A 57,671-nucleotide genomic window follows, 5' to 3' on the forward strand; every position below is an offset into this window, starting at 1 on the left:
ACAGGCTCGGGAAGTACACGGTTTCGCGTCCGGGGCCGTCCTGTCCCGGGCCCTTGGTGCCGAGCTCATGCTCCGCGCGCTTGCGAACCACGTAGGCACGCCGTTCCAGCGTGATGCCGGACGCCCCTGCCAGGAACACCTGGCGGAACGTGGGCATCGCGTCGCGAGACAGTGCGCCCAGCGACGAGTCGTCGATGGGCACGTTCCGCCAACCCAGCACCTCCAGGCCCTCGGCTTCGGCGATCTTCTCGACCGCGGCGCAGGCCGCCGCGGCGTCCTTGGACGACTGCGGCAAGAAGGCGATACCGGTGGCGTAGCTGCCCGGGGCGGGCAGCTCGAAGTCCACGACCTGCCGAAGGAACGTATCCGGGACTTGAATCAGGATGCCTGCGCCGTCACCGCTGCGCGGCTCGGCACCCTGAGCGCCGCGATGTTCAAGGTTGAGCAGCGCGGTGATCGCCTTATCCACAATGTCGCGGGTACGCCGACCGTGCATGTCGACGACCATGGCGACCCCGCACGAATCGTGTTCAAATGCGGGGTTGTACAGCCCTTGGGAGCCCGAGCGCTTGGGCGCCATTCCCACCTAACCCTTCACCAGACTTCTGCACGGCCTCATCATCGGCTCCGCCCTAGGCCCCTCCCGAAGGTTGCGGGCTGGACCCCTTCGGCTTGTCGATAGGCTGTTCGACAGGCGGAGATGGTCCGGTTACTGATTCGTCCGTGCAGCGTTGAACGGTGGCCGTTTTAACCGGTCTCGACAAGTCGTAAAACGATATGACAAAACCCGCCTGACATGCCAACTTCCCCAATAGTAACCTGCCAGCTGGCGGCCACGTAAATTCGCTGTAACCGCTGATCGACAGCATCGCGGTGAGCCGCTCCGCTACCTGCGAGCTGCCCGCGGTGACGTTGACCGAGACGTGTCATCGGCCACACCAACCGCTTAACCAAGTTTGCTACGCCGACGGTTGCCGGCCTGCGATCCCCGATCGCCTGAGCCGCAAGCGCTCGTCACTCTGGCAACACGCCGCACGATAAGGCATGGCAGCACCTGCGGGCCTGAATCGCCGTCGACAACCTTCGCGGCGTAGCGATGGCGTCGCGCCGCATCATGCCCGAGTTTGCACAATACTAATAGGACTCTAAAACCGGCTGGGCAAGGTCGGTGCGGGTTTCTGGTCCGGATACTGGTTCGTGAACCGCGGGGTTTCAGCCCGGAGCTCACCGCGGTCGGCCACAGGCGCGACGACCAGTTACCCGTCACCCGAGGAGCCCATGAAAGACCGCGATGAATTCCTGCGGGACCGGGTGCGGCCCGACCAGCCCGACGCCCCTGCCGCTCACCCGCCTGCCGCGCGGTCGGGAGATTCCCAGCCGGCGCCGCCCGTTCCATCCGCCGTGCGGCGAGCACGTGTCGCTCCGCCTCCGCCAGCGCGAGGTCCGCTGCCGCCGCCGAGACCACCTGCGAAAGCCCCGCACCCACCGCAGTCCCTGCCGCCGTCCCCGCCGGTACCCCGGCCGACGCCGGCACCACCGCCACCACCGCCACCACCGGCCGCTCCGGTTCCCCCGCCCGACCCCTGGTCCGACGCGGTTATGGTGCGGCAACGCCCGCGGACACGACCCGCCGACCGGGGTTGGCGACGCATGGTCCGAGTGGTGACCTTCGGCCTGATCAGCCCCGGCCCATCGGCCGCGCAGCGCGACGCCGCGCAGTTCGAGAAGGCAATCCGAACCGTCCTGCACGGCAACCACAAGGTCGGCGTGCTCGGCAAGGGCGGCGTCGGGAAAACGTCTGTCGCAGCCAGCGTCGGATCAATCCTCGCCGAACTGCGTCAGCAGGACCGGATAGTCGCGATCGACGCCGACACCGCCTTCGGCCGGCTGAACAGTCGAATCGATCCGCGGATAACGGGCTCGTTCTGGGAACTGACCGCCGACAAGAACCTGCAGTCTTTTAGCGACATGACCGCCCGTGTTGGCCGGAATTCCGTCGGGCTGTATGTGCTTGGTGGTGAGCCGGCATCCGGTCCGCACCGGGTGCTCGATCCGGCGATCTATCGGGAAGCCGCCCTGCGGTTGGATCGCCATTTCGCGATCTCGGTCATTGACTGCGGCTCGACGATGGATGCCGCAGTAACCCAAGAGGTGCTGCGGGACCTGGACGCACTGATCGTGGTGTCCTCACCGTGGGCGGATGGGGCCTCGGCAGCCGCCAAGACCATGGAGTGGCTGTCGGATCGGGGCCTCACCGGTTTGTTGCAACGCAGCATCGTGGTACTCAACGATTCCGACGGACATGCCGACAAGCGCACCCGGTCGTTATTGGCTCGCGAATTCGTCGATCACGGCCAACCTGTGGTCGAGGTGCCCTTCGATCCCCACCTACGGCCCGGCGGTGTCATCGATGTGGTCCACGAAATGGCTCCCGCGACGCGGCTGAAGTTCTTGCAGATCACGGCGACGATCACGGGTTACTTCGCGTCAGAGGGCTGAGACGTCTGCAGTTGTGGATCCACCGGAACAGCGACGCGGGTGGCAGCTGTGACGTCAGCCCGACTCGGCGGCTCGCTTCAGGCCCGCGCTTTCCATGTCGACATAGGAACGGATCAGCGACCCCATCAGCAGGCTTGCCAACCACGCCAACGGCCCGCTCGCAGCGAACTCAAGCGTCGTTCGCACGCCATCCTCAGCCTCGTCGATGCGGTGTACAGCCTCCAGCGATAGTCCCGGCTGCTTTGCCACCCAAGTGAATTCGCGCATCGGCTCGAGGTTGGTGACCGTCCACACCGTCGGTCGTCCCTTCGGCTGGGTCACCCGAGAGCGGCTACCTACGGTGAACGGGCCGTCATCCAGGCGTTTGATCTCTCGCATCGACGCTGTCCAGTTCGGCCAGCCCGCCACGTCGACGAGCAGCTCCCACACCCGCGCCGCGGGCGCCTTGACGATCTCCTCACGTACATATCGCACACTGGCATCATCGCACTCGCGCCGACGGATCGGCCGTCGCTTCGATCTTGGTGACGAGGCCACTGCGGATCGTCAACACGATGACAGCGAAGAGCCGCCGTTCGGCGAACGCCAGCACCACCGGCAGTCCGGCGGGACCGCTGACCAGCGTCACTCCCGGCCCCAGATAGCGCAGCAGGTTTGAGCCGACCTGGTCTGGCCCATGGTTGACCTGTGGTGGCGGTGACGGCTCCGCGAGAACGGTACCCACCCCCCAGACCGTCGGATCCAGGACTGCGGTCAACGCGGCAATATCGCCGTTGGCGCATGCGGTGATGAATTTCTCGGTGACAAGCTGGTGCTCGGCGGGGGCGACCTCCTCCAACTTCGGTTGTGCCGCAGTGAACTTGGCCCGCGCGCGGCGCGCCAGCTGACGGCAGGTACCAACCGGGCGGCCGACGGTTTCGGCAATCGTGTCAAACGGGACCGCGAACACGTCGTGCAACACGAACGCCACCCGTTCCCCAGGACTCAGCCTGCGCAGGACTTCCAGGAGCGCAGCCCGGATCTCGTCGTCGAGAGTGATGCGGTCGGCGGGGTCGGGGTGCTGGCCCTCTTGTTCGATGTCACTCGGGTCACCCGGGTTCTCATATCGGGCTCGTGCCGAACGCACCTGATCGAGACAGAGCCGGCTGGTCACCACCGTAAGCCAGCCGCGGACGTCGTCGATCCGGTCCGGGTCGGCACGTGACAGCCGCAGAAACGCTTCTTGCGCAACATCTTCGGCGTCGCCGACGTCTCCCAGTATTTGGAATCCGAGATTGACCAGATACGGGCGGTGCCGGCGCCAGGCCTCGACCACCTGGTCACTCGGCGACGGCGACTGGTTCATGACTCATCGACGATTCGGGAGCGGAAAAAGTTACTGGTGCCGGCTGTAACTTTCCCACCTCGCCCCCCGTCCTGAGAAGAGAGCACGTTCTTTAGATGCAAAGGAGCCCTCCGATGACCATTGTCGTTACCGGGGCGACCGGCAATGTGGGTCGCCCACTGGTTGCCGAACTTGCCGCCGCGGGCGCACGCGTGCGCGCGGTCACCCGCACACCCGACACTGCCGACTTCCCCGACGGGGTCGAAGTGGCGCGTTCGGTCGCCGATGCGATCCCAGGAGCGTCGGCGGTGTTTCTCAATTCCCGCGGCTTGGGTCCGGGCATGGCCGACGTGGTGGCCCGATCGGCGGCGGCCGGGGTCACCAAGCTGGTCGCGCTGTCGGCAATCAACGCCGACGACGATTTCGCCAGGCAGCCGTCACGCTTTCGCGGGGACCGCAACAAGGAGGTCGAACAGCTCGCCGTCGACTCCGGGTTGGCCTGGGTGAGCCTGCGGCCCAGCGTTTTTGCGACGAACTTCGCCGGCATGTGGTCGGCGCAGATCCGCGCCGGTGACGTAGTGGCCGGACCGTATGCCGCGGCGTCCACGGCACCGATCGTGGAAAGCGACATTTCCGCGGTCGCAGCCCGGGCGTTGCTCACCGACGACCTTGTCGGGCAGAAGATCCCGCTGACCGGTCCGCAGACATTGACCAACGCTGAGCTGGTCGAGGTCATCGGCCGCGTGCTGAACCGCCCGCTGCATTATCAGGAGGTACCGCCGGACGCGGTGCGGCAACGGTTTATTGGCTTGGGCTTTTCCGCCGAATTCGCTGACGCGTATCTCGCCATGCTCGCCGCTTCGCTCGACAAACCGGCCTTGGTCACCCACGACGTGGAGAAGATCCTCGACCGCCCGGCGCTCACGTTCGCGCATTGGGTGTCCCGGCACAGCGAAATATTCACAAACTAGGAGGCATCGATGTCCGATCCACAACCGCCGCGCTACCTCAAGCCGATGAACAAGGTGATGATGGCGGTGCAGAAGCTTGGCATCCCGACGGGCCCCGCCATGGTATTGACGGTGCCCGGCCGCAAATCGGGTCGCCCGCGCAGCACTCCGATGACACCCTTCGAATTTCGCGGCGGCCTCTACGTGGTGGCCGGATATCCCGGCGCGGACTGGGCGGCAAACGCCCGAGCCGCCGGCACCGGAACACTGGCGCGCGGACGCCGTTCCCGGCGGGTCAGGATCGTCGAGTTGAGCGCCGAGGAAGCCCGCCCGGTACTACGCGCATTTCCGGCCCAGGTTCCGGTCGGAGTTGGATTTGCGAAGCGTTCGGGCATGGTGCGCGATGGAACCGCCGACGAATTCGAGGCACTCGCCGGACGGCTCACCGTTTTCCGATTCGAACCGATCACGGTGTAATAGGACACCTGGCAACGCAAAACAGCGCGAGAAATCTTTCGATTTCTCGCGCTGTGTGCATGCTCGGCACTGCAGTGCTACCCCACCGCCGACCCCTCGACGCAGCGGTTCAGGCGGCAGCGTGTCACGCCGATTGGGCGACCACCCGCTCACGCACCGGGTAGCCGTTGCGCTCCGCCAGGGATCGCAGCTGACCCAACGCGAATGCCCGCGCCCGGCCCGAGTCGGGGATGACCACGCCGGCCCACAGGCCTTCGGCACCCGGCGACTCGACGGCCTCTTTGGCACACGCCCAACGGCGAGGGCAGGCCCGGCACAACGTCTTGGCCTCGTCGTCAGGAGTCTCTGTCCAACGGTCAGGGTCTTGCGTGCAAACGCCCAGCGGGACCTCGTACAGAGTCGTTGCGGTCATCATCTTTAGTTCCTCCTGAAAGCGTTGCAGGGTTTCCCAATCCCTGCTGCAGAACCGTACAGCATTAACCGTTGCGGTGCAACAGTTCGTGAGTAATGGCTAGTCGAGCGGTGCTACGGCTTGGGCCCTGGGAAACCCAGCGTACTCCGACATTTCCCGGTTACCAGGGGTTATATCCTGTAGATCCGCTGTGTGTCCGCCGCCAGCACGGGCGGGTCGGCCGAACTCCTTTGCACAAACTGTTTCGGCGCGCGATAGTTCGGTGTACGCTTAACCGTAGCGCAAGTTCGGTTTCACCCGGGGCTCGCCGATCCACGACTCGCCTCAGTGCTGGATCAGAAAACGTAGCGAAGGTATGGCATTGGAAGGGTGCAACGGTTAGCATGATCGGAAGCGGAACGACCGCCCTAGTGCCCGCCCTAGTGCCTGCGAGCGAGGAATCTACGCAGATGGCCCATGCCGAGCCCCAAGCCGAGCCGGGGGCGACCATCAGCCGCGAGCCGCAGGCCGGCGTCCAGATCGATGATCCTCGAATCTCCCAGGAATATCTGCGAGCGGTGTCCGAAGATGGACAGTGGCGGATCGTCGACAACAGTCCTAACGGTATGTTCGTCGACGGACGACGCAAGAGCTCTGTGACCGTCAGCGACAAGACAATCGTCCGGTTCGGCGATCCCACTGGAGGCAAGGCGTTGACCTTCGAAGTCGTCAGGCCGTCAAAGTCCCGGCAAGAGCGGCCTCAGGAGCGCCGGACTGAACAACCATCGGCGGACGGTTCGCTGGACGACGCAACCAACTCCCCGACCGGGGAACTCGATCCCGGCCTGGTCCGCGCCGGCTCGGCCGCCGCGGCCCGCCGTCGCGAACTCGATATCAGTCAGCGCAGCCTGGCAGCGGACGGGATCATCAACGCGGGCGCACTCATTGCGTTCGAAAAGGGCCGCAGCTGGCCCCGGGAACGAACCCGGGCGAAGCTGGAGGAAGTGCTGCAGTGGCCCGCCGGGACTATCGCGCGCATCCGCGAGGGAGATCCCGCCGCCCATCAACCGCCCGCAACTCCAACGCCCGCAGGGCATCCAGAAGCGTCGACTTCTGACGGTCCGGCGTCGCTGATCGCTCAGGCCGTCGCCGCGGCGGTGGATACCTGCAGCCTGGCCATCGCTGCCTTACCCTCGCCCCAGGATCCCGATTTCACCGAGCGAGCGGCGCCGATTCTCGCCGATTTGCGCCAGCTCGAGGGCATTGCCGTCCAGGCAACCCGCATCAGTCGGATTACTCCAGAACTAATCAAGGCGCTCGGCGCGGTTCGTCGCCATCACGACAAACTAATGACGCTGTCAGCGACTGCCCCTGGCGCCACGCTGGCGCAGCGGCTATATGCCGCTCGCCGACGGGCGAACCTTTCCACTGCGGAGACCGCACAAGCAGCCGGAGTGGCAGAAGAAATGATCGTCCGCGCTGAAGCCGAGGAAGCTTTGCCAGCCACTGCAACCGAAGCGATCGAAGCGCTCATAAATCAGATCAATTGAGGTTGATTCCGGGTGTCATCACAGGCGGCAGCGCTCGAATCCGGCGGTACGGGGAACGTTGACGTTGCCCCGAAGCTTCGCCTTGCATTCCGTCGCGCCGTGCGCGCGAAAATGCCAGCGTCACCGAAAAATTCGTGCATCTACCCCCGCCGGCGCGCTGCTAAGCTCAACGTGCGGTGCAGAGATGCATATGAACAGACAGTGCACAGAACAGCGAACGTAAGGAACCACTCAAATGTCCGGTAGTCGGATGTGCCAGACCACCAGTAACTTTATTTACACTCAGTTGCTATTGCTGGGTGAAGGTATCCCCGACCCGGGCGACATATTCAACACCGGTTCGTCTCTGTTCAAACAGGTCGCTGACAAGATCGGCCTGGCAATTCCGGGTACCAACTGGATCGGCCAAGCGGCAGACGCCTATTTGAACCAGAACCTCGCCCAGGAGCTTCGCGCCAAGGTAATGGGCGATCTCGACAATTTAACCGGCAACCTGATCTCAAATCAGGCCGGCCACGTCTCAGACACGCGCGATGTCCTGCGCGCCATGAAAAAGATGATCGACGGCGTGTACAAAGCGTGCAAGGCTCTTGAAAAGGTTCCGATACTCGGCGACCTGTGGTCGTTTGAACTCGCTCTCGTGATGTGCGGCATAGCGATGGTTACCGTCGGCGGCGCACTGCTGTACCTGACCATCATGACGGCGATGAACGCCTTCAACTTGCTGGGAATCGGCGGCAGGTTCCTCGACATGCTCAAGAACCTGCCCGATCTGGCAGGGTTGATCCCGGGCATCATCGACGGCATCATCGACGGCATCTGGCCGCCGAAGTTGCCCGATATTCCCATCCCGGGAATACCCGATATCCCCGGTCTGCCCGACTTCAAGTGGCCGCCCGAAATTGGCATACCGGACTTCAATTTGCCCATCCCGGGCTTGCCTGATTTCCAATGGCCGTCCATCCCGGGCTTCCCCGACCTCAACTTGCCCTTCCCGGGCTTACCCATCCCTGGATTCCCAGACCTCCCGGGGCTGCCCGGCATTCCGGACTTGTTCCCCGGCCTACCCGGTTTGGGCGACCTGATTCCGGGCTTCGGCGGCAGCTTGGGCAAGTTGCCAACCTGGACCGAATTGGCTGCCTTGCCTGACTTTTTGGGTGGCTTCGCCGGCTTGCCCGTGCTGAGCTTCAGCAACCTGCTCAGCTTCGCCCAGTTACCCAGCGTGGGCTCGGTTACCGCAACCATGGGTCAGCTGCAACATCTCGTAGCGGCGGGCGGCGGTCCTGGCCAAATGGGCAGCATGGCGGGTCAACAGGCACAGATGATCTCCTCGCAAGCCCAACAGGGAAGCCAGCAAGCCACCCTCGTCAGCGACAAGAAGGAAGAAGACGAGGAGGGTGCGGCCGCGGGCGCGGCCGGTGCGGAGCGCGCACCGATCGACGCCGGGTCTGGTGGCGGCGAACAGCGGCAGGAAGGCACCATCCTTTAGTCGCAGCCGTGAACCTCAACAAAGCTATGCAATAGCAACCAAAAGCCAGAGCGAGTAGAAAGTTAAACGTAGAGGAGGGTTCTACCCCATGACAGGAGTACTGGGCGTCGTACCGTCGTTCCTGAAGGTATTGGCGGGCATGCAAGACGAGATCGTCGGCGGACTCAAATCGGCGACCTCGTCGGTCTCCGGGATCAGCCAGCGGGTTTCAATCACCCACGGGTCATTTACATCGAAGTTCAACGACGCGCTGAAGGAGGTTGAAACCAACCGCAGCAACACGGGCCAAGGGCTGCAAGGCGTCTCCGGCGGGCTGGCCAAAAATCTCCTAGCGGCCGCCGGCGCCTACCTCAATGCAGATCAGGGCCTTGCCGGCGTTATCGACAAGATCTTTGGTTGATCATGTCCGGTCCGCTCGCTACCGGTCGCGCGGGCCGCGCCGACGATGTCGTCGGCGTCGAGGTGACCATCGACGGCATGTTGGTGATTGCCGACCGGTTGCACCTGGTCGATTTCCCTGTTGCGCTTGGGATCCGGCCGAACATCCCGCAAGAGGATCTGCGAGATATCGTCTGGGACCAGGTGCAGCGTGACCTCACGGCGCAAGAAGTGCTGGACCATAACGGTCTACCCCACCCGGCGGTTGCGGCGATGGTGGACACACTGAGCAGGCCGGACCGGACGCTGGAGGCCAGATGGTGGCGACGCGATGTCGGCGGCGTCATGGTGCGCTTTGTGGTGTGCCGCAAGGACGATAGCCATGTCGTGGCGGCCCGCGACGGCGACCTGCTGGTGCTGCAGCGGGTGGCGCCGCAGGTCGGTCTGGCGGGCATGGTAACCGTCGTGCTGGGCAATGCCGAACCCGCCAACGTCGAGCCGCTGACGGGTGTTGCCAGCGAATTGGCCGAGTGCACAACCGCGGCCCAGCTGTCCCGGCACGGCGTCGCGCCCGCCACTGCCCGCATGTACGCCGAGATCGTCAGCAACCCGACCAGCTGGGTGGAAATCGTCGCGAGCCAGCGTCACCCCGGGGGCACGACGACGCACACCCAAGCCGCTGCCGGTGTCCTCGATTCCGCCTACGGCAGGCTGGTGTCGCTGCCCCGCCGCGTCGGTGGCGAGCTGTACGGCAGCTTCCTTCCCGGCACTCAGCAAAATCTGCAGCGCGCGCTGGACGCCCTGCTGGAGCTGCTTCCAGCGGGCTCTTGGTTGGACCACGCCTCAGCTCACGCTCAAGCCTCGGTCCGAGGCTGACGTGTCAATCTCCCGCTACCAGTTCAAGAAAGGGATCCAATAGTGGACCTGCCCGGGAACGACTACGACAGCAACGATCTCGGCGCGCTGGATTTCTCCGGCGACGGCCCCGCCCAGGAGTCGTCCCTTGACGCGCTGGGCGATTACGCACCGGCAGAGCCCGTTGAAGCTGACGACGCCGGAGGCGACTTGGACTCCCTGCATCGGCTGACGGAGCCGGAGGAAGAGGCCGAGCTGGAGCTGTTTACGGTGACCAACCCCCAGGGGTCGGTGTCGGTAACCGCGCTGATGGGCGGCATCATCCAGCAGGTCACTGTGACGGACAAAGCCTCGAGCATGTCCGAATCGGGGCTCGCGGAAGAGATCTTTGTAATTGCCGACCTAGCCCGGCAGAAGGCGCGGGCGGCCCAGCACACCTTCATGTTTCAGACCATGAGCGAAATAACGGGTGAGGACACCGACGAAAGCGCCCTGCTGCGTGAATTCGTGGGCATGACCCTTAATTTGCCGACGCCGGAACAGGCGGCGGCGGCCGAAGCAGAAGTCTTCGCCACCCGCTACGACGTTGACTACACCTCCCGCTACAACGGTGATAAATGACTGATCGCCTTGCCGGTCTGTTCGAAAGTGCCGTCGGCATGTTGCCGTTGTCGGAGGCACGAGCCATCGACCTGTTCACCGAGATCACCAATTACGACGAGTCGGCGTGCGACGCCTGGGTTGGCCGGATTCGCTGCGGCGACACCGACCGGGTAACGCTGTTTCGCGCGTGGTATTCGCGCCGTAATTTCGGGCAGTTGTCGGGTTCGGCGCAGATCTCGATGAGCACCCTGGGCGCCAGAGTTCCCATCGGAGGGCTCTACGGCGACATCACCTACCCGGTCACCTCGCCCTTGGCGATCACCATGGGGTTCGCGGCATGTGAAGCGGAGCAAGGCAATTACGCGGATGCGCTGGAGGCCATCGAGGCCAGCGCCGTCGGTGGCTCAGAGCATCTGGTGGCCTGGCTCAAGGCGGTGATTTACGGCGCGGCCGAGCGCTGGACCGATGTCATCGAGGAGGTCAAGGGCGCCGGGAAGTGGCCGGACAAGTTTCTGGCCGGCGCCGCCGGCGTCGCGCACGGGGTGGCCGCGGCCAACCTCGGCCTGTTCACAGAGGCCGAACGCCGCCTCACCGAAGCCAATGACTCCCCGGCCGGCGAAGCATGTGCGCGCGCCATCGCGTGGTTCCTGGCGATGGCCCGGCGCAGCCAGGGTAACGAAGACGCCGCCGTGGCGCTGCTGGAGTGGTTGCAGACCACTCACCCAGATCCCAAAGTGTCTGCGGCACTGAAGGATTCGTCTTATCGGTTGAAGACGACCACCGCCGAACAGATCGCTTCGCGCTCGGATCCCTGGGATCCGGGCAGCGTGGTGACCGACAATTCCGGTCGCGAGAAGCTACTGGCCGAAGCCCAGGCCGAACTGGACCGCCAAATCGGACTTACCCGGGTCAAGATACAAATCGAGCGCTACCGCGCCGCCACCCTGCTGGCCAGGGTCCGGGCCGCCAAAGGGATGAAGGTCGCCCAGCCCAGCAAACACATGATCTTCACCGGTCCACCTGGTACCGGCAAGACCACGATCGCGCGCGTGGTGGCCAACATTCTGGCCGGGTTAGGGGTCATCGCCGAACCCAAGCTCGTCGAGACATCGCGAAAAGACTTCGTCGCCGAGTACGAGGGGCAGTCGGCGGTCAAGACCACCAAGACCATCGATCAGGCCCTCGACGGCGTACTGTTCATCGACGAGGCCTACGCGCTGGTGCAGGAACGTGACGGGCGCACCGACCCGTTCGGGCAGGAGGCGATGGACACCCTGCTGGCCCGGATGGAAAACGACCGCGACCGGCTGGTGGTGATCATCGCCGGCTACCCCAACGACATCGATCGGCTGCTGGAAACCAATGAGGGCCTGCGGTCCCGATTCGCCACCCGCATCGAGTTCGACACCTACACCCCCGAGGAACTCCTCGAGATCGCGAAAGTTATTGCGTCCGCTAATGATTCGATGTTAAGCACCGACGCTGCGGACGAGTTCCTAGAGGCCGCCAAGACGCTGCATCAGCGGACGTTGCGCGGTCGAGCCGCCCTCGATATCGCCGGGAACGGCCGCTACGCACGACAATTGGTCGAGGCCGCCGAGCAATGCCGGGACATGCGCCTGGCCCAGGGCCTCGACATCGAGGCTCTGGACGTGGATCGTCTACAAGAGATCAACGGCGCGGACATGACCGAGGCGATCGCCGCGGTGCATGCACACCTCAACATGAGAGAGTGAAACATGGGGCTTCGCCTGACCACAAAGGTTCAGGTTAGCGGCTGGCGCTTCCTGCTTCGCCGGCTGGAGCACGCCATCGTCCGGCGCGATACCCGCATGTTCGACGACCCCCTGCAGTTCTACAGCCGTTCGGTCGGGCTTGGCATTGTCATAGCGGTATTGATCCTCGTAGGCGCGGGACTGCTGGCGTACTTCAAACCACAGGGAAAGCTGGGCGGCACCAGCCTTCTCACCGATCGCGCCACCAACCAGCTCTATGTGATCCTGTCCGGCCAATTGCATCCCGTTTACAACCTGACGTCGGCGCGGCTGGTGCTGGGCAACCCGGGCAACCCCGCGACCGTGAAATCTTCCGAACTCGCCAAGCTGCCCCTGGGGCAGACCATCGGAATCCCCGGAGCGCCTTACGCCACACCGGTTTCGGGGGACACGAAATCGACCTGGACCTTGTGCGACACCGTCTCCAGGGCCGACACGGCTTCCCCTGCGCTCCAGACGGCGGTGCTGGGGATGCCGCTGCAAGTCGACCCGTCGATAGATCCACTTCAGGCAAACGAGGCCGTGCTGGCGTCCTACCAGGGCCAAACCTGGATCGTCACGTCCAAAGGGCGGCACTCGATCGATCTGAGCGACCGAGCGATCGGCTCAGCCATGGGAATTCCGGTCACCGCCAAACCGGTCCCCATTTCGGAAGGCATGTTCAACGCATTGCCTAACATGGGGTCCTGGCAGCTGGCCCCGATACCCGGCTCAGGCACACCCAACACTCTTGGACTCCCTGGCGATTTGGTGATCGGGTCGGTTTTCCAGATCCATACGGACAAAGGGCCGCAATACTATGTGGTGCTGCCCGACGGCATCGCGCAGGTGAATACCACCACGGCTCAGGCGCTGCGCGCCACCCAGTCACACGGATTGGTCGCGCCTCCCGCGGTAGTGCCGAGTTTGGTCGTCCGAATCCCCGAACGGGTTTACGCATCGCCGCTTCCGAACCAGCCCCTGGAAATCCTGTCCCGGCCCGACGAACCCACCCTGTGCTGGAGCTGGGAACGCGCAACCGGCGACCAGTCGCCAAAGACAACAGTGCTGTCCGGCCGACACCTGCCGATCCCGGCGTCGACCATGAGCACTGGGATCAAGCAGATCCAAGGGACGGCAACGGTTTACATCGACGGCGGCAAGTTCGTACAGCTGCAGTCGCCAGATCCCCGATACGGCGAATCGATGTATTACGTCGACCCGGAGGGTGTGCGTTACGGGGTACCGAACGCCGACGCAGCTAAGGCGCTGGGTTTGAGCTCACCCAAAACCGCGCCCTGGGAGGTGATCCGTCTCCTGGTTGATGGTCCGGTGCTGTCCAAGGAAGCTGCGCTGCTCGAGCACGAAACGCTGCCCGCTGACCCAAGCCCCCGAAAGATTCCCGCCGGAACCCCCGGAGCCTCCTGATGACGACTAAGAAGTTCACCCCGACCATCACTCGCGGCCCGCGGCTGACCCCGGGCGAGATTAGCCTCACCCCACCGGATGATCTCGGCATCGATATCCCGCCGTCGGGCGTCCAGAAGGCCCTTCCCTATGTGATGGGCGGCTGCATGGTCGGCATGATCGCGATCATGTTCGCCGGCGGCAAGCAGTTGTCGCCCTACATGCTGATGATGCCGCTGATGATGGTCATGATGATGGTCGGCGGCATGGCCGGCGGCACTGGCGGCGGCGGCAAGAAAGTGCCCGAAATCAACGCCGACCGAAAGGAATACCTGCGCTATCTGGCCGGACTACGCTCGCGAGTGACGTCCTCGGCCAGCTCCCAGGTGGCGTTTTTCTCCTACCACGCGCCCCATCCCGATGATCTGCTGTCGATCGTCGGGACTCAGCGACAGTGGTCCCGGCCGGCCAATAGCGATTTCTACGCCGCCACCCGTATCGGAATCGGCGACCAGCCCGCGGTGGATCGGTTACTAAAGCCGGCAGTCGGCGGGGAATTGGCGGCGGCGAGCGCGGCGCCGCAGCCGTATCTGGAGCCGGTCAGCCACATGTGGGTGGTCAAGTTCCTGCGTACCCACGGGCTGATCCACGACTGCCCGAAGCTGTTGCAGCTGCGCACATTTCCAACGATCGCCATCGGCGGTGCCCGTCCGGGGGCGGACCGGTTGCTGACCGCGATGATTTGCCACCTGGCGGTTTTCCATCCGCCAGACCTGCTGCAGATTCGGGTGCTTACCGAAAACCCCGAGGATCCCGACTGGTCCTGGCTGAAATGGCTTCCGCACGTTCAACATCAGACAGACACGGATGCCGCCGGGGCGGTCCGGATGATCTACACCCGCCCGGACGGGTTGGCCGATTTGGCAGCGCGCGGACCGCACGCACCCGACACGTTGCCCACCGGTCCTTATGTCGTCGTCGTAGATCTCACCGGCGGCAAGGCGGGATTCCCGCCGGACGGCAGGGCGGGGGTCACGGTGATCACCCTTGGCAACCACCGCGGCTCGGCATATCGCATCCGGGTCGACGAGGACGGTACCGCCGACGACCGGCTGCCCGGCCAGCAGTTCCGCCTGGTGGCATCGACCACCGACGGCATGACGCCGCAAGCGGCGACCCGACTTGCCCGAAAGCTGGCCGGATGGTCTATCACTGGCACCATTCTCGACAAGACGCAACGCGTTCAGAAGAAGGTGGCCAGCGAATGGCACCAACTGGTCGGCGCCAAGACCGTGGAGGAGATAACACCGTCCCGCTGGCGGATGTACACCGACACCGACCGGGACCGGCTCAAGATTCCATTCGGCCACGAACTCAAGACCGGCAACGTCATGTACCTGGATATCAAGGAGGGCGCGGAGTTCGGCGCCGGACCGCACGGCATGCTCATCGGTACCACCGGGTCCGGGAAGTCCGAATTTCTGCGCACCTTGATCCTGTCGTTGGTGGCCATGACTCACCCCGATCAGGTGAATCTGCTGCTTACCGACTTCAAGGGCGGCTCGACATTCCTGGGAATGGAAAAACTTCCGCACACGGCTGCCGTCGTCACCAATATGGCCGAGGAAGCCGAGCTGGTCAGCCGGATGGGTGAGGTGCTGACCGGCGAACTCGACCGCCGCCAGACGATCCTGCGCCAGGCCGGGATGAAGGTCGGCGCCGCCGGCGCGCTTTCCGGTGTGGCCGAGTACGAGAAGTACCGGGAGCGTGGCGCTGACTTACCTCCGCTGCCTACGCTTTTCGTGGTTGTCGACGAGTTCGCCGAACTGCTGCAAAGTCACCCGGATTTCATCGGGCTATTCGACCGGATCTGCCGCGTCGGACGATCACTGCGTGTGCATCTGCTGCTGGCGACCCAGTCGCTGCAAACCGGCGGTGTTCGCATCGACAAGCTCGAGCCTAACCTCACCTACCGTATTGCCTTGCGTACCACCAGCTCTCACGAGTCGAAGGCGGTCATCGGAACGCCGGAAGCGCAATACATCACCAACAAGGAAAGTGGTGTCGGGTTTCTTCGGGTCGGCATGGAAGACCCGGTCAAGTTCAGCACCTTCTACATCAGTGGCCCGTACGTTCCCCCGGCCGGGGCCGAAACCAGCGGCGACGGAGCCGGGCCCAGCCGGCAGGCCGCAAAACAGGTGCGGATTCGCCAGTTCACCGCGACGCCGGTCCGGGAGGAGCCGACGGCCATCGAGGAGGTTCCGGTGATGGAGGTGGGGGCACGCCCCCACAAGTGGGAGGTACCCCCACCCGCTCGCGGGGGAGCATTCACGCGATGACCACCCAACCTGAAACACGGGCGCTGCGCGAGGTGGTACTGGACCAGCTGAGCACGGCTGAATCGCGTGCATACAAGATGTGGCTGCCGCCGCTGACCAATCCGACGCCACTCGATGAACTGGTCGCGCGCGACACGCTGCGAAAACCATTGCGGTTTGCCCTGGGGATCATGGATGAACCGCGTCGGCATCTCCAGGAAGTATGGGGCGTCGACGTTTCCGGAGCTGGCGGCAACATCGGCATCGGCGGAGCGCCGCAGACCGGGAAGTCGACGCTGCTGCAAACAATGGTCATGTCGGCGGCCGCCACGCACTCACCGCGCAATGTCCAGTTCTACTGCATCGACCTCGGTGGCGGCGGTCTGATCTATCTGGAGCACCTGCCGCATGTCGGCGGGGTGGCCAACCGGTCCGAGCCCGACAAGGTCAACCGTGTGATCGCCGAGATGCAAGCCGTTATGCGGCAACGAGAAACGATGTTCAAGGAACACCGGGTGGGATCGATGGCGATGTATCGGCAGCTGCGCGAGGATCCCAACCAGCCCGTGGCGGCCGATCCATATGGCGACGTGTTTCTGATCATCGACGGGTGGCCGGGTTTTGTCGGTGAGTTCCCCGACCTGGAAGCACAGGTCCAGGATCTGGCGACTCAGGGGCTCGCGTTCGGTGTTCACGTGATCATCGCCACGCCGCGCTGGACGGAACTGAAGTCGCGGGTGCGCGACTATCTCGGCACCAAGATCGAGTTCCGGCTCGGCGACGTCAACGAAACCCAGATCGACCGCATTACTCGAGAGATCCCGGCGAATCGTCCGGGTCGGGCAGTGTCAATGGAGAAGCACCACTTGATGATTGGTGTGCCCAGGTTTGACGGTGTACACAGCACCGAGAACCTGGTGGAGGCGATCACCGCGGGAGTGACCCAGATCGCGGCTCAGCACACCGAGAAGGCGCCTCCGGTCCGGGTGCTGCCGGAGCGGATCCATCTGTACGAACTCGACCCGAACCCTCCCGGCCCCGAGTCCGACTACCGCACTCGCTGGGAGATCCCGATCGGACTGCGCGAGACGGACATGACCCCGGCCTACAGCCACATGCATTCCAACCCGCACCTGTTGATATTCGGTGCGGCCAAATCGGGCAAGACGACCATCGCCCATGCAATCGCGCGAGCGATCTGTGCCCGCAATAGTCCCGACCAGGTGCGGTTCATGCTCGCCGACTACCGCTCGGGCTTGCTCGATGCGGTGCCGGACAGCCATCTGCTCTCCGCCGGCGCAATCAACCGCAACAGTGCGAGTCTGGACGAGGCCGTCAAAGCGCTGGCGGTCAACTTGAAGAAGCGGTTGCCACCGACCGACCTGACGACGGCACAACTGCGCACGCGTTCTTGGTGGAGCGGATTCGACGTTGTGCTTCTGGTCGACGATTGGCACATGATTGTCGGTGCGGCCGGCGGGATGCCACCGATGGCACCGCTAGCGCCACTATTACCGGCCGCGCCAGATATCGGGTTGCACATCATTGTGACCTGTCAGATGAGTCAGGCGTACAAGGCCACGATGGACAAGTTCGTCGGCGCCGCATTCGGGTCCGGCGCCCCGACAATGTTCCTTTCCGGCGAGAAGCAGGAATTCCCGTCCAGCGAGTTCAAGGTCAAGCGCCGGCCTCCTGGCCAGGCATTTTTGGTCTCACCAGACGGCAAGGAGGTCATCCAGGCCCCCTACATTGAGCCTCCAGAAGAAGTGTTCGCAGCACCCCCAACCCCCAGTTAGGATTATTTCATCGCACCGGCGCAGAGCCCGGAAGCTCACCAAATTGAGCCCCGGGAAGCACTGTCCGGCAGTTGTTTCCGGCTATGACCGAACGGTTTGTGTCGGGAACACAAATAAAAGGAGAACAAGTAAGCAAATGGACGAAATGTCACACGATGCGGCCGCTGCCGACATCGGCACTCAACTGAGCGAGAACGCGCTCGGTGGTGCCGCGGCCGGCGCCGCGGCGTTGACGTCGGTGACGGGACTGGTCCCCGCAGGGGCCGACGAAGTCTCGGCCCAGGCGGCGACGGCGTTCGCATCCGACGGCGTCCAGGCGCTGGCTTCGAACTCCTCGGCCCAACACGAGCTGTACCGGGCCGGCGAAGTGGTCCACCAGATTGCCCGCACCTATTCCGAGGTCGACGACTGCGCTGCCGCAGTCATCGTCTAGCAGTCCACCCATCCGACATCGCAACCAGAGGGGAGTGATCACCATGCTGTGGCACGCAATGCCGCCGGAGCTCAACACCGCACGGCTAATGGCCGGCGCGGGTCCGGCTCCGATGCTGGCTGCAGCGACGGGGTGGGCGGCACTGGCGGCAGCCCTCGACGCTCAGGCCGTCGAGCTAACTTCCCGCCTGAACTCTCTGGGCGAGGCGTGGACCGGAGGAAGCAGCGATAAGGCGATTGCCGCCGCGCTACCGATGGTGACCTGGCTGCAGACCGCGTCGACGCAGGCCAAGACGCGCGGAATGCAGGCAACGGCGCAGGCCGCCGCTTACACGCAAGCGATGGAGACCACCCCGTCATTAGCCGAGATCGCTGCCAACCACATCACCACTGCGGTCCTGGTGGCCACGAACTTCTTCGGTATCAACACCGTCCCGATCGCGTTCAACGAGATGGATTACTTCATCCGCATGTGGACCCAGGCCGCCGTGGCGATGGACGTGTACCAGGCCGAGACTTTGGCCAACACGCTGTTCGAAAAGCTCGAGCCGATGACGGCCATCCTGGATCCAGGGACCAGCCAGGGCATGTCATCGAACCCGATCCTCGGGATGGCGTCCCGAGTCACTGGCGTTCCCGCCGACCAACTCCAGGCGACGGCGGGGCAAGTCGCGGAGATGAGCGGCCCAATGCAGCAGCTGACTCAGCCGATGCAACAGGCGGGCTCGATGTTCAGCCAAATGGGTAGCAGCGCAGGCGGTCCCGGCAGCGGGCTGGGCGAGGACGAAGGCGCCCAGATGGGTCTGCTCGGCACCAGTCCGCTGTCCAACCACCCATTGGCGGGGGGCTCGGGCCCCAGCACCGGCGCGGGACTGCTACGCGGGGAGACCCTGCCCGGCGCCGGCGGGACGCTGGCCCGTACGCCGCTGATGACCGGGCTCGTCGACAAGCCCGCCACTGCTGCGGTGATGCCGGCGGCAGCCGCCGGATCATCGGCAACGGGCGGTGCCGCCCCAGTGGGTGCCGGCGCGATGGGCCAGGGCGCGGGCTCCGGTGGTTCATCCAGACCAGGGCTGGCGGCGCCGACGCCGCTCGTCCAGGAGCGCGACGAACACGACGAAGAAGAGTGGGACGACGAGGACGACTGGTGAGCGCCCACACCAACAACAGACTTCCCGGCCACCGGGGCCGGAAGACTTGCCAGAATTTGGCGAGGAATAGAAAGAGAGAAAGTAGTCCAGCATGGCAGAGATGAAGACCGATGCCGCTACCCTCGCGCAGGAGGCAGGTAACTTCGAGCGGATCTCGGGCGACCTGAAGACCCAGATCGACCAGGTTGAGTCGACCGCGGCGACGCTGCAAAGTCAGTGGCAGGGCGCGGCAGGCCAGGCGGCCCAGGCCGCGGTGGTGCGCTTCCAAGAGGCGGCCAACAAGCAAAAGGCGGAACTCGACGAGATCTCGACGAATATTCGTCAGGCCGGCGTCCAGTACTCGAAGGCCGACGAGGAGCAGCAGCAGGCGCTGTCCTCACAAATGGGCTTCTAATTCCCCATATACCAAAAGAAACGGAGCAAAAACATGACAGAGCAGCAGTGGAATTTCGCGGGCATTGAAGCCGCATCGAGCGCAATTCAGGGAAATGTCACCAGCATTCATTCTCTTCTCGACGAGGGGAAGCAGTCCCTGACCAAGCTCGCGGCGGCCTGGGGCGGTAGCGGTTCGGAGGCCTACCAGGGCGTTCAGCAGAAGTGGGATGCCACCGCTCAGGAGCTGAACAACGCGCTGCAGAACCTGGCTCGCACCATCAGCGAGGCCGGCCAGGCGATGCAGTCGACCGAAGGCAACGTCACCGGGATGTTCGCATAGGCCGATCCGGCGTTCGCGTAGAATACCGAAGCACGAGATCGGGCGAGTTCGACCCCTCGGGGGATCTCGCCCCTTCTCGTGCTTTGTTCTATTGACGAACTTCGGAGAGGTTCTGATGCCGGCCGATTACGACAAACTCTTTCGGCCAGCCGAGGGTACGGGGCCTCCGGAGGATGCGCAGTCGGATTTCGACGCGGATTATTCGTATCCGCCACCTGCTAAGCCCAACGGCGAGATGCCGCCGCCGATCGACTGGTCGCAGCCCTTTCCGCCGGCCGCGGTCAAACCACCTACGTCCCCGGTAGAGCCTCCGCCGGCGCCACCCGAACCGCCGCCGGCTCCAATGCCAATCGGCGGCGGGGCGCAATCGCCCACACCCGCACCGCCGCCGCCCACACCCGCACCGCCGCCGCCCCCACCCGAACCGCCGCCGCCGCTGCCCGAACCGCTGGCGCCACCCGAATGGCCGTCCGCCGCAACCGCAACTGCCGGGCCCGCCGCAGCTGGGCCCAAACCACCGGCGCCCCCCATGCCCATCGGCGGACCGCCGCCAACTCCACCCGCGCCACCCGAACCGCCACCCGCGCCACCCGAACCGCCACCCGCGCCACCCGAACCGCCACTGGCTTCGGCCGAACCGCCACCCGCGCCACCCGAACCGCCACTGGCTTCGGCCGAACCAACGGGTGCTCCGCCCAAACCACCGGCACCCCCCATGCCCATCGGCGGACGGCCGCAGGCCCCTCCCCAACCCCCCACGCCGCCACCCCCGTCCCCACGAGCGTCAGCTCCACCGAAAACCGGTACTCCGAGGATGCCAATCGGCGGACCCCCCCAGGCCCCTCCCCAACCACCGCCACCGCCAACATCCAACGGGCCGGTGCGCGCCGCGGTGGCACCGCCGCAACGACCGTCGGCTCATGCGCCGAGGGCCAGCTCCCCGCCAGCACCGCCCAAGCCACCGCCGCCGCCATCGAACGGACCGCCGCAAGCGCCGCCGGCGCCGCCGGCGCCGCCGGGGCCGTTACCGCGCCGCGTCCGGATCGGCGGGCCCGCGCAACCCGCCGCGCCCCCACCTGAACCGGCGTCCGAGCCTCCGCAAGAACACCGGCGCCCACGCCGTCATCGTTATCGCGACGAAACCGACAACGAAGCACCCGGATCGGCGCCGGGCGCACCGGCGCCCTCGTTCGCCTGGTTGCAGCAACGTGACTCGAATCTCGCCCCGCCCGCCGAGCCCACACGTGCCGCAACGGCACCTCTCGGCGACTCCGCACCCGATCTCATAGTTGGTCGCCGTGCCAGACGGCGCGCCGAGGAGGCCGCGGCGGCTGCCGCGCCGATCATCTCGCCACCCCAGCCACCGCCCGCCAGCGTGCCGGCGCAAGCCCCGGTCGGGCCCGCCCCGGTAGGCCCGCCGCCGGCGACCAAGAAGCCCGCCAAGTTGGTGTCGAAGCGGGGCTGGCGGCGCTGGGTCCACACGTTGACTCGAATCAACTTCGGCCTGTCACGCGACGAGAAGTACGAGCTGGACCTGTGTACCCGGATCGCCAGAAGGCCTCGTGGTTCCTATCAGATCGGAATATTGGGTCTCAAAGGCGGTGCCGGGAAGACCACTACGACAGTCACTTTGGGCACGACACTCGCGCAGGTGCGGGGCGATCGAATCCTGGTGCTCGACGCGGATCCGGGCGCCGGAAACCTCGCCGAGCGCGCGGGCCGCTCTTCGCCTTCATCTATCGCGGATCTGTTGGCGGACAAGGAGTTATCGCACTACAACGACATCCGCGCACACACCAGCGTGAATTCGGCCAATCTCGAGATACTGCCCGCAGCCGAGTACACGGCCGCGAAGCGCGGGCTCAGCGGCGAGGACTTGCGTCGCACGGTGGATACCGTGTCGAAGTTCTATAACCTCGTCTTGGCCGACTGCGGGGCTGGCCTGTTCGACCCGGTGACGCTCGGCGTGCTCGAAACGGCGTCCGCGATAGTGATCGTGACCAACGTTTCGGTCGACAGCGCCCGGCAGGCCGACATCGCGCTGGACTGGTTGCGTAACAACGGCTATCAGGATCTGCTGAACCGCGCCTGTGTGGTGATCAACCATGTCGCACTCGGAGAAACCAACATTGCGGAGAAGCAGTTGGTGCGACAGTTCGAACGTCAGGTTCAACCCGGCCGCGTCGTCCTGTTGCCATGGGACAAGCACATTGCGGCCGGAACCGAAATTCAGCTTGACCTGCTCGACCCCCTGTACAAGCGCCGGGTCCTCGAGCTGGCCGCGGCTCTATCCGACGATTTTGAAAGGGCTGGACGTCGTTGAGCGCACCTGCTGTTGCTGCCGGCTCGACCGCCGCGGGGACAACTCCCGCCAGACCTGCGACCACGCGGGTCACGATCCTCACCGGTAAGCGGATGACCGACTTGGTGCTGCCAGCGGCGGTGCCGATGGAAACCTACATCGACGAGACCGTCGCGGTGCTCGCCGACCTACTGGAAGACACCCCGCCGGAAATCCTGGCCGGCTTCGACTTCGCCGCCCAGGGCGTGTGGACATTCGCGCGGCCCGGATCGCCACCCCTGAAGCTCGATCAGTCGCTCGACGAAGCCGGCGTTGTCGACGGTTCGTTGCTGACCCTGGTATCGACAAGCCGGACAGAGCGGTATCGACCGCTGGTCGAGGACGTCATCGACGCGATCGCGGTGCTCGACGAATCGCCGGAGTTCGATCGCGCGGCGCTGGATCGCTTTATCGCCGTTGCGATCCCCTTTTTTACCGTGCCGATCACCGCTGTTGCGATGTGGGCGTGGTGGACGACCGGGCGCAGTCTGTTCTGGCCGCTAGCGGTGGGCCTAGCGGGAATCGCGGTGCTGGTTGCCAGCTTCGTGGCAGGGCGGTTCTACCAGAATGCGCATCTTTCCGAGTGTCTGCTGCTGGCGGGATACCCACTGATCGCCGCCGCCGCGGCAATGGCAACCCCACTGCCGCGCGACGTCAGTTCGTTGGGACCGCCGCAGCTTGCCGGCGCCGCCACCGCTGTATTGCTGTTAACCCTGTTGATACGCGGCGGCCCGCGTAAACGTCATGAGCTGGCATCGTTTGTCGTGATCGCGATCATCGCGGCCATAATTTCCGCGATTGCCTATGGCTACGGATACCAACGCTGGGTGCCGGCCGGGGCGCTCGCATTCGGTCTGTTCATCGTCACGAATGCGGCCAAGCTGACCGTCGCCGTAGCCCGGATCGCCTTGCCGCCGATTCCGGTTCCGGGGGAAACCGTGGACAATGAGGAATTGCTCGATCCCGTCGCGGCCGACCAGGCCACTAGCGACGAGACGCCGACCTGGCAGGCCATCATCGCGTCGGTCCCGGCGTCCGCCGCGCGCCTCACCGAACGCAGCAAACTAGCCAAGCAGCTGCTGATCGGGTACGTGACGGCCGGGACACTAATCCTGGCTGCCGGTGCGATCGCCGTGGTGGTGCGCGGCCACTTCTTCATCCACAGCTTGGTGGTGGCATGTCTGATCGCGGTGATCTGCGGGTTCCGCTCCCGGCTCTACGCCGAACGTTGGTGTGCATGGGCGTTGCTGGCTGCGGCGGTCGTCATTCCGACGGGCCTGACCGCCAAGCTCAGCTTCTGGTACCCGCACTACGCGTGGATGATGCTGTCCATCTACCTCGGGGTGGCCGTGGTTGCGTTGGTGATCATCGGAGCGATGGCGCAGGTTCGCCGCGTTTCGCCGGTGATGAAGCGGCTTCTGGAATTGGTCGACGGCGCCATGGTCGCTTCGATTATTCCGCTGCTGCTATGGATCACCAGTGTCTACGACATGGTCCGGAATATCCGATTCTGACCTGCCGGCATCCCTCAAGACGGCGCGAAAATTGCCGCAATTGGGGCTCCGTCACCTCGGGTAAAATTTGCTCGATGGGTAACGTACAGAAGGGATCTTGCGATGGCTGAACCACTGGCCGTCGATCCCGCTCGCCTGATTGCGGCAGGGAGCAAACTCGCCGACCTAGTCTTTCCGACGGCTCCAGCCCCGATCACGGCGACTGGAACGGATTCGGTGTCCGCGGCGATCAACGAGACGATGCCCGCTATTGAATCACTGGTATCCGAGGGGTTGCCCGGTGTCACAGCGGCGCTGAAGCGGACGGCGACCAGCATGTCCACGGCGGCTGACATCTATACCAAAGCCGACCAATCGCTGGGTGAGGCATTGAAGCAGTACGGCTTCGAGTCGGCCGGCCAAACGCTCGGAGCCAGCGCCGCGGGAGGCCTCGCAGCCAACGCCGCCCAAGCGTTGGGCGCGCCAGCCGCACAACTGCTGGGCGCCCCGGGAGGTGTGGCATCGCAAGTCGGCCAGGCGGTGAGCCAGCAGGTCGCTGAGCTGTCGCCGCGAGTTGCTGCGACCGTGCCGCAGGCGGTTCAGCTGGCCCCACAGGCCGCCCAGATGGGCCAGCAGATGTCGCCCATCGTGCAGACCATCACTCAAAGCGCGCAGCAGGCCGGCCAGCAAGGCTCGCAGGGCGGTGCCGCCGCGCCGGCGGAGCTCGTCAGCGACACCAAGCCGGCCGATGAAGAGCAGCAGGACGACGATGACGAGGCGCAGGCCGAGGGCGAGGCGCGTGACGAAGCCGCCACGACCGCCGCAAGCGCCCAAATGTTGGGCAGTGTTCCCCTAGCGGGTCCGGGTCCCTCCGGCCCAGCCAGCGGTTCTGGGTCGGCAAGTTCGGTCGCAGCACCGATCTAAGAGCCGTGAGCGTTATGCTCACGGCTCCGTTGGATGGACCTCAGTCCTTCCCCTCAATCCTTGTCAATCCTTGAGATCGACTGCGAAATCCGGACTTTCATCGTGCGTGCAGGGCGGGATCGGGCCGGTTTTTCCGCCCGGAGTTCCCGCTCAAAGCCCAGCATCGACCATCAGGCCCCCGCCGCTCAGGGCGCGTCGCTCAGCGCACTATCGAGCAGTCCCGCGACGTATCGCCAGTACATCCAGTCGGCTACCGCGGGACGCTGAGCCTCTGGGTCAGCAGCGCCGTGCGCCTGGTGCAGGGCGAGTTCCTGCGCGTGCACCGCAAAGGCGTGGAACGCTCGCAGGTGGGCGACCTCGCGACCGGTAGCCGTGCTGGTCATGGGTTTCATCAAGTCGAACCAGAACATGTGCCGCTCGTCGTCCGGCGGATTATCAGCAGCCGGTGCCGGCGGCAGCAGGTCGATCAACCGCACATCATCGGTGTCCGCCAGCTGCGCCGCTGCCGAGGGGTCGACGACCTCGAGACGAGACCGGCCGGTCATCTTGCCGCTGTCCGGGATGTCGTCGGCTTCGAGCACGATCTTGGCCGCGCCCGGATCGGAGTTCGCCAGCTGCTCGGCGGTCCCGATCACCGCCCTCAGCTTGAGGTCGTGGTACGCAGCCCAGCCCTGCACGGCCAGCATCGGGTAGGTGGCGGTCCGCGCCTTTTCGTCGGCAGGGATCGCGTGATCGGCGCTGGCCATATACACCTTGTTCGGCAACTCCACGTCCTCGGGTATGTAGGCCAGCCCATAGCTATTGGCAACCACGATCTCGCCATCGGTGGTCACCGCGGTGATCCAGAAGAACCCGTAGTCGTCGTCATGGCGAATGTCGGGCGCATTCAGCGCGGCAGCGATACGTCGCGCCAACCGCAGCGGATCGTCCTTGCTGCTTCGGCGAGAGGCGGCGGCGACGGCGTCACGCGCCTTGCGTGCCGCCGAAACGGGGACCGACGGAGACGGTGTCACGTGATCCACCGACTCGGCCTTTTCCTTGTCTCGGTCGTCACCGCGCTCGGGTGGGGGCGCCGGGCGCGTGGGAGGTGCGGTACGCGCCGACGCCGCCCGCGGGGTCACCGTCGTCGGCGCCTTGCCGGCGGGACCTAGCGGCGCCCGCCCACCGGCAGCGCGCGATCCCGCGCCCGATGCCGCGGCCGTCCCCGAGCTCGGGCTAGCCGTCGCCGACCCGGTCGCCCCGCCGGATCCGACGGACATCCGCGGCGCGCCGGCCGGCATGCCGCCCGCCGCGGCTGGAGCCACCGCCGCGGATGAGTCGTCCCGCGAGGATCCCGAGCCCGGGGCTCCGTGATGACTGGGTGCCGTGGGTGTTTCGGTTGCCGCCGCCGGCTTCACATGCGCCGGCTCGGTCCCCGGTGAGCCCGGGGTCGACGGGGTCGACGGCTGATCCGGCGACGGCCCCACCGGAGCTGGCGCCGGCGCAGGTCCGGGTGCCGGTGGGACCGGGGCCGGCGCCGGGTTGACCGGCGCCGGAGTTGGTGCAGGTGTCGGGTGAACCGGTTGCACCGGTGCGACCGGGTTTGGCTTTATCGGGGTGACTGGGCCGTCCGGGGTAACCGGGTTCACCGGGGTCGGGTTCACCGGCGTCACCGGGTTGACCGGCGTGACCGGAGGGACGGGCGTAATCGGCGTCACCGGGGTGGGGTTCACCGGTGTGACCGGGGTGGGGTTCACCGGTGTGACCGGCGTCGGGTTGATCGGTGTGATCGGGTTGGCCGGCGTCGGTTCGAAAGGCTTCGGGGTCGGAAAGACTGGGGATGGCGTGTCCGGTGTGGGTACCACCAGGGTCGGAATTTCCGGGGTAGGTGGTGTTACTTGGTACAGCAGGTCCGCAAGCGCATTGTGTGGCGGTTTCCAGTCTTTGGACGCCAGAACTTGTTCAGCGGTTTCGGCGACCAGGCTGGCATTGGCCTGATGAGTCGCGCGGACCAACGCATCAATCGCGGCTTCCCGCTCCTCGGCGTCCAGATCGGCGTCATTCTCCAGGACGGTTATTTCCCGCTGAGCGCCGTCGACATTGTTGCCGATTTCCGATTTGGCTTGCACGATCAATCCAGCGATATGCCGGTGCCAGGTAATAACGGTGGCCAGATAATCCTGCAGCGTGCTCATTTCATTGAGATTTGCGCCGAGGGCACCGTTGGCAGCAGTAGCGGCCCCGCCCGACCAGACCCCACCCTCGAAGACTTCCACCTGTTGATGACGGGTGGCGTCCATCACGTCGGTGACCTTTCGCAGAACCTGGTTGTACTCCTGCGCACGGTCGTAGAACGTGTCCTCGTCGGTTTCCGGCCATCCGCCTGGCTCGAGCATCTGACCGGCATACTCACCCGTCGGCCTGGGAATGCCCATTGCTACTTTCCTTCCAACAACAGCCAGGCCGCATCGACGAGACCTGTCGGGTAACCACCCGCCCTGCAGCGCCGGACCGGGGTCTTGTGTCGCGTCGACCGCTCAGTGGTACCGGACGTCATGCTTAACAAGCCTAACCGAGGTTAAGACCTGCTAGATGCGGCAATTTGGCGATCGGGACCGGCCCCACAACAAGGCGCGCCGTCGCCCGCGGACGTCCTCTGGATGCGCCCGTATGCGCACTCGGCGCACGGTTATCCACCGCGTGTGAAAACGGTCCGAAATGCCGGCTACGTGAGTCGGCTTAGACCAGCCGGTTGTTTGCCGCCGCCTGAGACATGGCCTCAAGCGCCGCGGTCAGTTGCTGCCCCGCGGCATCGTTATAGGCGCTCGCCGTGGACTGCGCGTTCATCAACGCCTCGTTGACTCGCGCACCGACCGCCTCCGCGCCTATCTCCTTCAGCAGGCCATCCTTGATCCTGACACCGGTGAGCCACTGGTGGCCGTTGATCGTCACTTCGACGGTCTCGGCTTCGTCAGCGCCACGGAAAGATCCGGTGTTCATCTGGTTAAGGGTCCCGTCGAGAGCCGCCTGAAACCGGGCCGCCAGGGCTAGCGCCTGTGCGACGTGGGGGTCCATTTCAAAGCTGGTCACTTCGACTCCTTGCTGTCTTGACGGCGGCGGTTACCGATGACGGCCTCGGTCCACGCCCGGTCCTCGGTGTAAAGCGCCTCGTCGTCTTGCTGGGCGCCCTTGGATTTGGAGCCACCCTGGCCCTGGCCGTGAGCGCCCATCGGCATTCCCATGCCACCACCGGCCATGCCGCTGCCGGCGGCTGTCCTGCCTGCGGCTGCGCCGCTGAGATCACCCGCTGCAGCTGGTCGCACGGATTCGCCATCGATACCGGTAGCCGGTGCCAACGGCATCGATGGCACCCCGCCACCACCACCGCCGCCGAGCGATGCCGCTTTGACCGACACGTCGCTCGGCAGGCTCGCCGCCGCCTCGCGCCCGGCCGCCGTCAGCTCAGCCGCGGCCCCGGCCGGCATGCCGCCGCCCGCGCCTGCGGTCGGAGCCATCGGCGCCATGGGCGTCATGGGCGTCATGCCACCGCCGGAGCCGTCGCTGGGTGGCATCAGGAAGCCCGGGATCAAACCTTGCGGCTGCGCAGGCGGTGGCGGGTCGATCTTGATGGCAGCGGGAGGCTTCTTCGGATTGATCGCTTCCAGGTTCGCCTTGTCGTTGTACTCCTTGAGCACCTGCTCCGACTTCGACTGATATTCCGCATAGACCTTCATTGCGGCGGACTTCTTGTTCGGGTCTTTCATGTCCTGCTCGAGGGACTCAATGTCGGCCAGCGTGGGATGGTTCGTCCGCGCCCAGTATTGTAGCTGCGCAATGTAATTGGCCTGCTTAGCCAATGCAGCGGCCAATTGCGCCATGTAGACAATCCACTCACGTTGTTGATCGAGGGAAGCCTCACACGCCGTCGCTGCGTCGCCTTGCCAATTGTCGAAGGGCCGGAAACGTTTGACATCGCGCTGCAACGCGAAATTGAGCTTGGTCCAGGCATCCGCAAAGTCGGCCAACGACACGCCTTGGTCGCCTGACCCGATTTTCGTTGCCGCGGTCTTGAGATCCGTGAAGCCGGGATCGCCCGCCGCCGCCACTTGCGGCGTGTCCTGTAGCTCCGCCGAGCTGTCCCCCCCGGCACCCCCCGCCGATTCCGCCTCCACGGTCCCGTTGCCGTCGCTGTTCAGGGCGGTGGCAGATTCGTCGTCAACCTCGCCGTAGGCCTTGGCCGCGTTGCGCAGCGACGTCGCCAGGCGCTGGCGTTCCCGATGGCCCGCCGCGAGGAAGGTCCGCATGTTCTCGGCTGAAAGGTCGAGCTGTTCGGCGGCATTCTGTGCGGCCGTGAGGGTGCACGGCGCGGCGGGGACGTTAGTGGGCGGCTCGGCCATCGGGGCCTCCACCTCGTTGGCCCGCGCCAAGATTTCCTGCTGATCCACCGTCAGCGTCTGCGGCTGAGACATCTCGAATCATCCTCCTAAGTGCTACAGCCATTATCGTCGCTGGAGCCGGCGGTCTATGCACCAAAAATTTCGGGCTACTTCGGCAAGGCCATCTGAAAGCGGCTCTCCTCAGGAGGGGACACCCGACGAATCGGCAACTCACGATGCCGCGGCGTGCCGATCAGGTTGTGCCGCAGAATCACGCGGTCGATGCCGGCGTGCGGCCCGAGATAGGTCGTCGCATGCGGCCACACCACCTTGGCCACCGGCCCCACCTGCGCGCCGATCAACCTGGCAAAATCCGCGAACGACGGTGCCACGGTGACGATCGCGCCCGCGGCCGCGGCGCGCACGGTGAACTGAGTGAATGTCTGGGCGTCGGCCAGGTTGATGCTCGCGTCGACGTCGTCGAATGGCATATAGACCGGACACCGGTTGACCGTCTCACCGACCAGCACACCCGCGGACCCGATCGGCAGCTGGCAGTGCCGGTTGGCAACGAGGTTCTGGCCCGTCAACGCGGGACGCTGGCCACCAAACAGGCGAGAGAAGCCTCGCGGCGTCTTGGGCTTATCCACTGTGGTCAACAGCACCGTGGTCTGCGGCGGCATCCCGGGAGCTATTCGGACCCTGGTGATGGTGTGGTCGGCGCGCGCCGACCACCACAAGTCTGGGCCGCCGGGCGCGGTGTAGGCGGCTGTGTAGGTGTCGCGTCCCTTGATCAGTGACCACTTCTCTCGTACGAAGCCAATATCGGTGGCGTGGTCGTAATCGTCGAAGCTGCGTCCGCACACCGCGTCGACACCGTTGCTGGCCAAGTTGTCGGCGATGCGTGTCGCCGAGGCCACCAGATACCTGGCCAGACCGGCGACGCCTTCGTCGCGCCGTTGCGCCGACTTGCGGGTGCGTTCCGGATCAGCACGCAGCATGATCCAGGTCCGGCGGTTCGCCGGAGCGGGGTCTGCACCGATCACCTGTTGGTACAGGCCCGTCACATCAGGCGATGCCGTCTTGCCTACGCGGTAACCGGCCGACACGACATCAGCTGCCAAGTCGGGACAGTGCACCGACAGCAATTCCTGCAACAGTCGGGTGTCCAACACATCGTCGGTGTGGGCTTGTCCGTCGACAATGACTGTAGGCGTGAACGGACGGGGATTGAGTTCGATGACGGCGATCAGATGCTCGCCTCGCCAACGCACCGCAACGTGATCCCCCGGCTTCACGGTGGCGCCGACGACGGGCTCGGACGGGACGTCCGGCGGCTTGCGGCGCCGACGAAGCCACGCGTAGACCGTTGCCACCCAACCGGTTACCCGCCGCCCATAGAAGGTGACGAAGGCAACGACGGCACCTACCGACGCTATCGCCACGCCCGCCCACCAATAACGCGTGTGCATAAACAGCATGACAACCGGCGGGCCCAGCGCCGCGACGATCAATGTGTGCCCGGTGCTGAACCGCAGCCGTATTGGGTTCCTCATCGACGCCTCATGGCCCGTGTGGCCAGCGAACCCAAGCCGAGGGCCAGCACCAGGCCGACAACGGCCAGCGCCACGGCCGTGATCGGTCCACGATCGGGGGCCGGCGCGATGACCGGAGGCGGAAGACGCCGGACGTTATAGGGGGTCGACGCCTGGTCAGGCGGAATGTCCCACGTCAGCGCCGCGAGAGCGTTGATGACGCCGGCGCCAACGAGGTTGTCGACTCCGCCTCCGGGATGGCGCGCGGTGGCGGTGATTCGGTTCATGATCTGCGCCGGGGTCAGATCCGGAAACCGCTGCCGCAGCAACGCCGCTAAACCAGAGACGTACGCCGCGGCAAACGAGGTACCGGCGATGGGGACCGGACCCTCCTTGCCCTGCAGCGCGTTCACCGGGTCGCCGTGGTCGCCGAGCGCGACGATGTTCTCCGCTGGCGCCGCTACCCCCACCCACGGCCCGTGCATCGAGAACGAACTCGGCACCCCGTTTTGACCGGTACCGCCGACGGTCAGCACCAACGGTGCATACCACGCCGGCGTGACCACCGTCTGCACCTTGTTCCAGCCGCGCGCGTCGTCGGGTGTAGCCGCGTCGGGCGGCGGATTCTGAGCGCAGTCGCCCCCGGTGTTGCCGGCCGCAACGACGATCACCACGCCCTTGACGTTGACCGCGTAGTTAATGGCGCCGCCCAGCGTGGCCTCGTCGATCGGCCTGCTCACCTTGTAGCAGGCCGCTTCGCTGATGTTGATGACATTGGCGCCGAGGTTGGCGGCATGCACCACGGCGCGGGCCAGGCTGCGGATGGATCCGGCCGCCGGGGTGGCGTTGGGGTCATTCGGATTGGGTTGTGTCCCGATCGGTTCAAAGGCCTCCGATGTCTGGCGCAACGACAATAGCCGGGCGTCCGGCGCGACGCCGATGAACCCGTCGGTGGGTGCGGGTCGACCCGCGATGATCGACGCGGTGAGCGTCCCGTGGGCGTCGCAATCGGACAACCCGTTGCCGGCCTGATCGACGAAATCGCCACCCGGCTCGGCCGGGACGCGCGGTGATGCGTTTACGCCGGTGTCGATCACGGCCACCGTCACCCCGGCCCCCGTCGCGAACTTGTGGGCGGCGGCCACACCCAGATACGTGTTACTCCATGGCGGATCGTGAAAGCTGGAATCGGGCAGGACTGTGGGCGACGAACACAGGACGCGCTGTTCGGTGGGTTGATCGGGTCCGGTCACATCGGGCGGCACCGCACCCGGGTCGATGGCGGGTGGAGTGATGGCCAACGCGGGCGGCGCGGTGAGCAACGCGAGCGCCAGCGTCATCAGCAAGATCCGGTGCACCCCCGAATCACTCCGTTCATTTCGCCGCGTTGCTGCCCTGCGTGCAGTTTAGACGTAACGGGCGCGTTAACGGAGTAGCTCCAGTAATCGAGTATGCGTCCCGGCATCGATCGCGGCTCTGCGTGCGCCGTAGGTTCACGTTCAAGCCTTGTCCGCACGCTCAAAGCGCTATCGGCACATGCTTTTCCGCGCACGCGTCGAGCACCGCGGTGATCACATCCTGGGTGCGCAGCGTCTGCAGATCCTCGAGCGTGACCGAGCCTTTCGCGCTGCGATGCTGGGCGGCCACCCGCGAATCCCGCAGCCGCTCGGCACGCTCGACCACATTGCGTGCGAACCGCCCGTTGTGCATGACGTCGACGCCGTGCGTGCCGTCGGGTGCGGTGTAGGCACGCAACGTCGTACACGCTTTGTTCAGCGCTTCGGCGGCCGCGGGCTCGATGACCGTGGCCCGCGGCTTGCCGTAGCGAACCGCGATTTCCACCAGCTCGTCGGGTGCATAGGATTCGAACCGCAATTTCCGGTTGAACCGGCCCGCCAGACCCGGGTTGACGGTGAGAAAGTCGTCAACTTGCTTCTCGTATCCCGCACCGATGAAACAGAAGTCGAACCGGTGCACCTCGAGTGCCACCAGGAGTTGGTTGACCGCCTCCATGCCGATCATGTCCGGGCGGCCGTCCTGGTGGCGTTCTACCAGTGAGTAGAACTCGTCCATGAACAAAATGCGGCCCAGGGAGCGGTTGATCAGTTCATTGGTCTTCGGGCCGGAGGCGCCGATGTGCTCGCCGCAGAAGTCGGCCCGCTTGACTTCGATGATCTCTGGGTGGCGCACGATTCCCAGCCCCGCGTAGATCTTTCCAAGCGCCTCGGCCGTGGTGGTCTTTCCGGTGCCGGGCGGTCCCACCAACAGCATGTGGTTGGTTTGATTGGCCACTGGCAAGCCGGCGGCCAGCCGCAGCGCCCGGACCTCGATCTGATCCTCCAGCTCGGCGACCGCGCGTTTGACTTCGGCCAACCCGACTTGGTTATCAAGAAGCGCACGCCCCTGTTCCAGCAGTTCGTTGCGCCGTTCTTCGTGTTCGGCTTCCGTCCGCTGCTGTGCGGACCGCTGCGTGCTCACGTCCCATTTGTTGGACCGGGTAGCGATCGCTTCCTCGTCGGTGACCACCAGCTGCAGGGTGGGGTCGGCCAGCGCATGTTTCGCGGATTCAACCAGCGCACCATTGATCGTCGCCTTGGACAACCACACCTGCGCCTTGTGCTCCTCACCGAGTTGGCGATGCGCCATCCCCCGCACGTAAGCCAGATCGGCCGCGATCAACGGAAAGTCGTTGGGATCGATTGCGGTGACAGCAGCATCGTTACGGTCGCGACGCGACTCCGTGGGACTGGCACGCCCGGCCCGCACCTCCACCCGGTCGGTCCAGTCCAGCGCGACCCGCGCTTGGCCTAGATGAGCCGCGGCATGCGCGGCCAGCGCGCTGGTTGCCGCGGTCACCGCCGACATGATGATCGCCTGAGGCGGCAAGACGGTCGCGGCCACCGAGATCACGTCCGGCCAGCGCTGGGCGGCGAACATCAAGTAGGCCTCGATGTGCTGCTGCCACTGGTGATTCTCCCAGGTGTCCAGCAAGGACGAATCCGCCAGCAACGCTTCGGCCTTCTCGTACTGCCGATCGTCGATCAGTGCGCTCGCCAATGCGAGGCCCGCGTGCGATGACTCGGTCACCGAAATCGACAGGTACGGGCCGGCTTTGATGGGCGCCGACAGTCGCACACCAAGCCGATTGGTCTCCCGGTGCAGCCGGGCCCCGTAGCCGTAGAGTTGCTGCACCGTCGACAATGCCTCATCACCCGCGGCGATTCGGCCGAGCCAGGCGTCGGCCATCGAAGGGTCGATCTCGGTAGCCTCGCAGAACCGCGCCCGCGCCGCGGTGATGTCGGTGTCTAACAACGCCATTGCCTGATCGAACCGCTTGCGTGCGGCGGCCGTTGTGGTGGCGCCGGTCACGGTGTGTCCACTGGTTCGCGCTCTGCGCTTCGCAGATGCGTCGGCTCGGCCGAAACGTAGCGGTTTTCGGCCCGAAACAACTCCACCTCCACCGTGTGCACCTGACCTGCCGCCCGCACTGCTATCGTCGCCGTACCCGTCTGCGTCACAAGGACATTGGCGTGTCCCCGGTAGGGCGCATCCGGTTCGCCGACGGAGATGAGCGTGTTCGGACGGGGCGCAGGGGTAACGGTGCCGTCGACGACACTGACCGTGGTGCCCGACACCGGCTTGGCCCGATCGCTGACGACGATGTCGGGCATCCGAACGCTGTTCCACCGCTGCATATTTCGGGTATGCACCGTGATACGCTCGCCGGCTCCGGTCAGACGCACGACAATCCGCTTGGCCAACGCATCCTCGGCGGCAATGTGCACGCGGCTGAACTCCCCGGGATCGTCCAACGGCAACAGCAACCGATTTCCCCCACCGACCTTGCCGAGCAGCACCCCCGACGGCCCGATCGGGACAACGAGCGGACCGTTCAACCGCCCCCTGCGAATTCCGCGCAGCGCTGGCATAGGACCGCACATGTTGGCCGAGATGGCCTGGGCCTGCTCGCCCGGCAACGTCTGCAGCGTCATGCTCGGCGGTGCCGTCGGTGGCTGTGCGCTGCGAACCGTCAAGCTTGCGGTGGCGGTGCCGTCACCGAAAAGCGTGATGTTCTGGATGATTCCGTCGGCACGCGCCGACCAGGCCTGTGCCAACTTCTCCGTCGTGATGTCGCCCGGCCGGTACCAGTAGGTCGTCAACCAACCGCCGTCGCCACGGGCCGAGCGCCACCGCCTATTCATCACCTGGAGCGCCGAACGTCCCAATCTTCGCTCCAGCTCGACCATGTCGGTAGCGGTCGCGACCTTCGCGCGGATGCCCTGTTGTCGCATGGCAGCACTGATCCGCTGCCCGACGGCCAGGGTCGCGGTACCAACCGAGGTGCGCCATTGCAATGCCTCGGCGTTATCGAGCGCGCAGATGCGCACGATGAGCCAGGTTTCCCGCTGACCGGCATACGGTGGTGTGCCGATCAGCGTGTCGTACACCCGCGGGTAATCACCGGTGCTTCGCCGTCGGGCTCCCGCACTGACCACGCTGAGCGAATCCACCTGCAACCCAAGGCTTTGACACAGCATCGGCTGTAAATCGGTTATGTCGAAGGCATTTTCAGTGAACGCCGCGGTCGCTCCGGTGAACAAGGTCGGCGTATGGGCCTTGCCGAGCAGTTGCACCGCGACCACAGCTACGCCGTCCTGGAAGCGGACGCCGCCTCCGGCACGGTCGTTGGCCACCGTACGCGGCTCGGTCCACTGAATAGGCCGTCTGCGCTGCAGCCACAGGATCAACCATGACCACAACGGCTGACCTCGCCAGGGTATGACGCCGGAGGCCAATCCGATCGCCAAACCGGCTGCGGCGCCGAGGTATCCGTCGACCGCCCAGCCCGCCAGGGTCGCTACAAAGACGCCGACGATGACCGCCAGCCTGGTCGCGGCGCTCATCGCTCCCGCCGAACGCGGGCGATCAGCGATGCCATTACGACCGCAGCCACAACCACACCGGCGAACGTGATCGCGATGTTGCGGGCGCGGTGGTCGGGCGGGGGCGGCGGGGCGGCCGGCGTAAGCACCCGGTTGTGCGCCGCGGGTGGAAGTCGCTCGCCCGCAGGCACATCGAAGGTCAGCGCCGCCACCGGATCGACCACCCCGTAACCGACCTGATTGTCGACGCCGCGTGGCGGGTTGTGCGCCGTCTGCACAATCCGGTTGATGATCTGATGGGCCGACAGGCCCGGATACTTGGCCCGTACCAACGCGGCCACCCCGCTGACGTAGGCCGCTGAGAAGCTGGTACCCCAGATTGGCATGTTCTTGTCACCCGGGTGGATCGGCGGGTAGGCATTGACCGGCCCTCCGGTTTGCGGGGACAGCCCCATGATTCCGACGCCAGGTGCCGCGGCGGCCACCCATGGCCCCGCCAGGCTCTTAGTGATCGGGGCGCCCGTGTTGTCCACCGCGCCAACCGATAACACGTAGTCGGAAAACCAGGATGGCGATGACACCGTCTTGACCTGATGCCAGTCGCGGGGGTCGGTCGCGTTCAACGGATCGAACAACGGGTTTTGGGCACAGCCATCTTCGCTGTCGTTACCAGCCGCGGCGACGATCACCGCGTCTTTCACGGTGGCGGCGTACCAGACTGCCGCGCCGATTGCGCCTTGGTCGAGTGGGTCAGCCGCCGACACACACGATGTCACGCTGATGTTGATCACCTTGGCGCCCATGTTGGCGGCGTGCACGATTGCGCTGGCAAGGGTCGCGATCGATCCGGCCTTCCTGCGCACCTCCATGTCGCCCGGCCCCGGATTGACCGGTTCGAAAGCACGCGACGACTGGCGGATAGACATGATCACCGCATGCGGCGCGACGCCGACGACGCCGTCGGGCGCGCCTGGGGGCGGTGGTGGCACCTCGGGATCGTCGGGCGGGCCGTTGCCCGGATCCCCTGGGGCATTGGAGGGTTCATCCGGCGGCGGCGGTGGTGGCGGTGCCGGTTTCGTCTCGGTGATGGTCACCGGGGTCGGCGGCGGTGGGGGCGCCGGTGGCGGCGGTGGTCCTCCCGGAGGCGGTGGCGCCGAGTCGGTCGCCGGCGGCGCTGCCGGCGGAGGAAACGCCGGAGCGCTCGGCATCGGGGCGGGCACCGGGCTGCCCTGCGGGGCGGCGCCGATCACCGATGCCACGATGGTGCCGTGCGCGTCGCAGTCCATCAGACCATCGCCGCCCATGATGTAGTCGCCGCCGGGCACGACCCGCAGCCGCGGACTGGGGTTGATCCCGGTGTCGATGATGGCCACTGGCACCCCGTTGCCGGTCGAGTACTGCCAGGCCTTGCTGATGTTCAGCATCGTGAAACCTGGTGCGGTAACGGCCAGGTTGGGATCGGCGACGGTTATCGTTCGCGCGCAGGTATTGCTTTGACGCATCGGCTGGTCCGGTCCCGGCTTGCCGTCTGCCGGCACTCGGGCGGGATCGACGCTCGGCGGCGGAATCGCTTGTGCTGCAGGAAGGGTCGCTAGCATTGTGACGAGCACGCCCACCCCTGCCAGCGCGGAGACGCGCCTGGTCAATCGACGGGTCATCGCATGCGCACCCAGGTGAACAGTCCACCGATCCAGGCCGCCAGCGGCAGCGCGACGATAATGGCTGCTATCTCTAGCCATTCCGCGGTCATCCGCACCAGTGGCGTGAACCTGGTAATCGGCACCAGCAGCGCCGACAGCAAGCCGGCGCCGCCGAATGCGACCAGCACCAGCGCACCCCACGGCATCGAGTGACCCGATGCGGCGGGTTCGTGCACAACGTATTTGACAACACCCACGCAGGTCGCCGCGGCGGCACCGCACACCAGAGCCACGGCCTGCCGCTTGTCGGCGAACGCCCGGCCGCGGCTGATGAAGATCACCACGAACAGCCCGGCCAGCAGCGCGGCCGCGTTACCGCGGTCGCGACCCGGCATCAGGGTGGCCCACACCGCGGCCGGTAGCGCCAGCCCGGCCGCGACGCAAATGCCGGTCAACACGTGATTAGCTCGGACCGCGGCTGCCGCGATCCGAGCCCCGCGCGGCGTGGTGTCGGGATTGACGTCGTCCTCGGTGCCCTCAGCCGCGTCGGTCACCGGTGAAACCGCGTCGGCGGGCAAACCGGCGCTGCGACGGAACAAGTCACGTCCGGTGATGGATCCGAAGTATGGAGGCCGGATCCGGGCCACCCAAAGTGCAATCGTCGGGGCCAGCGTAAGCACCAGCAGCAAACCGACCAGCGTGCACATGCCGAGCCACTGGCTAGGAACCGGCCACCACATCCTGACGGCGGCGACCGCACCACCGAGTCCGCACAGTGTCACCACCGTTGACGCCACATCGATGTGGCGGCGCGTCGCCGCGGCAATACCCCACGTCAGCACCCCAACCGCGAGTGCCGCGATGAATACGTGCGCGGACCCGAGGTTGCCCGGTGCGACGCCGCCGATGGCTACCGCGAGCAACGGCACTGCTAGCCACCCGAACCCATCGAGCATGTCGTCGCGCTGCGGCCACCATCGCCACACCGCAACAGCGCCACCGGCGGCCAGCAGACCAACACTGCCGGTAACGATGCTGGGCATCAGGGAGTCGCTGCAAAGGCGTTGGCGCACAGCCAATCCCAATACCGTCGCCGCGACCATGGCCAGGATGGCCAACGCCGTGTGCGCTGCGGTTTGTACCGTGACCTGTTCGAAGAGGGACTTTGCGACCCGAGCCAGCCCGGTGGACAACGATTCGTACTGCGGTTCGAAGGACTCACCCTCGGCCGCGGGAACCAGGGCAAGCGTGGCGCCGTCCTCGACGCCGAGTTCATCGAGGGTTTTGGTGACGTCCAGGCGCACGCCGTTTGCCTTGTGCAGTTCGTATCCGACGCCCGACACCAGCCCGGGCAGGCCCCGGCGCTTGAGCTCGTCGTTAAGCAGCTCGACGACGTTGTCAATGAACACCTCGATCGGCACGGATGCCGGATATACCTGCGAGACGAGGTGCTCTCCACATACGACAGCAACGGCACAACGAGCCGGAAACGAAACTTTGGCCATTAACGCGGCCTGTTAGCATCTGGAACATACTTGTCGGCCAGCGTTGCTGTGATTTCGAATAGCCGTAGGCGCGTCTTTTTCTTCAGCTCGTGCCGGGTGTCGATTATCCCGCCTTTTGCGAGATACGGATCGTAGGGCATGAATTCCACGGTCGCCCCGGACTGACCGAAACGCTCAGTGAGATAGCTCCGCGCGTCCGGATCGTATTTATTGCGGCTGTCGTTCAATACGACCGTGCTGCGTGACACCAATTCGTGGTAACCCATCGAACGCAATAGGTCGATCGCGCGCGTCACAGGTAGCGAGGTGTCCGCCGTCAGGCCGGACACGAAAACCAGCGTGTCACAGGAATCGAGCACGGCTTTCATCACCGGGTGTTCGAGGTCGTCAGAGGTGTCCACCACGATGACGGTATGTGTGCGCCGCAGCCGCGACAGCACTCCGGTGAACATCGACGGAACCAGCGGTCGCGGCTGGTCCGACGCGCGGTTCCCGGCCAGCACGTCCAAGCCGATGCTGTTCTGCCCCAAGTGTTCCCGGATGTCCGCGTAGCCCTGGACATCGGTGTCGTTCAGAACCGCCGAGTAATCTCCCGGCGGGGATTCGTCGATGCGTCCGGCTAACGTTCCGAAGCCGGGTGCCGCATCGACCGCGACGACATTATCCGGCCGGCATTCCCGGAACACAGCGCCGATGCATGCGGTCATCGTGGTCTTTCCGACGCCACCCTTTCCCGAGACCACACCGATGACATATTGCTTGCGGATGTGGCGCCGGATCCGCCCCTGCAATTCTCGGTAATGTCTTTCGGCTGGCGATTCGCCCAGGTTTACGGTTCGGAAAGATGCACCGTATAGGAGCTTTCGCCACCCGGCACCGGGCGGGATTTTGCGAGGGGCAACCATATCGGAGATGCGTAATGTACCCGACACGGAATTCTGATGATGGTAACTCGCACCGGGTGTTTCTGGCTGGGTAGTCCCGGCTTCATCAGGAGATGCTGATGCCGCTTTCCATGAACTTGTCACGACACAACTACTAACACTTGACGATACCTCTCAACTACACAACTTTTCGGTACGAATACCATTCTTGATCGGCGGGCAAGCGCCGCACCATGTGGTTGATCGCGGCGGCAATGTTGCTCTTTGTCCCGGGCGCGATGATCATCCATTTCTTCCCCGCGGAAAGGACGTCCTCGGCGACCAGCCGTCCTTCCGGGGTGTCGATGATGGTTACCGCGCTCCCGTCGATGTGTGTCCGTCGGGCCCGGCCGGTCGCCACGCCGGACTGCATCGCGACGATCGAGGCCTGGGCGGACTGGCTCGGATCGGCGGCGACCGTCAGCGTCCGTAGCTGATCGGCCTCGAGCCGCTGATCGGCCAAGAAGGCGCCCAACGCCTCTTGATTGGACGCCGCCGCGCGCAGTGCGTCCGCGTCCAGGGTGACCGGCCGCAATGCTGCCGCCGTGTTTTCTCCGCACAGCCGCTCGATCTGCGCCGTGAGCAAGGTGCTGGCTACGCCTTCTGCGTTGGCGGTTCCCGCCCCACTGATGCGGATGAGATCGGCGGACCGTTCCATGACCACCCACCACTGCGCGAATCTGGCCAGCAGCACCCGCGCCGGTTCGTCCTCGCCGGGCGTGCGGATCTGGATGAATAGCGAGATGTCGCGGCGGGATAGGACGGTCAACCACTCCACCACAGTGCTATCCACCGTGTCCGACTCGTCGACAATCCCTGCCGCCCTTAAGTCAGCCGTCACGGGGTGTTCCAACGCCAGGCGCTTGGGTTCCACGCTGGGCAGGTACGGCCGCAGGCCGAGCTCGGGCGCTAGGGTCTCAATGCCCGTGAGCACTTGCAGGGCCCATAGCCCATCGACGGTGGTGGTTAACACGGTGTCCTCAACATAGGCCGGGGGCGCACGCGCCGCGTGCGCCCTCCAAGCCTCTTCACAAGTCCTTGACAGTTGTTACGCGAACAACGTGCCCATCTGTGCGTCACACGCCTGGGCCATCTCGTCCACGTTATGCACGGTGTGGGCGTGCCGGCTGACGGTCTGGATCAGGTCTTCCAGCCCGCGCAGCATCTGTTGCTGGGCATCGAAGAAGGCGGTTGCGCCGTGTCCCTGGAAGAAGTCACCGAGGGCCTGGGTGAGGTTGAGGACATCGCTGTGGATTTCCATCAACTGTGCTGCCTGCGACCCGACCTCGCCGGCGAAGCCGACGACGGCGCCGTGGTTGTACACAATCTGATCTGCCATGACAGTGGTTCCTTACTTGGATAGGTCCGTGGGGATGGGGACGGCAGCGCTCGACCTAGACGGCGTGGGCGCCACCGCCGAAGACACCGTTGAGGTTGTGGGAGGCGTCGGCTTCGTGGTTTTCCATCAGCACTGCCGCCTGACCAAGGCCATGAGCGAGCCGCTGCCCGCCGGTCATGATCTGCTGCAGGTCGTGGTGGATCTGGCCGGCGGTGTTGAGGGACGTCGCGCCGGCATCGCCGGCCCACCCGGTGGCGCTGATGATGTTCTCGTGGCCACTCAAATACTGGTTGGCGATCGCAGCGGCCTCCTGCAATCGCGCTTCAATTCGTTGCTGGGTGCTCCGCAGCAGTTCCGGAGTGACGACCGTCGCATTTGCCATTATTTACGTCTCCCTCAATTAATTGCACTTCCCGGACCGGGATCTGGGTAAAACTAGAACAACCGCAACCAGCTGTCACTTCACTTCTCCCCAGGGCTACACCCGGCCCGAACAGGCTGTTTAGCACACACGAGAATTGACCGCGTGTCAAACGGTGGAGGCGCACGCTGACTTCGGCATTGCCGGTGAGAGCGCCCAGTGGCGCGGCCACCCTGTCTCCGCAGGTTAGCTGGGTCTCACAACGGGGTGGCGCCGTCGGCGCTGCCGTCGCCGTCGGTGTCGGTCAACCGTACGTTCCAGCGACCGTCGCCGTCGGTGTCGACGTATCCGGTTACGCCATCGTCGCCGGCACACAGCACCCGGTCGGCCATCCCATCACCGTCGGCATCAAGCAGCAGGTCGTCGGGCTGACCGTGGCCGTCGAAGTCGACCAAAGGACCGCCGGTGTGCTCGACGCCGTCAAGCCCGAACCACCGCAATGAGCCGCGGTGGTCGACGGCGACCGCCCACGTGCCCGATCCGTCGTCGGTGAAGAAGCTTTCCGGAGTGCCGTCGTTATCGAGGTCGAGAACGGCGTGGTCGGCCACGCCGTCACCGTCGAGGTCCGCCAGCGCGTCGTCGCGCATGCCGTCACCGTCGAAGTCCAGGCCGATCGCGTCGAGCCGACCGTCATCGTCCAAGTCGAGGTCGGGCGCCCGATTCCAGATCGCAGCCGAGCCGTCGTTGGCGCCCATGCAGTACTCCACGACCGTTTGGACGCGGCGCCGCGGTTACGGGTTCCCTCTGGCCCGCCACCACTCCAGCAGCTCGGCCGTCGCCTCTTCGGTGGTCAGCGGCCCGCGGTCCAACCGCAGCTCTTTGAGGTAGCGCCACGCCTCACCGACCTGCGGGCCCGCCGGGATCCCGAGCAGCTCCATGATTTGGTTGCCGTCCAGATCGGGGCGCACCCGGTCCAGATCCTCCTGGGCGGCCAGTTCGGCGATGCGCTCCTCGAGCCGGTCATAGTTGGCCCGCAGCCGGGCGGCGCGGCGCTGGTTGCGGGTCGTGCAGTCCGCACGCACCAGCTTGTGCAGCCGCGGCAGCAGATGACCGGCGTCGGTGACGTAGCGGCGCACCGCGGAATCGGTCCACTTTCCTTCGCCGTAGCCGTGGAACCGCAGATGCAGATACACCAGCTGCGAAATGTCGTCGACCAGCTGTTTGGAGTACTTCAGCGCGCGCAACCGCTTGCGCACCATCTTGGCGCCGACGACCTCGTGATGGTGAAAGCTCACGCCGCCGTCGGGTTCGTGGCGCCGGGTGGCGGGCTTGCCGATGTCGTGCAGCAGTGCCGCCCAGCGCAGCACCAGATCCGGACCGTCGTCCTCCAGCGCGATGGCTTGGCGCAGCACCGTCAGCGAATGCTGGTAGACGTCCTTGTGCTGGTGGTGTTCGTCGATGGCCATCCGCATGCCGCCGATCTCGGGCACCACCACCGCACCCATTCCGGTCTCGACCAGCAGGTCGATGCCGGCGACCGGGTCATCGCCCAGCAGCGTCTTGTCCAGTTCGGCCGCCACCCGTTCGGCGCTGATGCGGGCCAGCTGTGGGGCCATCTCCTCGATCGCCGCCCGCACCCGAGGTGCCGCGGTGAACCTGAGTTGCGAGACGAACCGCGCCGCGCGCAGCATCCGCAACGGGTCGTCGCCGAAAGACACCGACGGCGCCGCGGGGGTGTCCAGCACCCTGGCCCGCAGCGCGGCCAAACCCCTTAGCGGATCAAGGAATTCGCCGGGGCCGGTCGGCGTGATCCGCACGGCCATCGCGTTGACGGTGAAGTCGCGGCGGACTAGGTCCCCGTCGAGGGTGTCGCCGAAACGCACCTCTGGATGGCGCGATACCTGGTCGTAGGTATCAGCGCGGAACGTGGTGAACTCCAGTCGTTGTCCACCCTTGTCCACGCCGACCGTGCCGAACTCGATGCCGGTGTCCCACACCGCATCGGCGAACGGCCTCACGATTTTCTGTACCTGTTCGGGACGGGCGTCGGTGGTGAAATCCAGGTCGGGACTCAACCGACCCAGCACCGCATCGCGGACCGAACCGCCGACCAGGTACACCTCGTGCCCCGCAGCGGCGAACGCTGACCCCAGTTCGCGCAGCAAAGCGACGTGCTGATGCAGGGTGACCGCGGCGGCGGTCAGCAGGTCGGCGTCTTGGGCGGGTTCAGCCACGTTCGATCAGCCTAGTCGGGCGACGATGCGGGCCGGGACGGCCCGCTGAGGAGCCCGACAATCAAGCCCCGTCCGACGACGATGCGGGCCGGGACGGCCCGAGGAGGAGGCGGACACCAGGCCCCGTCGGACGACGATGCGGCCTCTGAATCGAGTGTGCGTTCACGGCTTTGAGTGGGCGTCCAGGGCGGGCGTTTCGCCGATCCGTCGCCCTCGAATCACGCTGGAAGCCCTAGACGCACACTCAACCCGGCTCACCCGATCTTTTTGACCAGGGCTACCCCGCAGCAGCAAGTCGGGGCGTTGTCGCAGGCGCAGTCGCACGTCGAGGATGCGCCCTTGGTCACCGTCACCTCGCATCCACAGTTTGCGTTCGCGCAGCTGAAGACATCACCTTCCGGTAGCGCCATCGCGGACCCCTCTCTCCGTTGTGTCGTGCTCGGTATACCGGCGACGCTAGAACCTGCACCCGGGGGCAAGGTCAACAATGGGTGCGAGGAGGTGTCAGCAATGACGCATCCGGGTTTGACCATCGGAGCGGCTGCCCGGGCCGCGGGCGTCACTTGCAAGGCGGTACGGGTGTACGAGGCCAAGGGCCTACTGCCCGCGGCCACGCGGACGGTCAACGGCTACCGGCGTTACGACAAACGCGACGTCGACCTGCTGACCTTCGTCCGCCGTGCGCGTGCCCTAGGCCTGCACCTCGACGACATTCGCAAGATCCTCGCCACCCGTAACGATGGCATCGCGCCGTGCGCCACCGTCCGCGACCTGCTCGACGCCCGCATCGCCGAGCTCGACAACACCGTGGCCGAGCTGCACGCGCTCCGCGAAACGCCGGTCCAAACCAGAGATCGCGCCGTGCGACGAGCAGCCCAGCACCATCTGTGGGATCATCGAGGACACCGCCGCCTTGGCGTGAACCCGGAGGCCCATCGACAAGCACCAGAATTGGGTACTCCGCACCCGTCGCGCATCCCGCGACCGGCGAGTAAGTCAGGAAGACCCGCCCGTGCCAGCTAATATCGCTTGAGTGTCCGACGGCGAACAAGCTAAACCACGTCGACGCCGGAGCCGGCGCCGCGGTCGTGGCCGTGCGGGTTCAGCCCAGAATCATACGGACGGTCACCCCGTGGGCGACGCCGCCCCGACCCCAGCTCCGACTCCAGCAAAGGCGAAACCGCGCCGGCCGGGCCGCGGTCCGGACCGGATGCGCACCGTGCACGAGACTTCGGCTGGCGGGCTGGTCATCGACGGCATCGACGGGCCGCGCGACGCGCAGGTCGCAGCGCTGATTGGGCGCGTCGACCGACGCGGACGGATGTTGTGGTCGCTGCCCAAGGGCCACATCGAGCTTGGCGAGACCGCTGAGCAGACCGCCATTCGCGAGGTTGCGGAGGAGACCGGAATTCGCGGGAGCGTCCTTGCCGCGCTGGGACGCATCGACTACTGGTTCGTCACCGATGGCCGGCGGGTGCACAAGACCGTGCACCACTACTTGATGCGGTTCTTGGGCGGCGAACTGTCCGATGAAGACCTCGAGGTCGCCGAAGTGGCGTGGGTCCCGATTCGGGAACTACCGTCCCGGCTGGCTTACGCCGATGAACGTCGCTTGGCGGAAGTGGCCGACGAACTGATCGACAAGCTGCAGAGCGACGGCCCGGCCGCGCTTCCGCCGCTACCACCCAGCTCGCCCCGGCGGCGGCCGCAAACGCATTCGCGGACCCGTCACGCCGACGGACCCGCCGCGGGCCGGAAGAACGGTCACGGGCCAGGGTCGTGACCGGGTCGCGACTTCGGTGGGCCAGGTTGCTGCGATTGGCCGCGGTGATCGGCGTCCTAGCTGGCTTTTCGGCGGTGCTTACCGGACCCGCCGCACCGCGCGCGACGGCGGGCGAGCCCAGCCCGACGCCTTTTGTCCAGGTCCGAATCGACCAGGTGACCCCGGACCTGGTCACCACCACCAGTGAACCCGTCGTCACCGTCAGCGGCATGGTGACCAATATCGGTGACCGGCCCGTCAAGGACGTGATGGTTCGGCTGGAGCACGCGCCGGCCATCACATCGTCAGCCGGCTTGCGGACCTCGCTCGACGGCAGCACCGACCAGTACCAGCCGGCCGCAGACTTCCTCACGGTGGCCCCCGAATTGCAGCGCGGGCAGGGGGCCGGCTTTACCCTGTCGGCCCCGCTGCGCTCTCTGACCAAGCCGTCGTTAGCCATCGACCAGCCGGGTATCTTCCCGGTCCTGGTCAACGTCAACGGGACACCGGACTACGGAGCGCCGGCCCGACTCGACAACGCGCGGTTCCTGCTGCCGGTGGTCGGGGTGCCACCCGACCGAGCCGGCGACTTCGACTCCGCGGTGGCGCCCGAGACGACGAAGCCAGTGTGGGTCACCATGCTGTGGCCGCTGGCCGACCGGCCCCGGTTGGCCCCCGGCGTGCCCGGTGGCACGATCCCGGTGCGCTTGGTCGATGACGACTTGGCCACCTCGCTGGCCAATGGCGGCCGCCTGGACATCCTTCTCGCCGCGGCCGAACTCGCCACGAGCCGCGATGTCGACCCGGACGGCGCCGTCGGGCGGGCGCTGTGCCTGGCCGTCGATCCGGATCTGCTCGTCACGGTCAACGCGATGACCGCCGGCTACGTGGTGTCCAACTCCCCCGACGGCCCCGCTCAACTTCCGGGTACCCCCACCCGCCCGGGCACCGGCCAGGCCGCGGCGATCAGCTGGCTCAATCGGTTGCGCGCGCTCGCCCACCGGACCTGCGTGGCTCCGCTGCCCTACGCGCAAGCCGATCTGGATGCCTTGCAGCGTGTCAACGATCCCCGACTGAGCTCCATCGCCACCATCAGCACCGGCGACATCGTCGACCGCATCCTGGACGTCACCTCCACACGCGGCGCAACCCTGGTGCCCGACGGTCCCTTGACCGGCCGCGCGGTCAACCTGATCAGCACAGCCGGCAGCATGGTCGCGATCGCGGCCGCGAATGTCTCTGCCCAGGATTCCGTTAATGGCCGCCCCGGCAGTGCCGATACCTCGCCTCGGCGGTTATCGCCGCAGCTGGTCGGCGTGCCGTTCGACCCCGCCGTCGGCGCGGCCCTGGCCGCGGCGGGAACCAACCCGATCGTCCCCACCTATCTCGACTCCTCGCTGTCGGTTCGGATCACCCATGACTCGGCCACCGCTCGTCGTCAGGACGCTATAGGAGCCATGCTGTGGCGCGGCTTGGCGCCGGAGGCGGCTCCGCGCACCCAGGTCCTGGTTCCGCCGGCGTCGTGGAATCTGCAGAGCGACGACGCACAGGTGATTCTGACTGCGTTGGCTACCACCATCCGGTCCGGCATGGCGGTGCCGAGGCCGCTACCAGCGGTGCTCGCTGACGCGGCGACCCACACCGAACCGCCCGCGGCGCCCGGCTCCTACGACGCCGTGCGGGGTCGGTTCAACGACGACATCACCGCCCAGATCAGCGGCCAGGTCGGTCGGCTGTGGAAACTGACCTCGGCGTTGACCACCGATGAACGAACCGGGCTCACCGGAGTGCAGTACACCGCTCCGCTGCGCGAGGACATGCTGCGGGCCTTGAGCCAGTCGGTTCCGCCCGATACCCGCAACGGGTTGGCCCAGCAGCGACTGGCGGTCGTCGGTACCACGATCGATGACTTCTTCGGTGCGGTCACGATCGTCAACCCGGGCGGCTCCTACACCCTGGCCACCGAGCACAGTCCGCTGCCGTTGGCACTGCACAACGGCCTTGCCGTTCCCGTTCGGGTCAAGCTGCAGGTCGATGCGCCGCCCGGGATGACGGTCACCGACGTCGGCCAGATCGAATTGCCACCGGGATACCTGCCGCTGCGGGTGCCGGTCGAAGTGAACTTCACCCAGCGGGTGGCCATCGACGTGGCGCTGAAGACGCCGGACGGCACGGCACTAGGTGCGCCGGTCCGGTTGTCGGTGCACTCCAACGCCTACGGCAAGGTGCTGTTTGCGATCACGCTGACCGCGGCGGCGGTGTTGGTGGCGCTCGCGGGACGACGGCTTTGGCACCGGTTCCGGGGCCAGCCCGACCGTGCCGACCTGGATCGCCCCGACCCGCCACACGCCAGGCACGCCGAGCAGCGCCGGCCGGTAGAGCGGCGAGTCGACGAAGAGCACAGGGTATGAAACCCGCCCGGCGGCGGGTGCAGCCACCGCCGCAGCGTCCCGGACACGCACAGCCGCCGGCACACCCGTACTCCCAGCCACGAGGCCCCGTCCCGCCGCCGGGCCTGCCGCCCCGCCCGGGATGGACACCACAACAGCCACCTCAACGCAAGCCCGAACTGTCCGACGCCGCACTGGTGTCGCGGTCGTGGGGCATGGCGTTCGCGACGCTGATCAGCCGGCTCACCGGGTTTGCCCGGATTGTGCTGCTGGCCGCGATCCTGGGTGCGGCGTTGGCCAGTTCCTTCTCGGTGGCCAATCAGCTGCCGAACCTGGTCGCGGCCCTGGTGCTGGAGGCGACGTTTACCGCGATCTTTGTCCCGGTGCTCGCCCGCGCCGAGCAGGACGACCCCGATCGCGGCGCCGCGTTCGTGCGCCGGCTGGTGACGTTGGCCACCACCTTGCTGCTGGCAGCCACGGCACTCTCGGTGCTGGCCGCGCCCTTGCTGGTGCGATTGATGCTGGGCCGCGACCCCCAGGTCAACGAACCGCTAACCACCGCTTTCGCCTACCTGTTGCTCCCCCAGGTCCTGGCCTACGGCCTGTCCGCGGTGTTCATGGCGATCCTGAACACCCGCAACGTGTTCGGGCCGCCGGCGTGGGCCCCCGTCGTCAACAACGTTGTGGCGATCGCGACCCTGGCGGTGTATCTGGCGGTCCCCGGCGAACTATCGGTCGACCCCGTGGAGATGGGCAACGCCAAGCTGCTGGTGCTGGGGATCGGCACCACCTTGGGAGTGTTCGCCCAGACCGCGGTGCTGCTGATCGCGATCGGCCGCCAGCACATCAGCCTGCGCCCCTTATGGGGAATCGATCAGCGGCTCAAGCGATTTGGCGCGATGGCGGCCGCGATGGTGTTCTATGTGCTGATCAGTCAGCTCGGCCTGGTCGTCGGAAACCAAATCGCCAGCACGGCCGCGGCTTCCGGTCCGGCGATCTACAACTACACCTGGCTGGTGTTGATGCTGCCGTTCGGCATGATCGGTGTGACCGTGCTGACGGTGGTGATGCCGCGGCTGAGCCGCAACGCTGCCGCCAACGACACCCCCGCCGTCCTCGCCGACCTGTCGCTGGCCACCCGTCTCACCATGATCACCTTGATCCCGACGGTGGCGTTGATGACCGTCGGTGGGCGGGCCATCGGCAGCGCGCTGTTCGCCTACGGCAATTTCGGTGACGTTGACGCCGGCTACCTGGGCGCGGCGATCGCGTTGTCGGCGTTCACGTTGATCCCCTACGCGCTGGTGCTGCTGCAGCTGCGCGTCTTTTACGCCCGGGAGCAACCGTGGACGCCGATCGTGATCATCGTCGTCATCACCACCGTCAAGATCGTCGGTTCGGTGTTGGCGCCGCATCTCACCAGTGACCGTGAACTGGTGGCGGGTTATCTCGGGCTGGCCAACGGTCTCGGATTTCTGGCCGGAGCGATCGGCGGCTACGTGTTGTTGCGTCGCGCGCTGCGACCGCGCGGCGGGAAGTTGGTCGGTGTTGCTGAGGTGCGCACCATCCTGGTGGCGACTGCCGCGTCGCTGCTGGCCAGCCTGATTGCCTATCTGGCCGATCGGCTGCTGGGGCTCGACCAGTTGAGCGCCCACGGCGGCGGTATCGGTTCGCTGCTGCGGCTGGTTGTGGTGGCGATGATCATGCTGCCGATCGTGGCCGCGGTGATGCTGCGCGCGCAGGTTCCCGAGGCGCGGGCGGCGCTGGCCGCTGTCAGGCGGCGGATCGGGGGCCGGCGCGGGCCGAGCAAGCCGACTGCGCCAGATGGATCGTCTCGCCGCAGCCAGGTCACGTACCCTGAGCAGAGAAATTCGTCCCTGCCGGGGCCAAACGCGGTCCAGGAGCCGATCCGGCGCAGACCTCCGGCAACCCCAGCCGGGATAGCGAAAGGACCGGAGGTGACCGACCGCCCATCGGATAGCGCTTCCTCGCACTCCGGACCCGGCACCGAGCGGCCGGTTGCTGACGACTTCCAGCCCGACATTCCGGCAGACCTCGACCGCGGGCCAGGTTCGGTACCCCGCCAGCCTGAACGCAACGGCGATCACGTACCCGCTCCCCGGGGCCCGATTCCATTCGACGCTCCGCGTGAGCGAGGTCCGGAACCTTCGGCGCCGCACGACGAAGTCCACCTGGTTCCCGGCGCCCGCATCGCCAACGGCCGCTACCGGCTGCTGATCAGCCACGGCGGCACACCCCCGCTGCAGTTCTGGCAGGCACTGGACACCGCGCTGGACCGGCAGGTGGCGCTGACCTTCGTCGACCCGAGGGGCACCCTGCCCGACGACGCCTTGCAGGAGATCTTGAGCCGCACCTTGCGGCTGAGCCGGATCGACAAACCCGGTATCGCGCGGGTTCTCGACGTCGTACACACCGGTTCCGGCGGGCTGGTGGTCGCGGAGTGGATCCGCGGCGGCTCCCTGCAGGAAGTGGCCGACACCTCGCCATCACCCGTCGGCGCCATCCGGGCGATGCAGTCGTTGGCCGCCGCCGCCGACGCCGCCCACCGTGCGGGTGTCGCCCTTTCCATCGACCATCCCAGCCGGGTTCGGGTCAGCATCGACGGCGACGTGGTGCTGGCCTACCCGGCCACGATGCCCGACGCCAATCCGCAGGACGACATCCGCGGGATCGGCGCCTCGCTGTATGCGCTCCTGGTCAACCGCTGGCCGTTGCCCGAGTCGGGCACCCGCAGCGGATTGGCGCCGGCCCAGCGCGACGCCGCCGGCAATCCCGTCGAACCCGCCATCGTCGACCGTGACATCCCCTTCCAGATCTCCGCCGTCGCCGTCCGTTCGGTCCAGGAGGACGGCGGGATACGCAGCGCCTCAACGCTGTTGAACCTGCTACAACAGGCGACCGCGGTGGCCGACCGCACCGAGATACTGGGTCCGATCGACGAGGTTCCGCCGCCGGCCGCGCCGCGTGAGCCATCCGTTCGCGGCGCTGGGCCATTCGGCAACCGGCGCCGCAACCTGATCATCGGCGTCACCGCGGCCGCCGCCGTCATCTTGGTGGCACTGCTGGTGCTGGCATCGGTGTTGAACAGGATGTTCGACCTCGGCAACGGCATCAACAAGGACCAGCTCGGTCTCACCGCGCCGACCTCGTCGACGTCGGGGGCGCCCGAGGCTTCCGCGCCGCCCGGCAGCACCGTCAAACCCACCAAGGCCACGGTCTTCTCCCCCGACGGCGAAGCCGATAATCCCGGCGAAGCCGGTCAGGCAATCGACGGCGATCCGGGCAGTGCCTGGCATACCGACATCTACACGGACGCGGTCCCGTTCCCGGGCTTCAAGAACGGGGTCGGGTTGATGTTGCAACTGCCCAAGCCGACGGTGGTCGGGGCGGTCAGCCTCAACGTGTCCAGCACCGGGACGAAGGTGGAGATTCGCTCCGCATCGTCTCCGACCCCGTCGAAGCTGAGCGATACCACCGTGCTGACTTCGGCCACGGCGCTCAAGCCGGGCCGCAACACCATCGCGGTGAAGACGTCGTCGCCGACGTCGAATCTGTTGGTGTGGATTTCCACGTTGGGCACCACCGACGGCAAGAGCCGCGCGGACATCTCTGAACTCACGATCCAAGCCGCATCCTGACCGGGCCGTGGGTGAAGTGCCCGACGACAGCCGATTGGTTACTGTCCCGCCGTGGGTTTCGGGCGGGTTGGACAGGAACGCAGCGACAGTGAGCTGCTGGCGGCCCATGTTGCCGGCGACCGCAACGCATTCGCACAGTTGTTTCTACGGCATCACCGGCAGCTGCATCGCCTGGCCCGGCTCACCAGCCGGAGCCCCGAAGACGCCGACGACGCGTTGCAGGAGGCCATGCTGGCGGCTCACCGCAGCGCCAGCACGTTCAGGAACGACGCAGCGGTCAGCAGTTGGCTGCACCGCATCTTGGTCAACGCCTGCCTGGACCGGTTGCGTCGCACCAAAGCTCAGCCGACCGTCCCGCTCGCCGACGAGTATCCGGTCGCTGATCGGACCGCCCAGGTCGAAACCGCGATTCTGGTGCAGCGGGCGCTGATGCGACTGCCCGTCGAGCAACGAGCCACCGTCGTCGCCGTCGACATGCAGGGCTACTCGATCGCCGACACCGCTTTGATGCTGGGTGTGGCCGAGGGGACGGTCAAGAGCCGATGCGCCCGCGCGCGGGCCCGGCTCGCGCAGCTGTTGGGTTATCTCAATGCCGGCGCGTTCGAATCCAGTTAACCAAAACGGCCGGCATTCAAGCCGCCGGCGAACCAATGCGTTTGTAAGGTTTTGGGTGGTTGCCCACTTGGGCGATGCATCAGCGAAGGAGTAGCGCGGTGCTTTCGCGATGGAGTGGCCGTAGCAGTCGCTGGCAAGGATGCCTAATGTGGCGCGCATCGGCGCGGCGGTTAGTGTTAGTTCGGCGATGGGGTCCGGCTAGCTGGCATCGTGGCGGCGTCGACCGGGCCGATATCTTGGAATCTCGACTACCTGGGCGGCAGCGTCGACGCCGACAATTACGTCACGCACGAAGGCCTTGCGGTACGCAATCACGATGTTGAGTAAGTGATCGGCCTCAGTGGGCGCAGCAGCAACTAGCGCTGCTGCCAGTTCGTTTCGGCGGACGTTCGCCCCTGAGCTGTTGGCGAGGTCAACGAGTTGGTCGAGGCGCCGGTCCACGGGATACGGCCAGTTCATGGAGGCAGGCTTCATCGTGCTTCGCGATGCGAACTTGTTCGCGTCTAAGAGGACACCGTCCTGGTCGGTCATGTCTGTACCCGGCGCGTCCTTTCCGGCTGCTTTGTATTTAGTAACTACAATGTGCGTACGTTGTTAAATTGTTCTTAGGAATAGTAATGCGTGAGCCCGCCATGCTGTATGAGCCGATCATCGAGGTGCGTGACGTCCTGGAATCATTCCTCGCCGACGACATCGTGCTGGCGGATTGGCAAGACACTTTGTCGGCCGCGTCAGTTCGACTGTTCGAGCTCGGCGTTGCGTGGTCAGACCCCGATGTAGTCGAACTGAGCCGGATGACTCGGCAGCTTGCCGGCGAAGGCCTCACCGGGGATTTGTCGCTCGCTCGCCTGGCAGCTAATAACGTCGCTCGCCTGTTGGAGAATGTGCGCATTCCAGGGGTTCCCCGCCCGGAAGATGACAACTGGGCGTTCTAGAGTGACTTCATCGTTCGAACAGCGGCAAGACCTGCAACGCAGACGGCACCAGCAGCCCTAAGAGCACGCGCCGTTTCTTGTGCAGTTGCTCCGCTGCCATAAACATCGTCAACGACCAGGACGCTCCGACCAGACATGTCGCGTGCGCATCGGAAAAGCCCGCGGACGGCGTCGGCGCGCCGGTCGAGCTCGAGCGCCTTTGCAGGACTGCGGAATTCGCGCACACAGGTACACCGAACTAGAGCGGCGTCGCGTTCGCGCGCAACCGCGTCTGCCACACGTGATCCGAAGCTAAGGACGTGCGAGTCGTGACCTGGAACAGCAGCGATCGCGTCGACGTCGCACAACAACGGGTGTGCAGCGATGAACTCCACGATCTCGCCCACAACGGCCAGACCGACCTCTCGCAATTTAGCGACGTCCTTCGACTTTTTGTACCAGTACTTGCCGCGGTGCACGAGGTCAGCAAGTGCAGTGTTGTCCCACTCCCGAGGATCAACCCCGTCGACGACCTTCTTGTACCAGTCGAGCGCGATCGCAAAGTCAAGGCCATCGCCGCAGGGAACCGTCAGCGCGCTGCCTAAGAGGTCGAGCAGAGCAATGGTCTCAGATCGGGGATTTGGGCCGACGCCCTCCAGCGCGTGGTGGACCGCGCTCGCGCTGGTCTGGCGAACGTATTCCGGGTCAACGAGCATGACCTGCTTGATCGCACCGACTGGGCCATCCACATAGAGCAGATGGCGATCGGCCGCCTCGGCCACATAGCTGTGTTGCGTGACGCATGCGCCACCCCTATTGCTGGGGCCGCTTTGGAGCTTTTTTCTGATCACCACTAAACCTGTCGAGACGGCGTTCGTGCTATATCGTCGCTGGAAATTCCGAGACATCCAGCTCTCGACACGCCGATGTGCTAGCGTTTCGAACGCATGTTCGATAAGATGAGCTGGTGGCCGCGGGCTCCGAGGAGGTGGAGCTATGGGGGTCGATCCGCTAAGTCGACTGCACTATGCGCTAGCCGGGACAAGATTCGGCGGAGGCCAGGCAACTATGGTCGCGAAGGTTCGGACTTCGGGCCCCCGCGCCTTCGAGGACATTCTTGAGGCGCTTGATTGCGATACCCGGAAGCTGATCGACGAGCAGGCGCAGCAACTGTTGGACAGTGGAATTGGCGCCGTCCTGCTGGGCGACGCCGGCTACCCGCAACACCTTGCGTCATCTAGGTCGGCTCCCGCGGCACTCTTCGTCAACGGACCTCTTGAGTTGCTCGATCAGCATGGCATCGGGATGTGCGGCTCCCGACATTCAAGCAGCGAGGGATTGCGTGCGGCTCATGCGTGCGCGGAGGTCGTCACACATCGGGGCTATGCCGTCATTTCTGGCTACGCCAAGGGTGTTGATTTGGTGGCCCATTCCGCTGCACTAGCGAGCGGAGGCAATACCGTTATCGTGCTGGCGGAGGGGATCAGCCACTTCCGTATTCGCAAAGGCGAGTTCGCAAGGCTGTGGGACGGCAAGCGGGCGGTCGTGATTTCTCAGTTCGCGCCCGACCAGAAATGGTTCGTGTCCGGAGCAATGGCCCGGAACGCAGTTATCTCCGGGTTGAGCACAGCGCTCGTCGTCGTCGAGGCCGGCGAGACCGGGGGCACATTGGCCGCTGGTCAACATGCATTGCGCAGCGGCCAGACAGTGCTCGCGCTTCACCTGTTCGGTGCACCCTCCGGCAATCGGGCGCTAATCGAGAAGGGCGCCAAAGTGATTCGTAGTCGACGCGACCTTGAGAAAGCGCTGGACTATCTCGATGCAGGCGGATCAAAGCAACTGACATTGATGTAGGGAAGTTTCGGTGCTTCTTGCGCACAAGCATCTTCAGCGGCGTCGGTACTGATTGCGGTTGTCACGGCCGGCGGCGGTGCGGCTCAGCGCCGCGGGCATGAACGACAGTCAAGGCGCCGCCAGTCAAGGCGGCTGCTAAGCCGAATCGCGCGGGCCGCACATCGGCAGTGGGCCGCGTATGACGGACACTGGTGCGGATGAATGGCGCCGAGAATGAGGCGAGCGCGGAACCGCCGCTGACGCTCGAGCTGCTCGCCGATTTGCAGGCAGGGCGGCTCGACGACGACATCGCTGCCCGGGTACGCAGCCGCGTCCGCACCGACCCAGAGGCAGCCGCCGCGCTGCGGGCCTTGCAGCAAGTGCGCCGCGACCTCGCCGCGGTCGGGGCCGACCCGGATTCAGCGCCCGATGCTCCCCCGAAAGTCGCCGCCAGGGTGTCCACGGCGCTGCGTGCTGCGGGGTCACCCGGCGCCGCTCACGCAGCCCGGCCACCCGTTCGCCCCGGGCGGGTCATCGCCGGCGTCGCCGGGTTGTGCGCGGTGATCGCGGCGATCGGTCTCGGTACTAGGGCCCTGCTCGATGCCCCGCCGCCGGCACCGAGCGCACCCACCACCGCACAGCACATCACGGTGTCAACGCCGGCACCCGCGATCCCGCTCTCGCATGACGAGCTTCTCGCCCTGCTCGAACGGACTCCCGATTACGGCCCACTCGACGACCCGACGCGGCGCGCCTCCTGCCTGAGCGGTCTGGGTTATCCGGCGTCCACCCAGCCGCTGGCCGCGCGGCCCATCGAAATCAACGCCCGTCCCGGAGTGCTGTTGGTGGTGCCCGGTGACACACCCAACGACCTGGCCGTCTATGCGGTGGCGCTGAACTGCAGCGCGGCCGATACCGGGTTGTTGGCCAGCACCACGGTCCCCCGCTCGTAATGTGGTAGACGACACAGCGCGGGAACACGCCCGCCTACGCTGGTGTTCCGAATAAGCGTTCGTAGCACATCGACCCCAGTTTTCGCACCCGAAAGGCCCGCATGACCGCCGACTCCGCCGCTCAAGACACCGTCCACGAGGTAATCGTTATCGGCTCCGGCCCGGCCGGATACACCGCGGCTCTCTACACCGCCCGCGCCCGGTTGGCGCCGCTGGTGTTTGAGGGCACTGCGTTCGGCGGCGCGCTGATGACCACGACCGACGTGGAGAACTATCCGGGCTTTCGTGATGGCATCACCGGCCCGGAGTTGATGGACCAGATGCGTGAGCAGGCGCTGCGGTTTGGTGCGGACCTGCGGATGGAAGACGTGGAGTCGGTGTCGCTGGACGGGCCGATCAAATCGGTCGTCACCGCCGACGGGGAAACCTACCGCGCCCGGGCGGTCATCCTGGCCATGGGTGCGGCGGCCCGTTATCTGCAGGTGCCCGGGGAGCAGGAGTTGTTGGGCCGCGGGGTGAGTTCGTGCGCCACCTGTGACGGGTTCTTCTTCCGCGATCAGGACATCGCCGTCATCGGTGGCGGTGACTCGGCGATGGAGGAGGCCACGTTCCTGACCCGGTTCGCCCGCAGCGTGACACTCGTGCATCGCCGCGACGAATTCCGCGCGTCAAAAATCATGCTCGATCGCGCCCGCAACAACGACAAGATTCGGTTCATCACCAACCACACCGTCGAAGCGGTGCAGGGCGAGACGACGGTGACCGGAGTGCGGTTGCGCGACACCATCACCGGTACAGAAACCACCTTGCCGGTGACCGGAGTTTTCGTCGCTATCGGGCACGAGCCTCGTTCTCAACTGGTGCGCGATGCCGTCGACGTCGACGCCGACGGTTATGTGCTGGTGCAGGGACGCACCACAAGCACATCGCTGCAAGGCGTGTTCGCGGCCGGCGACCTCGTCGATCGCACCTACCGACAGGCGGTCACCGCGGCGGGCAGTGGCTGCGCGGCGGCCATCGACGCCGAGCGTTGGCTCGCCGAGCATGAAGCAGCTGGAGACGCTGACAGTACCGATTTGATTGGAGCACAGCGATGACCGATTCCGAGAAGTCCGGCGCCACAATCGAAGTATCCGACGCCTCCTTCGCGACTGACGTGCTATCCAGCAATAAGCCTGTGCTGGTTGACTTTTGGGCAACATGGTGTGGGCCCTGCAAGATGGTTGCGCCGGTGCTCGAAGAAATTGCGGTCGAGCGGGGCGACAACCTCACCGTCGCCAAACTGGACGTGGACGCCAACCCTGAGACCGCGCGCGACTTCCAGGTCGTCTCGATCCCCACGCTGATCCTGTTCAAGGACGGCCAGCCGGTCAAGCGCATCGTCGGCGCCAAGGGTAAGGCGGCGTTGCTGCGCGAGCTTGCCGACGAAGTTCCCAACCTCACGTAGGCTCGCGGCTAGCCTGGCGTTTTCCCGATATCGCCAAGGATCTGCGACAATACCGGTTAGCTGTCAAGTATTTATCGGCGAAGTCAGTGAGTCCCGGAGGGCCCTTGGTATGCCAAGTCCGCGCCGCGAAGAAGGCGACGCACTGCGCTGTGGCGACCGCAGCGCCGCTGTCACCGAGATCCGGGCCGCGCTGTCCGCGCTGGGGATGCTGGACAATCCCGACGAGGACCTGACCACGGGTCGGCACGTCGCACTCGAGTTGTTCGACGAGGATCTCGACCAGGCGGTGCGCGCCTTTCAACAGCATCGCGGACTACTTGTGGATGGCATTGTCGGAGAAGCCACTTACCGCGCGTTGAAGGAAGCCTCCTATCGGCTCGGCGCCCGCACGCTGTATCACCAGTTCGGGGCGCCACTGTACGGCGACGACGTCGCCACACTCCAGGCCCGCCTGCAGGACCTCGGTTTCTATACCG

Annotated in this window: 49 protein-coding genes and 2 pseudogenes (2 of these 51 cut by a window edge); 30 read left to right on the forward strand and 21 right to left on the reverse strand. The window is 65.6% G+C overall.

Annotation, left to right across the window (positions count from 1 at the left end; translation table 11 throughout):
* Positions 1 to 580, reverse strand: the start of a protein-coding gene (gltB, locus tag AADZ78_RS26865) for a glutamate synthase large subunit (protein WP_085252495.1). 4,013 nt of this gene lie to the left of the window's left edge; 580 of the gene's 4,593 nt are visible here — the first part of the coding sequence; the start codon lies at positions 578 to 580; the stop codon falls past the left edge of the window.
* 698 nt (positions 581 to 1,278) lie between these two features.
* Between gltB and AADZ78_RS26870 the strand changes: the two genes are divergently transcribed.
* Positions 1,279 to 2,499, forward strand: a complete 1,221-nt coding sequence (locus AADZ78_RS26870) for a MinD/ParA family ATP-binding protein (RefSeq protein WP_139828959.1) — start codon at positions 1,279 to 1,281, stop codon at positions 2,497 to 2,499.
* A gap of 54 nt (positions 2,500 to 2,553) precedes the next feature.
* Here the strand turns inward: AADZ78_RS26870 and AADZ78_RS26875 are convergent, their stop codons facing one another.
* Together AADZ78_RS26875 and sigI are read right to left on the reverse strand one after the other, a co-directional pair.
* The gene (locus AADZ78_RS26875; protein WP_085252497.1) at positions 2,554 to 2,973 is read right to left on the reverse strand and encodes an SRPBCC family protein; all 420 of its coding nucleotides are present in this window, start codon (positions 2,971 to 2,973) and stop codon (positions 2,554 to 2,556) included.
* Positions 2,974 to 2,980: 7 nt separating this feature from the next.
* Positions 2,981 to 3,844, reverse strand: a complete 864-nt coding sequence (sigI, locus tag AADZ78_RS26880) for an RNA polymerase sigma factor SigI (RefSeq protein WP_085252498.1) — start codon at positions 3,842 to 3,844, stop codon at positions 2,981 to 2,983.
* Between the two features lie 113 nt (positions 3,845 to 3,957).
* Between sigI and AADZ78_RS26885 the strand changes: the two genes are divergently transcribed.
* Both AADZ78_RS26885 and AADZ78_RS26890 read left to right on the forward strand, forming a co-directional pair.
* On the forward strand, positions 3,958 to 4,794 hold the full coding sequence (locus AADZ78_RS26885) for an NAD(P)H-binding protein (protein ID WP_085252499.1): 837 nt from the start codon (positions 3,958 to 3,960) through the stop codon (positions 4,792 to 4,794).
* A 9-nt stretch (positions 4,795 to 4,803) separates the two neighbouring features.
* The gene (locus AADZ78_RS26890; RefSeq protein WP_085252500.1) at positions 4,804 to 5,250 is read left to right on the forward strand and encodes a nitroreductase family deazaflavin-dependent oxidoreductase; all 447 of its coding nucleotides are present in this window, start codon (positions 4,804 to 4,806) and stop codon (positions 5,248 to 5,250) included.
* Positions 5,251 to 5,374: 124 nt separating this feature from the next.
* Here AADZ78_RS26890 and AADZ78_RS29325 read toward each other — a convergent pair whose 3' ends face one another.
* Positions 5,375 to 5,662: a WhiB family transcriptional regulator gene (locus AADZ78_RS29325; protein ID WP_085252530.1), complete on the reverse strand. Its 288-nt coding sequence runs from the start codon at positions 5,660 to 5,662 to the stop codon at positions 5,375 to 5,377.
* A 449-nt stretch (positions 5,663 to 6,111) separates the two neighbouring features.
* On the opposite strand from AADZ78_RS29325, the gene AADZ78_RS26905 reads away from it, so the two are divergent.
* The 16 genes and pseudogenes from AADZ78_RS26905 to AADZ78_RS26980 all read left to right on the forward strand — a co-directional run bounded on the left by AADZ78_RS26905 (position 6,112) and on the right by AADZ78_RS26980 (position 24,847).
* The gene (locus AADZ78_RS26905) at positions 6,112 to 7,191 is read left to right on the forward strand and encodes an FHA domain-containing protein (RefSeq protein ID WP_085252501.1); all 1,080 of its coding nucleotides are present in this window, start codon (positions 6,112 to 6,114) and stop codon (positions 7,189 to 7,191) included.
* 235 nt (positions 7,192 to 7,426) lie between these two features.
* Positions 7,427 to 8,680, forward strand: a complete 1,254-nt coding sequence (locus AADZ78_RS26910) for an EspA/EspE family type VII secretion system effector (RefSeq protein WP_085252502.1) — start codon at positions 7,427 to 7,429, stop codon at positions 8,678 to 8,680.
* A gap of 88 nt (positions 8,681 to 8,768) precedes the next feature.
* Positions 8,769 to 9,080, forward strand: coding sequence for an ESX-1 secretion-associated protein (locus AADZ78_RS26915; protein ID WP_085252503.1), 312 nt, complete (start codon positions 8,769 to 8,771; stop codon positions 9,078 to 9,080).
* Between the two features lie 2 nt (positions 9,081 to 9,082).
* Positions 9,083 to 9,934, forward strand: a complete 852-nt coding sequence (locus AADZ78_RS26920) for an ESX secretion-associated protein EspG (protein ID WP_085252504.1) — start codon at positions 9,083 to 9,085, stop codon at positions 9,932 to 9,934.
* A 42-nt stretch (positions 9,935 to 9,976) separates the two neighbouring features.
* Complete coding sequence (locus tag AADZ78_RS26925) at positions 9,977 to 10,534, forward strand: DUF2694 domain-containing protein (protein WP_275578845.1); 558 nt, start codon at positions 9,977 to 9,979, stop codon at positions 10,532 to 10,534.
* Positions 10,531 to 12,252 carry a type VII secretion AAA-ATPase EccA gene (gene eccA, locus AADZ78_RS26930; protein WP_085252506.1) on the forward strand — a complete coding sequence of 574 codons (1,722 nt, stop codon included), beginning with the start codon at positions 10,531 to 10,533 and terminating at the stop codon, positions 12,250 to 12,252. The genes AADZ78_RS26925 and eccA (AADZ78_RS26930) overlap by 4 nt, the downstream gene beginning before the upstream one ends.
* A 3-nt stretch (positions 12,253 to 12,255) precedes the next feature.
* Positions 12,256 to 13,698 (forward strand): type VII secretion protein EccB, encoded by a 1,443-nt coding sequence (gene eccB / locus AADZ78_RS26935; RefSeq protein WP_085252507.1) that lies wholly within the window; start codon positions 12,256 to 12,258, stop codon positions 13,696 to 13,698.
* Positions 13,698 to 15,917: pseudogene (gene eccCa, locus AADZ78_RS26940) on the forward strand (type VII secretion protein EccCa); the annotation flags it as partial. The gene eccB and the pseudogene eccCa, both read left to right, overlap by 1 nt.
* A gap of 95 nt (positions 15,918 to 16,012) precedes the next feature.
* The gene (gene eccCb / locus AADZ78_RS26945; protein ID WP_085252508.1) at positions 16,013 to 17,791 is read left to right on the forward strand and encodes a type VII secretion protein EccCb; all 1,779 of its coding nucleotides are present in this window, start codon (positions 16,013 to 16,015) and stop codon (positions 17,789 to 17,791) included.
* Positions 17,792 to 17,927: 136 nt separating this feature from the next.
* A complete protein-coding gene (locus AADZ78_RS26950; protein ID WP_085252509.1) occupies positions 17,928 to 18,224 on the forward strand; it encodes a PE family protein in 297 nt (98 codons plus the stop codon).
* A gap of 43 nt (positions 18,225 to 18,267) precedes the next feature.
* Positions 18,268 to 19,374 (forward strand): PPE family protein, encoded by a 1,107-nt coding sequence (locus AADZ78_RS26955; protein WP_085252531.1) that lies wholly within the window; start codon positions 18,268 to 18,270, stop codon positions 19,372 to 19,374.
* Positions 19,375 to 19,465: 91 nt separating this feature from the next.
* Positions 19,466 to 19,768 carry a WXG100 family type VII secretion target gene (locus AADZ78_RS26960; RefSeq protein WP_085252510.1) on the forward strand — a complete coding sequence of 101 codons (303 nt, stop codon included), beginning with the start codon at positions 19,466 to 19,468 and terminating at the stop codon, positions 19,766 to 19,768.
* A gap of 33 nt (positions 19,769 to 19,801) precedes the next feature.
* Entirely contained in the window at positions 19,802 to 20,089 is a 288-nt protein-coding gene (esxA, locus tag AADZ78_RS26965; RefSeq protein ID WP_085252511.1) for a type VII secretion system ESX-1 WXG100 family target ESAT-6, read from the forward strand.
* A 115-nt stretch (positions 20,090 to 20,204) separates the two neighbouring features.
* The gene (locus tag AADZ78_RS26970; protein ID WP_204903289.1) at positions 20,205 to 22,412 is read left to right on the forward strand and encodes a MinD/ParA family ATP-binding protein; all 2,208 of its coding nucleotides are present in this window, start codon (positions 20,205 to 20,207) and stop codon (positions 22,410 to 22,412) included.
* Positions 22,409 to 23,944 carry a type VII secretion integral membrane protein EccD gene (gene eccD / locus AADZ78_RS26975; RefSeq protein WP_085252945.1) on the forward strand — a complete coding sequence of 512 codons (1,536 nt, stop codon included), beginning with the start codon at positions 22,409 to 22,411 and terminating at the stop codon, positions 23,942 to 23,944. Before AADZ78_RS26970 ends, eccD (AADZ78_RS26975) begins: the two co-directional genes overlap by 4 nt.
* Positions 23,945 to 24,046: 102 nt before the next feature.
* Positions 24,047 to 24,847 (forward strand): hypothetical protein, encoded by an 801-nt coding sequence (locus AADZ78_RS26980; RefSeq protein WP_085252946.1) that lies wholly within the window; start codon positions 24,047 to 24,049, stop codon positions 24,845 to 24,847.
* Positions 24,848 to 25,032: 185 nt separating this feature from the next.
* Here the strand turns inward: AADZ78_RS26980 and AADZ78_RS26985 are convergent, their stop codons facing one another.
* From AADZ78_RS26985 to AADZ78_RS27055, 15 genes and pseudogenes are all read right to left on the reverse strand, one after another.
* Entirely contained in the window at positions 25,033 to 27,261 is a 2,229-nt protein-coding gene (locus tag AADZ78_RS26985; protein WP_085252947.1) for a secretion protein EspK, read from the reverse strand.
* Positions 27,262 to 27,565: 304 nt separating this feature from the next.
* Positions 27,566 to 27,901, reverse strand: coding sequence for a YbaB/EbfC family nucleoid-associated protein (locus tag AADZ78_RS26990; RefSeq protein ID WP_276063535.1), 336 nt, complete (start codon positions 27,899 to 27,901; stop codon positions 27,566 to 27,568).
* A gap of 11 nt (positions 27,902 to 27,912) precedes the next feature.
* Entirely contained in the window at positions 27,913 to 29,295 is a 1,383-nt protein-coding gene (locus tag AADZ78_RS26995; protein WP_085252949.1) for a PPE domain-containing protein, read from the reverse strand.
* 74 nt (positions 29,296 to 29,369) lie between these two features.
* Complete coding sequence (eccE, locus tag AADZ78_RS27000; RefSeq protein WP_085252950.1) at positions 29,370 to 30,758, reverse strand: type VII secretion protein EccE; 1,389 nt, start codon at positions 30,756 to 30,758, stop codon at positions 29,370 to 29,372.
* Entirely contained in the window at positions 30,755 to 32,095 is a 1,341-nt protein-coding gene (mycP, locus tag AADZ78_RS27005) for a type VII secretion-associated serine protease mycosin (protein WP_085252951.1), read from the reverse strand. Before mycP (AADZ78_RS27005) ends, eccE (AADZ78_RS27000) begins: the two co-directional genes overlap by 4 nt.
* 160 nt (positions 32,096 to 32,255) lie before the next feature.
* A complete protein-coding gene (eccA, locus tag AADZ78_RS27010; RefSeq protein ID WP_085253041.1) occupies positions 32,256 to 34,055 on the reverse strand; it encodes a type VII secretion AAA-ATPase EccA in 1,800 nt (599 codons plus the stop codon).
* 47 nt (positions 34,056 to 34,102) lie between these two features.
* Positions 34,103 to 35,641, reverse strand: coding sequence for a type VII secretion protein EccE (gene eccE, locus AADZ78_RS27015; RefSeq protein ID WP_085252952.1), 1,539 nt, complete (start codon positions 35,639 to 35,641; stop codon positions 34,103 to 34,105).
* Positions 35,638 to 37,278: a type VII secretion-associated serine protease mycosin gene (mycP, locus tag AADZ78_RS27020; protein WP_085252953.1), complete on the reverse strand. Its 1,641-nt coding sequence runs from the start codon at positions 37,276 to 37,278 to the stop codon at positions 35,638 to 35,640. The genes eccE (AADZ78_RS27015) and mycP (AADZ78_RS27020) overlap by 4 nt, the downstream gene beginning before the upstream one ends.
* Positions 37,275 to 38,765 (reverse strand): type VII secretion integral membrane protein EccD, encoded by a 1,491-nt coding sequence (eccD, locus tag AADZ78_RS27025; RefSeq protein ID WP_085252954.1) that lies wholly within the window; start codon positions 38,763 to 38,765, stop codon positions 37,275 to 37,277. The genes mycP (AADZ78_RS27020) and eccD (AADZ78_RS27025) overlap by 4 nt, the downstream gene beginning before the upstream one ends.
* Positions 38,765 to 39,706, reverse strand: a pseudogene (locus AADZ78_RS27030) (MinD/ParA family ATP-binding protein); the annotation flags it as partial. The gene eccD (AADZ78_RS27025) and the pseudogene AADZ78_RS27030, both read right to left, overlap by 1 nt.
* A gap of 121 nt (positions 39,707 to 39,827) precedes the next feature.
* The gene (locus AADZ78_RS27035) at positions 39,828 to 40,661 is read right to left on the reverse strand and encodes an ESX secretion-associated protein EspG (protein ID WP_085252956.1); all 834 of its coding nucleotides are present in this window, start codon (positions 40,659 to 40,661) and stop codon (positions 39,828 to 39,830) included.
* A gap of 75 nt (positions 40,662 to 40,736) precedes the next feature.
* Positions 40,737 to 41,027, reverse strand: coding sequence for a WXG100 family type VII secretion target (locus AADZ78_RS27040; protein ID WP_085252957.1), 291 nt, complete (start codon positions 41,025 to 41,027; stop codon positions 40,737 to 40,739).
* 55 nt (positions 41,028 to 41,082) lie between these two features.
* On the reverse strand, positions 41,083 to 41,409 hold the full coding sequence (locus tag AADZ78_RS27045; protein WP_085252958.1) for a WXG100 family type VII secretion target: 327 nt from the start codon (positions 41,407 to 41,409) through the stop codon (positions 41,083 to 41,085).
* Between the two features lie 236 nt (positions 41,410 to 41,645).
* On the reverse strand, positions 41,646 to 42,155 hold the full coding sequence (locus AADZ78_RS27050) for a pullulanase (protein ID WP_085252959.1): 510 nt from the start codon (positions 42,153 to 42,155) through the stop codon (positions 41,646 to 41,648).
* A gap of 24 nt (positions 42,156 to 42,179) precedes the next feature.
* Positions 42,180 to 43,622 carry a CCA tRNA nucleotidyltransferase gene (locus tag AADZ78_RS27055; protein WP_085252960.1) on the reverse strand — a complete coding sequence of 481 codons (1,443 nt, stop codon included), beginning with the start codon at positions 43,620 to 43,622 and terminating at the stop codon, positions 42,180 to 42,182.
* 510 nt (positions 43,623 to 44,132) lie between these two features.
* Between AADZ78_RS27055 and AADZ78_RS27060 the strand changes: the two genes are divergently transcribed.
* The 5 genes from AADZ78_RS27060 (at position 44,133) to sigM (ending at position 52,048) form a co-directional block, all read left to right on the forward strand.
* Entirely contained in the window at positions 44,133 to 44,645 is a 513-nt protein-coding gene (locus AADZ78_RS27060) for a MerR family transcriptional regulator (RefSeq protein ID WP_085252961.1), read from the forward strand.
* A 10-nt stretch (positions 44,646 to 44,655) separates the two neighbouring features.
* Complete coding sequence (locus AADZ78_RS27065) at positions 44,656 to 45,405, forward strand: NUDIX hydrolase (RefSeq protein WP_085252962.1); 750 nt, start codon at positions 44,656 to 44,658, stop codon at positions 45,403 to 45,405.
* Positions 45,402 to 47,795 carry a DUF6049 family protein gene (locus AADZ78_RS27070; RefSeq protein WP_085252963.1) on the forward strand — a complete coding sequence of 798 codons (2,394 nt, stop codon included), beginning with the start codon at positions 45,402 to 45,404 and terminating at the stop codon, positions 47,793 to 47,795. Before AADZ78_RS27065 ends, AADZ78_RS27070 begins: the two co-directional genes overlap by 4 nt.
* A 104-nt stretch (positions 47,796 to 47,899) precedes the next feature.
* Positions 47,900 to 51,433, forward strand: coding sequence for a lipid II flippase MurJ (locus tag AADZ78_RS27075; protein WP_372510605.1), 3,534 nt, complete (start codon positions 47,900 to 47,902; stop codon positions 51,431 to 51,433).
* A gap of 51 nt (positions 51,434 to 51,484) precedes the next feature.
* Positions 51,485 to 52,048 (forward strand): RNA polymerase sigma factor SigM, encoded by a 564-nt coding sequence (gene sigM, locus AADZ78_RS27080; RefSeq protein ID WP_085252965.1) that lies wholly within the window; start codon positions 51,485 to 51,487, stop codon positions 52,046 to 52,048.
* A 198-nt stretch (positions 52,049 to 52,246) separates the two neighbouring features.
* Here the strand turns inward: sigM and AADZ78_RS27085 are convergent, their stop codons facing one another.
* On the reverse strand, positions 52,247 to 52,579 hold the full coding sequence (locus tag AADZ78_RS27085; RefSeq protein ID WP_085252966.1) for a hypothetical protein: 333 nt from the start codon (positions 52,577 to 52,579) through the stop codon (positions 52,247 to 52,249).
* An 86-nt stretch (positions 52,580 to 52,665) separates the two neighbouring features.
* On the opposite strand from AADZ78_RS27085, the gene AADZ78_RS27090 reads away from it, so the two are divergent.
* Complete coding sequence (locus AADZ78_RS27090) at positions 52,666 to 52,983, forward strand: hypothetical protein (protein ID WP_085252967.1); 318 nt, start codon at positions 52,666 to 52,668, stop codon at positions 52,981 to 52,983.
* Here AADZ78_RS27090 and AADZ78_RS27095 read toward each other — a convergent pair.
* A complete protein-coding gene (locus AADZ78_RS27095; RefSeq protein WP_139829034.1) occupies positions 52,980 to 53,870 on the reverse strand; it encodes a ComF family protein in 891 nt (296 codons plus the stop codon). The two genes, AADZ78_RS27090 and AADZ78_RS27095, sit on opposite strands and share 4 nt — an antisense overlap.
* Positions 53,871 to 54,030: 160 nt before the next feature.
* Here AADZ78_RS27095 and AADZ78_RS27100 point away from each other — a divergent pair, with 160 nt between their 5' ends.
* From AADZ78_RS27100 to cwlM, 5 genes are all read left to right on the forward strand, one after another.
* The gene (locus tag AADZ78_RS27100; protein ID WP_169726410.1) at positions 54,031 to 54,816 is read left to right on the forward strand and encodes a DNA-processing protein DprA; all 786 of its coding nucleotides are present in this window, start codon (positions 54,031 to 54,033) and stop codon (positions 54,814 to 54,816) included.
* 197 nt (positions 54,817 to 55,013) lie between these two features.
* The gene (locus AADZ78_RS27105) at positions 55,014 to 55,748 is read left to right on the forward strand and encodes a hypothetical protein (RefSeq protein ID WP_085252970.1); all 735 of its coding nucleotides are present in this window, start codon (positions 55,014 to 55,016) and stop codon (positions 55,746 to 55,748) included.
* 101 nt (positions 55,749 to 55,849) lie between these two features.
* Entirely contained in the window at positions 55,850 to 56,845 is a 996-nt protein-coding gene (gene trxB, locus AADZ78_RS27110; protein ID WP_085252971.1) for a thioredoxin-disulfide reductase, read from the forward strand.
* Positions 56,842 to 57,195 carry a thioredoxin gene (gene trxA, locus AADZ78_RS27115; RefSeq protein ID WP_085252972.1) on the forward strand — a complete coding sequence of 118 codons (354 nt, stop codon included), beginning with the start codon at positions 56,842 to 56,844 and terminating at the stop codon, positions 57,193 to 57,195. The genes trxB and trxA overlap by 4 nt, the downstream gene beginning before the upstream one ends.
* 109 nt (positions 57,196 to 57,304) lie before the next feature.
* Positions 57,305 to 57,671, forward strand: the start of a protein-coding gene (gene cwlM / locus AADZ78_RS27120; RefSeq protein WP_085252973.1) for an N-acetylmuramoyl-L-alanine amidase CwlM. The gene runs 854 nt beyond the window's last position; only the first 367 of its 1,221 coding nucleotides appear in the window; the start codon lies at positions 57,305 to 57,307; the stop codon falls past the right edge of the window.

Origin of the sequence: Mycobacterium riyadhense (genome assembly GCF_963853645.1) — a bacterium.
Lineage (GTDB): Bacteria > Actinomycetota > Actinomycetes > Mycobacteriales > Mycobacteriaceae > Mycobacterium > Mycobacterium riyadhense.

Bases quoted from the DNA above. Each gene is read 5' to 3' on its own strand.
- AADZ78_RS26870 (WP_139828959.1), top strand. From the start codon at position 1,279: ATGAAAGACCGCGATGAATTCCTGCGGGACCGGGTGCGGCCCGACCAG.
- sigI (WP_085252498.1), bottom strand. From the start codon at position 3,844: ATGAACCAGTCGCCGTCGCCGAGTGACCAGGTGGTCGAGGCCTGGCGC.
- AADZ78_RS26885 (WP_085252499.1), top strand. From the start codon at position 3,958: ATGACCATTGTCGTTACCGGGGCGACCGGCAATGTGGGTCGCCCACTG.
- AADZ78_RS26890 (WP_085252500.1), top strand. From the start codon at position 4,804: ATGTCCGATCCACAACCGCCGCGCTACCTCAAGCCGATGAACAAGGTG.
- AADZ78_RS29325 (WP_085252530.1), bottom strand. From the start codon at position 5,662: ATGACCGCAACGACTCTGTACGAGGTCCCGCTGGGCGTTTGCACGCAA.
- AADZ78_RS26905 (WP_085252501.1), top strand. From the start codon at position 6,112: ATGGCCCATGCCGAGCCCCAAGCCGAGCCGGGGGCGACCATCAGCCGC.
- AADZ78_RS26910 (WP_085252502.1), top strand. From the start codon at position 7,427: ATGTCCGGTAGTCGGATGTGCCAGACCACCAGTAACTTTATTTACACT.
- AADZ78_RS26915 (WP_085252503.1), top strand. From the start codon at position 8,769: ATGACAGGAGTACTGGGCGTCGTACCGTCGTTCCTGAAGGTATTGGCG.
- AADZ78_RS26920 (WP_085252504.1), top strand. From the start codon at position 9,083: ATGTCCGGTCCGCTCGCTACCGGTCGCGCGGGCCGCGCCGACGATGTC.
- eccA (WP_085252506.1), top strand. From the start codon at position 10,531: ATGACTGATCGCCTTGCCGGTCTGTTCGAAAGTGCCGTCGGCATGTTG.
- eccB (WP_085252507.1), top strand. From the start codon at position 12,256: ATGGGGCTTCGCCTGACCACAAAGGTTCAGGTTAGCGGCTGGCGCTTC.
- eccCb (WP_085252508.1), top strand. From the start codon at position 16,013: ATGACCACCCAACCTGAAACACGGGCGCTGCGCGAGGTGGTACTGGAC.
- AADZ78_RS26950 (WP_085252509.1), top strand. From the start codon at position 17,928: ATGGACGAAATGTCACACGATGCGGCCGCTGCCGACATCGGCACTCAA.
- AADZ78_RS26955 (WP_085252531.1), top strand. From the start codon at position 18,268: ATGCTGTGGCACGCAATGCCGCCGGAGCTCAACACCGCACGGCTAATG.
- AADZ78_RS26960 (WP_085252510.1), top strand. From the start codon at position 19,466: ATGGCAGAGATGAAGACCGATGCCGCTACCCTCGCGCAGGAGGCAGGT.
- esxA (WP_085252511.1), top strand. From the start codon at position 19,802: ATGACAGAGCAGCAGTGGAATTTCGCGGGCATTGAAGCCGCATCGAGC.
- AADZ78_RS26970 (WP_204903289.1), top strand. From the start codon at position 20,205: ATGCCGGCCGATTACGACAAACTCTTTCGGCCAGCCGAGGGTACGGGG.
- AADZ78_RS26980 (WP_085252946.1), top strand. From the start codon at position 24,047: ATGGCTGAACCACTGGCCGTCGATCCCGCTCGCCTGATTGCGGCAGGG.
- AADZ78_RS26985 (WP_085252947.1), bottom strand. From the start codon at position 27,261: ATGGGCATTCCCAGGCCGACGGGTGAGTATGCCGGTCAGATGCTCGAG.
- AADZ78_RS26990 (WP_276063535.1), bottom strand. From the start codon at position 27,901: ATGGACCCCCACGTCGCACAGGCGCTAGCCCTGGCGGCCCGGTTTCAG.
- AADZ78_RS26995 (WP_085252949.1), bottom strand. From the start codon at position 29,295: ATGTCTCAGCCGCAGACGCTGACGGTGGATCAGCAGGAAATCTTGGCG.
- eccE (WP_085252950.1), bottom strand. From the start codon at position 30,758: ATGAGGAACCCAATACGGCTGCGGTTCAGCACCGGGCACACATTGATC.
- eccA (WP_085253041.1), bottom strand. From the start codon at position 34,055: ATGGCGTTGTTAGACACCGACATCACCGCGGCGCGGGCGCGGTTCTGC.
- eccE (WP_085252952.1), bottom strand. From the start codon at position 35,641: ATGAGCGCCGCGACCAGGCTGGCGGTCATCGTCGGCGTCTTTGTAGCG.
- mycP (WP_085252953.1), bottom strand. From the start codon at position 37,278: ATGACCCGTCGATTGACCAGGCGCGTCTCCGCGCTGGCAGGGGTGGGC.
- eccD (WP_085252954.1), bottom strand. From the start codon at position 38,765: ATGGCCAAAGTTTCGTTTCCGGCTCGTTGTGCCGTTGCTGTCGTATGT.
- AADZ78_RS27040 (WP_085252957.1), bottom strand. From the start codon at position 41,027: ATGGCAGATCAGATTGTGTACAACCACGGCGCCGTCGTCGGCTTCGCC.
- AADZ78_RS27045 (WP_085252958.1), bottom strand. From the start codon at position 41,409: ATGGCAAATGCGACGGTCGTCACTCCGGAACTGCTGCGGAGCACCCAG.
- AADZ78_RS27060 (WP_085252961.1), top strand. From the start codon at position 44,133: ATGACGCATCCGGGTTTGACCATCGGAGCGGCTGCCCGGGCCGCGGGC.
- AADZ78_RS27085 (WP_085252966.1), bottom strand. From the start codon at position 52,579: ATGACCGACCAGGACGGTGTCCTCTTAGACGCGAACAAGTTCGCATCG.
- AADZ78_RS27090 (WP_085252967.1), top strand. From the start codon at position 52,666: ATGCGTGAGCCCGCCATGCTGTATGAGCCGATCATCGAGGTGCGTGAC.
- AADZ78_RS27095 (WP_139829034.1), bottom strand. From the start codon at position 53,870: ATGTCTCGGAATTTCCAGCGACGATATAGCACGAACGCCGTCTCGACA.
- AADZ78_RS27100 (WP_169726410.1), top strand. From the start codon at position 54,031: ATGGTCGCGAAGGTTCGGACTTCGGGCCCCCGCGCCTTCGAGGACATT.
- AADZ78_RS27105 (WP_085252970.1), top strand. From the start codon at position 55,014: ATGAATGGCGCCGAGAATGAGGCGAGCGCGGAACCGCCGCTGACGCTC.
- trxB (WP_085252971.1), top strand. From the start codon at position 55,850: ATGACCGCCGACTCCGCCGCTCAAGACACCGTCCACGAGGTAATCGTT.
- trxA (WP_085252972.1), top strand. From the start codon at position 56,842: ATGACCGATTCCGAGAAGTCCGGCGCCACAATCGAAGTATCCGACGCC.